55 protein-coding genes and 1 pseudogene (1 of these 56 cut by a window edge) are annotated in these 56,665 nt (G+C 70.2%); 36 read left to right on the forward strand and 20 right to left on the reverse strand.

Annotated features, from left to right (window positions below):
* Positions 1-19 carry the final stretch of a hypothetical protein gene (locus tag BLU79_RS12180; RefSeq protein ID WP_093905715.1) on the forward strand. The gene continues 1,892 nt to the left of window position 1, outside the view, so only the last 19 of its 1,911 coding nucleotides appear in the window; the start codon falls outside the window, past its left edge; the stop codon is at positions 17-19.
* Between the two features lie 171 nt (positions 20-190).
* Here BLU79_RS12180 and BLU79_RS12185 read toward each other — a convergent pair whose 3' ends face one another.
* Positions 191-595, reverse strand: a complete 405-nt coding sequence (locus tag BLU79_RS12185; RefSeq protein ID WP_093905716.1) for a growth inhibitor PemK — start codon at positions 593-595, stop codon at positions 191-193.
* A 166-nt stretch (positions 596-761) separates the two neighbouring features.
* Here BLU79_RS12185 and BLU79_RS12190 point away from each other — a divergent pair.
* The 15 genes and pseudogenes from BLU79_RS12190 (at position 762) to BLU79_RS12265 (ending at position 17,704) form a co-directional block, all read left to right on the forward strand.
* Positions 762-1,994: pseudogene (locus BLU79_RS12190) on the forward strand (IS701 family transposase).
* Between the two features lie 64 nt (positions 1,995-2,058).
* On the forward strand, positions 2,059-2,790 hold the full coding sequence (locus tag BLU79_RS12195; protein WP_093905717.1) for a dienelactone hydrolase family protein: 732 nt from the start codon (positions 2,059-2,061) through the stop codon (positions 2,788-2,790).
* Between the two features lie 850 nt (positions 2,791-3,640).
* A complete protein-coding gene (locus tag BLU79_RS12205) occupies positions 3,641-3,847 on the forward strand; it encodes a hypothetical protein (RefSeq protein ID WP_143052493.1) in 207 nt (68 codons plus the stop codon).
* A gap of 832 nt (positions 3,848-4,679) precedes the next feature.
* On the forward strand, positions 4,680-4,880 hold the full coding sequence (locus tag BLU79_RS12210; protein ID WP_256333271.1) for an integrase: 201 nt from the start codon (positions 4,680-4,682) through the stop codon (positions 4,878-4,880).
* A gap of 49 nt (positions 4,881-4,929) precedes the next feature.
* Positions 4,930-6,756, forward strand: a complete 1,827-nt coding sequence (locus BLU79_RS12215; protein WP_093905721.1) for a gamma-glutamyltransferase family protein — start codon at positions 4,930-4,932, stop codon at positions 6,754-6,756.
* Between the two features lie 169 nt (positions 6,757-6,925).
* Complete coding sequence (locus BLU79_RS12220; RefSeq protein WP_093905722.1) at positions 6,926-7,771, forward strand: inositol monophosphatase family protein; 846 nt, start codon at positions 6,926-6,928, stop codon at positions 7,769-7,771.
* Positions 7,772-7,969: 198 nt separating this feature from the next.
* Positions 7,970-9,382, forward strand: a complete 1,413-nt coding sequence (locus tag BLU79_RS12225; RefSeq protein WP_093906025.1) for a phytoene desaturase family protein — start codon at positions 7,970-7,972, stop codon at positions 9,380-9,382.
* A gap of 176 nt (positions 9,383-9,558) precedes the next feature.
* Positions 9,559-10,578, forward strand: a complete 1,020-nt coding sequence (locus BLU79_RS12230) for an SCO3242 family prenyltransferase (RefSeq protein ID WP_093905723.1) — start codon at positions 9,559-9,561, stop codon at positions 10,576-10,578.
* A gap of 32 nt (positions 10,579-10,610) precedes the next feature.
* Positions 10,611-11,573 carry a sugar phosphate isomerase/epimerase family protein gene (locus BLU79_RS12235; RefSeq protein WP_093905724.1) on the forward strand — a complete coding sequence of 321 codons (963 nt, stop codon included), beginning with the start codon at positions 10,611-10,613 and terminating at the stop codon, positions 11,571-11,573.
* 238 nt (positions 11,574-11,811) lie between these two features.
* On the forward strand, positions 11,812-12,513 hold the full coding sequence (locus BLU79_RS12240) for an EboA domain-containing protein (RefSeq protein ID WP_177000991.1): 702 nt from the start codon (positions 11,812-11,814) through the stop codon (positions 12,511-12,513).
* A gap of 2 nt (positions 12,514-12,515) precedes the next feature.
* Entirely contained in the window at positions 12,516-13,370 is an 855-nt protein-coding gene (locus BLU79_RS12245; protein WP_093905725.1) for a TatD family hydrolase, read from the forward strand.
* Between the two features lie 7 nt (positions 13,371-13,377).
* Positions 13,378-14,535 (forward strand): metabolite traffic protein EboE, encoded by a 1,158-nt coding sequence (gene eboE, locus BLU79_RS12250; RefSeq protein WP_093905726.1) that lies wholly within the window; start codon positions 13,378-13,380, stop codon positions 14,533-14,535.
* A complete protein-coding gene (locus BLU79_RS12255; RefSeq protein WP_093905727.1) occupies positions 14,532-15,920 on the forward strand; it encodes an alkaline phosphatase family protein in 1,389 nt (462 codons plus the stop codon). The genes eboE and BLU79_RS12255 overlap by 4 nt, the downstream gene beginning before the upstream one ends.
* Positions 15,917-17,104 (forward strand): cytochrome P450, encoded by a 1,188-nt coding sequence (locus tag BLU79_RS12260; protein WP_093905728.1) that lies wholly within the window; start codon positions 15,917-15,919, stop codon positions 17,102-17,104. Before BLU79_RS12255 ends, BLU79_RS12260 begins: the two co-directional genes overlap by 4 nt.
* Positions 17,105-17,194: 90 nt before the next feature.
* Positions 17,195-17,704: an O-acetyl-ADP-ribose deacetylase gene (locus tag BLU79_RS12265; protein ID WP_093905729.1), complete on the forward strand. Its 510-nt coding sequence runs from the start codon at positions 17,195-17,197 to the stop codon at positions 17,702-17,704.
* Between the two features lie 29 nt (positions 17,705-17,733).
* Here the strand turns inward: BLU79_RS12265 and BLU79_RS12270 are convergent, their stop codons facing one another.
* On the reverse strand, positions 17,734-18,426 hold the full coding sequence (locus tag BLU79_RS12270) for a hypothetical protein (protein WP_256333272.1): 693 nt from the start codon (positions 18,424-18,426) through the stop codon (positions 17,734-17,736).
* A gap of 235 nt (positions 18,427-18,661) precedes the next feature.
* Here BLU79_RS12270 and BLU79_RS12275 point away from each other — a divergent pair, with 235 nt between their 5' ends.
* The 3 genes from BLU79_RS12275 to BLU79_RS12285 all read left to right on the forward strand — a co-directional run bounded on the left by BLU79_RS12275 (position 18,662) and on the right by BLU79_RS12285 (position 22,990).
* Positions 18,662-19,627, forward strand: a complete 966-nt coding sequence (locus BLU79_RS12275) for an alpha/beta fold hydrolase (protein ID WP_093905731.1) — start codon at positions 18,662-18,664, stop codon at positions 19,625-19,627.
* 83 nt (positions 19,628-19,710) lie between these two features.
* Complete coding sequence (locus BLU79_RS12280) at positions 19,711-21,003, forward strand: phospholipase D-like domain-containing protein (RefSeq protein WP_256333273.1); 1,293 nt, start codon at positions 19,711-19,713, stop codon at positions 21,001-21,003.
* Between the two features lie 103 nt (positions 21,004-21,106).
* Complete coding sequence (locus BLU79_RS12285; protein ID WP_093905732.1) at positions 21,107-22,990, forward strand: sialidase family protein; 1,884 nt, start codon at positions 21,107-21,109, stop codon at positions 22,988-22,990.
* A gap of 13 nt (positions 22,991-23,003) precedes the next feature.
* Here the strand turns inward: BLU79_RS12285 and BLU79_RS12290 are convergent, their stop codons facing one another.
* Positions 23,004-23,666 carry a response regulator transcription factor gene (locus BLU79_RS12290; RefSeq protein ID WP_093906027.1) on the reverse strand — a complete coding sequence of 221 codons (663 nt, stop codon included), beginning with the start codon at positions 23,664-23,666 and terminating at the stop codon, positions 23,004-23,006.
* 2 nt (positions 23,667-23,668) lie between these two features.
* A complete protein-coding gene (locus BLU79_RS12295; RefSeq protein ID WP_093905733.1) occupies positions 23,669-25,351 on the reverse strand; it encodes a sensor histidine kinase in 1,683 nt (560 codons plus the stop codon).
* A 132-nt stretch (positions 25,352-25,483) separates the two neighbouring features.
* On the opposite strand from BLU79_RS12295, the gene BLU79_RS12300 reads away from it, so the two are divergent.
* Positions 25,484-26,437 (forward strand): ABC transporter ATP-binding protein, encoded by a 954-nt coding sequence (locus BLU79_RS12300; RefSeq protein WP_093905734.1) that lies wholly within the window; start codon positions 25,484-25,486, stop codon positions 26,435-26,437.
* 6 nt (positions 26,438-26,443) lie between these two features.
* Positions 26,444-27,238 carry an ABC-2 transporter permease gene (locus tag BLU79_RS12305; RefSeq protein ID WP_093905735.1) on the forward strand — a complete coding sequence of 265 codons (795 nt, stop codon included), beginning with the start codon at positions 26,444-26,446 and terminating at the stop codon, positions 27,236-27,238.
* A gap of 65 nt (positions 27,239-27,303) precedes the next feature.
* Here the strand turns inward: BLU79_RS12305 and BLU79_RS12310 are convergent, their stop codons facing one another.
* Positions 27,304-28,209, reverse strand: coding sequence for an amidohydrolase family protein (locus BLU79_RS12310; RefSeq protein ID WP_093906028.1), 906 nt, complete (start codon positions 28,207-28,209; stop codon positions 27,304-27,306).
* Between the two features lie 199 nt (positions 28,210-28,408).
* Between BLU79_RS12310 and BLU79_RS12315 the strand changes: the two genes are divergently transcribed.
* Positions 28,409-29,200: an MBL fold metallo-hydrolase gene (locus BLU79_RS12315; protein WP_093905736.1), complete on the forward strand. Its 792-nt coding sequence runs from the start codon at positions 28,409-28,411 to the stop codon at positions 29,198-29,200.
* A gap of 18 nt (positions 29,201-29,218) precedes the next feature.
* On the opposite strand, the gene BLU79_RS12320 is transcribed toward BLU79_RS12315, so the two are convergent.
* Positions 29,219-29,350 (reverse strand): hypothetical protein, encoded by a 132-nt coding sequence (locus BLU79_RS12320; protein ID WP_256333274.1) that lies wholly within the window; start codon positions 29,348-29,350, stop codon positions 29,219-29,221.
* Positions 29,347-29,577 (reverse strand): twin-arginine translocase TatA/TatE family subunit, encoded by a 231-nt coding sequence (locus tag BLU79_RS12325; RefSeq protein WP_093905737.1) that lies wholly within the window; start codon positions 29,575-29,577, stop codon positions 29,347-29,349. Before BLU79_RS12325 ends, BLU79_RS12320 begins: the two co-directional genes overlap by 4 nt.
* Before the next feature lie 108 nt (positions 29,578-29,685).
* On the opposite strand from BLU79_RS12325, the gene BLU79_RS12330 reads away from it, so the two are divergent.
* The 4 genes from BLU79_RS12330 to BLU79_RS12345 all read left to right on the forward strand — a co-directional run bounded on the left by BLU79_RS12330 (position 29,686) and on the right by BLU79_RS12345 (position 33,921).
* The gene (locus BLU79_RS12330) at positions 29,686-30,750 is read left to right on the forward strand and encodes an acyltransferase family protein (protein ID WP_093905738.1); all 1,065 of its coding nucleotides are present in this window, start codon (positions 29,686-29,688) and stop codon (positions 30,748-30,750) included.
* 106 nt (positions 30,751-30,856) lie between these two features.
* Positions 30,857-31,789, forward strand: coding sequence for a hypothetical protein (locus BLU79_RS12335; RefSeq protein ID WP_093905739.1), 933 nt, complete (start codon positions 30,857-30,859; stop codon positions 31,787-31,789).
* Positions 31,790-31,834: 45 nt separating this feature from the next.
* On the forward strand, positions 31,835-33,364 hold the full coding sequence (locus BLU79_RS12340; protein ID WP_093905740.1) for an FAD-dependent monooxygenase: 1,530 nt from the start codon (positions 31,835-31,837) through the stop codon (positions 33,362-33,364).
* An 80-nt stretch (positions 33,365-33,444) separates the two neighbouring features.
* Positions 33,445-33,921, forward strand: coding sequence for a hypothetical protein (locus tag BLU79_RS12345; RefSeq protein ID WP_256333275.1), 477 nt, complete (start codon positions 33,445-33,447; stop codon positions 33,919-33,921).
* A gap of 30 nt (positions 33,922-33,951) precedes the next feature.
* On the opposite strand, the gene BLU79_RS12350 is transcribed toward BLU79_RS12345, so the two are convergent.
* Positions 33,952-34,314, reverse strand: a complete 363-nt coding sequence (locus tag BLU79_RS12350; protein WP_093906030.1) for an ArsR/SmtB family transcription factor — start codon at positions 34,312-34,314, stop codon at positions 33,952-33,954.
* Between the two features lie 180 nt (positions 34,315-34,494).
* Between BLU79_RS12350 and BLU79_RS12355 the strand changes: the two genes are divergently transcribed.
* Complete coding sequence (locus BLU79_RS12355) at positions 34,495-35,964, forward strand: AlkA N-terminal domain-containing protein (RefSeq protein ID WP_093906031.1); 1,470 nt, start codon at positions 34,495-34,497, stop codon at positions 35,962-35,964.
* Between the two features lie 13 nt (positions 35,965-35,977).
* Entirely contained in the window at positions 35,978-36,466 is a 489-nt protein-coding gene (locus tag BLU79_RS12360) for a methylated-DNA--[protein]-cysteine S-methyltransferase (RefSeq protein ID WP_093905741.1), read from the forward strand.
* Positions 36,467-36,512: 46 nt separating this feature from the next.
* Here the strand turns inward: BLU79_RS12360 and BLU79_RS12365 are convergent, their stop codons facing one another.
* Positions 36,513-36,884, reverse strand: a complete 372-nt coding sequence (locus tag BLU79_RS12365) for a VOC family protein (protein ID WP_093906032.1) — start codon at positions 36,882-36,884, stop codon at positions 36,513-36,515.
* 189 nt (positions 36,885-37,073) lie between these two features.
* Here BLU79_RS12365 and BLU79_RS12370 point away from each other — a divergent pair, with 189 nt between their 5' ends.
* From BLU79_RS12370 to BLU79_RS12385, 4 genes are all read left to right on the forward strand, one after another.
* Positions 37,074-37,712 (forward strand): hypothetical protein, encoded by a 639-nt coding sequence (locus tag BLU79_RS12370; protein WP_093905742.1) that lies wholly within the window; start codon positions 37,074-37,076, stop codon positions 37,710-37,712.
* Between the two features lie 108 nt (positions 37,713-37,820).
* The gene (locus BLU79_RS12375) at positions 37,821-38,048 is read left to right on the forward strand and encodes a ferredoxin (RefSeq protein ID WP_093905743.1); all 228 of its coding nucleotides are present in this window, start codon (positions 37,821-37,823) and stop codon (positions 38,046-38,048) included.
* The gene (locus BLU79_RS12380; protein WP_093905744.1) at positions 38,038-39,429 is read left to right on the forward strand and encodes an NAD(P)/FAD-dependent oxidoreductase; all 1,392 of its coding nucleotides are present in this window, start codon (positions 38,038-38,040) and stop codon (positions 39,427-39,429) included. Before BLU79_RS12375 ends, BLU79_RS12380 begins: the two co-directional genes overlap by 11 nt.
* A gap of 24 nt (positions 39,430-39,453) precedes the next feature.
* Positions 39,454-40,692 carry a cytochrome P450 gene (locus BLU79_RS12385; RefSeq protein WP_093905745.1) on the forward strand — a complete coding sequence of 413 codons (1,239 nt, stop codon included), beginning with the start codon at positions 39,454-39,456 and terminating at the stop codon, positions 40,690-40,692.
* On the opposite strand, the gene BLU79_RS12390 is transcribed toward BLU79_RS12385, so the two are convergent.
* The 3 genes from BLU79_RS12390 to BLU79_RS12400 are packed head-to-tail and all read right to left on the reverse strand — an operon-like array spanning position 40,693 to position 43,140.
* A complete protein-coding gene (locus BLU79_RS12390; protein ID WP_093905746.1) occupies positions 40,693-41,436 on the reverse strand; it encodes an SIR2 family NAD-dependent protein deacylase in 744 nt (247 codons plus the stop codon).
* 54 nt (positions 41,437-41,490) lie between these two features.
* Positions 41,491-41,985 carry an NUDIX domain-containing protein gene (locus BLU79_RS12395; RefSeq protein WP_093905747.1) on the reverse strand — a complete coding sequence of 165 codons (495 nt, stop codon included), beginning with the start codon at positions 41,983-41,985 and terminating at the stop codon, positions 41,491-41,493.
* 39 nt (positions 41,986-42,024) lie between these two features.
* Positions 42,025-43,140 carry an ADP-ribosylglycohydrolase family protein gene (locus tag BLU79_RS12400; protein WP_093905748.1) on the reverse strand — a complete coding sequence of 372 codons (1,116 nt, stop codon included), beginning with the start codon at positions 43,138-43,140 and terminating at the stop codon, positions 42,025-42,027.
* Positions 43,141-43,331: 191 nt separating this feature from the next.
* On the opposite strand from BLU79_RS12400, the gene BLU79_RS12405 reads away from it, so the two are divergent.
* The gene (locus tag BLU79_RS12405; protein WP_093906033.1) at positions 43,332-44,450 is read left to right on the forward strand and encodes a glycerate kinase; all 1,119 of its coding nucleotides are present in this window, start codon (positions 43,332-43,334) and stop codon (positions 44,448-44,450) included.
* 89 nt (positions 44,451-44,539) lie between these two features.
* On the opposite strand, the gene BLU79_RS12410 is transcribed toward BLU79_RS12405, so the two are convergent.
* Positions 44,540-44,944: a hypothetical protein gene (locus BLU79_RS12410; RefSeq protein WP_143052494.1), complete on the reverse strand. Its 405-nt coding sequence runs from the start codon at positions 44,942-44,944 to the stop codon at positions 44,540-44,542.
* 405 nt (positions 44,945-45,349) lie between these two features.
* Between BLU79_RS12410 and BLU79_RS12415 the strand changes: the two genes are divergently transcribed.
* From BLU79_RS12415 to BLU79_RS48185, 3 genes are all read left to right on the forward strand, one after another.
* The gene (locus BLU79_RS12415) at positions 45,350-46,060 is read left to right on the forward strand and encodes an ABC transporter ATP-binding protein (protein ID WP_256333276.1); all 711 of its coding nucleotides are present in this window, start codon (positions 45,350-45,352) and stop codon (positions 46,058-46,060) included.
* A 20-nt stretch (positions 46,061-46,080) separates the two neighbouring features.
* Positions 46,081-48,294 carry an ABC transporter permease gene (locus tag BLU79_RS12420; RefSeq protein WP_143052495.1) on the forward strand — a complete coding sequence of 738 codons (2,214 nt, stop codon included), beginning with the start codon at positions 46,081-46,083 and terminating at the stop codon, positions 48,292-48,294.
* 134 nt (positions 48,295-48,428) lie between these two features.
* Positions 48,429-48,596 (forward strand): hypothetical protein, encoded by a 168-nt coding sequence (locus BLU79_RS48185; protein ID WP_177000992.1) that lies wholly within the window; start codon positions 48,429-48,431, stop codon positions 48,594-48,596.
* An 88-nt stretch (positions 48,597-48,684) separates the two neighbouring features.
* Here BLU79_RS48185 and pssA read toward each other — a convergent pair whose 3' ends face one another.
* From pssA to ccrA, 7 genes are all read right to left on the reverse strand, one after another.
* Positions 48,685-49,545, reverse strand: coding sequence for a CDP-diacylglycerol--serine O-phosphatidyltransferase (pssA, locus tag BLU79_RS12425; protein ID WP_093905752.1), 861 nt, complete (start codon positions 49,543-49,545; stop codon positions 48,685-48,687).
* Entirely contained in the window at positions 49,532-50,191 is a 660-nt protein-coding gene (locus BLU79_RS12430; protein ID WP_003996602.1) for a phosphatidylserine decarboxylase, read from the reverse strand. Before BLU79_RS12430 ends, pssA begins: the two co-directional genes overlap by 14 nt.
* Before the next feature lie 170 nt (positions 50,192-50,361).
* On the reverse strand, positions 50,362-51,567 hold the full coding sequence (locus tag BLU79_RS12435; RefSeq protein WP_093905753.1) for an acyl-CoA dehydrogenase family protein: 1,206 nt from the start codon (positions 51,565-51,567) through the stop codon (positions 50,362-50,364).
* A 3-nt stretch (positions 51,568-51,570) separates the two neighbouring features.
* Positions 51,571-52,083: a MaoC family dehydratase gene (locus BLU79_RS12440; protein ID WP_093905754.1), complete on the reverse strand. Its 513-nt coding sequence runs from the start codon at positions 52,081-52,083 to the stop codon at positions 51,571-51,573.
* A 5-nt stretch (positions 52,084-52,088) separates the two neighbouring features.
* Positions 52,089-53,048, reverse strand: coding sequence for an HpcH/HpaI aldolase/citrate lyase family protein (locus BLU79_RS12445; protein WP_062716550.1), 960 nt, complete (start codon positions 53,046-53,048; stop codon positions 52,089-52,091).
* The gene (locus BLU79_RS12450) at positions 53,045-55,093 is read right to left on the reverse strand and encodes a protein meaA (protein ID WP_093905755.1); all 2,049 of its coding nucleotides are present in this window, start codon (positions 55,091-55,093) and stop codon (positions 53,045-53,047) included. Before BLU79_RS12450 ends, BLU79_RS12445 begins: the two co-directional genes overlap by 4 nt.
* Positions 55,094-55,110: 17 nt before the next feature.
* Complete coding sequence (ccrA, locus tag BLU79_RS12455) at positions 55,111-56,454, reverse strand: crotonyl-CoA carboxylase/reductase (protein ID WP_093905756.1); 1,344 nt, start codon at positions 56,452-56,454, stop codon at positions 55,111-55,113.
* Between the last annotated feature and the right edge of the window lie 211 nt (positions 56,455-56,665).

Raw genomic sequence — 56,665 nt, forward strand, 5'->3', positions numbered from 1 at the left:
TGCGGCAGCCCCGCGCTGACTGACACCCCACACGGAGGCCGTGGCGGCCCGACGCTGAACTCCGGCACGCCTAGTACTCCAGCCGTAGATCGTGATCTCGATGGTGAGGGGCGTCGAGGCGGCAGGTGTCCAGCGTGGATCATCTCGCCCGAGACGCCCATGCCGTCGCGGGCGTCGGCTCCTTCTTCGTCTACCCGAGTTCACCGCGACGGAGGGCGTCCCTTATCTCGCTGAGCTTCGCGGTCGTTGCCGGGGTCCGCTCCTGTGCTTGTTCAGCGAGTCGGAGGGCATCGTCGATCTCGCTGAGCTTCCTGGAGGACAGGACGGCCGCCCGCTCTATCAGGTCATCACGGGACACGGTGGTCAGCCACGTGCACGGGGTGAAGCCTGGACGCGGGAACGCGAGCCTTAGCACGCCTTCGAACGGCAGTCCTTCACCGGCGCCCACCATCACTTCGATGCCCAGACCGCTGATGTCGACGCCCGCCGGAGCAACGACCTGCATCACCCGGATCCCGGACGTGTCCTCTCCCGACAGCAGTACGACCAACCTCCGCTCGTCGAACTGAACCCACCAGACTTCGCCACGTTGCACAAGTCCTCCAAATACAGGACGGCAGGCAGACGCTGCGCGACCCTGACGCGCTGTGGAGACGGGCGCGGCCACCGTTGATCATCGGTGTGTGAAGACAAACGATCATGCGGTGGCCGCAGGTCACAGCGTAGACCCTGCCCGCTGGCAGGAAGCGTTCGAGGGCCTGATGAGCCGGATAGCGGGACGGTTCACGCGGGTGGAATCCCGGCGCCGGGCCCGGAAGTTGGTACTCGGCCTGCTGTCCGACCTGCCGCGCAAGAACTGCTGGACCATCGACGAGTGGGCCGGGGACAAAACCCCGGACGGCATGCAGCACCTGCTCGGGCGGGCCAAGTGGGACGCCGACCAGGTCCGCGACGACGTGCGCGCCTACGTGGTCGAGCATTTGCACGACGACGAGGCAGTCCTGGTGGTCGACGAGACCGGCGACGTGAAGCAGGGCACCGACACTGTCGGTGCTCAGCGGCAGTACACCGGCACCGCGGGCAGGATCGAGAACGCGCAGGTCGCCGTCTATCTGGTCTACGCCGGCCGCCGCGGGCACGCCGCGGCGGACCGGGAACTGTACGTTCCGCGTTCCTGGACCTCCGACCCCGACCGCTGCCGGGCAGCCGGCCTTGGCGACAAGACGGAGTTCGCGACCAAGCCGGAGTTGGCCGCTCGCATGGTCACCCGGATTCCTCGACGCCGGCCACCGGGCCGCCTGGGTCGCGGGAGACGAGGTCTACGGCGGTAACCCGAGGCTGCGCGCCGCGCTGGAGGAACGTGGCACCGGCTACGTACTCGCGATGGCCTGCTCGCACGAAGTCACCACAGGCGCCGGGAAGTTCCGCGCCGACATGCCGGCCAGGAAGGTGCCCAAGAGAGCCTGGCAGAAGCTATCCGCAGGGGCTGCCAAGGGCCACCGCTTCTACGACTGGGCCGTCATCGACCTCACCGCCCCCAGCCCGGGAGCCGGCAGTTGCTGATCCGCCGCAACCGCAGCACCGGCGAACTCGCGTATTACCGCTGCTACTCGCCGGCCGCAGTGCCGCTGACCACCCTGGTGCGCGTCGCTGGATCAAGGTGGCGGGTCGAGGAGTTTTTCCAGTCCGGCAAAGGCTTGGCGGCCTTGGACGAGCACCAGGTCCGCCGCTACCCGTCTTGGTCCCGCTGGGTCACCCTGGCCATGCTGGCGCACGCCTTCCTCGCAGTCGTCCGCGCGAACGAACACGACCGTCATCCCTCACCCGACGAGCTGATACCGCTCACCTGCGACGAGATCCAACGACTGTTCATCACGCTTGTCATCCAACGCGCCTTTGACCCTGTCCACCGGCTTCGCTGGTCCGTCTGGCGACGCCGCCACCAGGCTCGATCCCAGACCAGCCACTACCGGCGACAAGCCGCTCAAGCATGAAGATCACGATCTACGGCCGGAGTACTAGCCGGCCACCCCTACTCCAATAGAGGCTTGAAACGCTATGCGCTTCATCTCCAAGACGTCGTTGGGCGGCGTGACCGAACAGCTCTTCAGCCTCGACGAGATCCCCGGCGTGCTGTGGACGCCGGAAGGCGCCCACGGCACTCGCCCCCTGATTCTTATGGGACACGGCGGCGGGCAACACAAGAAGGCCCCCGGCATCCTGGCCCGCGCCCATCGCTTCGCCGCCGAGGGCGGGTGCGCGGTCGCCGCGATCGACGTGCCCAACCACGGCGAGCGGCCGACGGACGAGGAGTTCGACCGGATCGCGACCGAGTACCGGGCGCATATGGCCGCCGGAGAGGATACGGCTGCGCTGGACACCACGATGTACACGCTCGTGGCCGGGCAGACCGTCGCGGAATGGCAGGCAGTCCTGACCGCAGTCCAGCAACTCGACCATATCGGCGGTGGACCGGTGGGCTATTGGGGCGTGTCGCTGGGCTGCGCGTTCGGGATACCGTTCGTCGCCGCAGAACCTCGAGTCCGCGCCGCGGTGCTGGGCCTGCAAGGGTCGCCCGCGCTGGCCGGGACCGCCGCGCAGATCACCGTGCCGGTGCAATTTCTGGTCCAGTGGGACGATGAGCAGATGCCCCGTGCACAGAGCCTGGCGTTGTTCGATGCCATCGGTTCAGCCGAGAAGACACTGCACGCCACCCCCGGCAAGCACGGAGATCTGCCGCGGTTCGAAATGGACGACTCGCTGCGATTCTTCGCCCGACATCTGGGCTGATACGCCTGTAGTCCACGCCGCCGACGAGCACCTACGCCGGATCTGCGCCGACCGTTTCCGGCTCATGAGATAGCGGGCCAGCCAGCTGGCCCGCTATCGTCCATTGCCTGGCGGATCAGGATCAGGCCATGATCGCCGAGCAGTTGGGACATAGCTCGGAAGGCCGCTAGCGAGGCCACTTTTCACAGATCGTTACTACGTTTGCCACTGCCGAGACGACTGCGGCCGCAGTGGGAATCCATCGTCGAATGTCTCGAATTCCCCAACGGCGACGTAGAGGCGCATTCTCTTCCTGGTTTTCCATAAGCCCTCCGCAGTGGATGTCGAACTGGCTCGGTTTAGATGGGTGACCCCCTTATCTCTGGCGGGATCGCCCTCAAGTCAGGAAGAGAGCCTAGGGAGCGGAGTGCCTCACGTCACTAGGGGAAGGAGCCTCTGACCTGCGAGCTTGCTAGCGCTCAGCGTACCTGGCGACATGGTGGGTGAGATGTAAATTGCCCCATAATGTCACATGCGGCGAGTCGTGAAATGTTGTATGCAGCGACGCGGAATGCTCCTGACCGGTCAACGTTTCCCCTCTTCGGATTCGGGGAATACTGGCAGGGCCACCTATGTTCCAATTCGCGCGGACGCCGCTCCGCCGCAATCCGAACCCGTAAACGAATTAGTTCGCCTATCGGTTCGAATTGTGGTCAGTGTTACGTGCTTGGGTGCTCCGAATAGGAGGTCGGCAGGGGGCGATGCCCTCGGTTCGTGAGGCGCGCCGTTCATCGAGAGTGGCAATTGCGCCGTACCCGTCGACTCCGCGTCCAGGTCGACTGAGACGATCCGCCCGGCGGAGCCGATCCCGATGATGGGCGCGAACTCCTCGGTGGCGGCCACCATCTCGCGCCTCTTGGGGTCCTACCTTCGCCGGTCTCATCGGGCTCGGCACATCGCCCGCCTGGTCAAGGCCCCGGTGGACAAGGCGATCGGTTGGGGCGGCATCGCGGCCCTCAGCTTCATGACGCTGTGCATCGCGCTGTTGAACGGGGTCATCATGCCGCTGACGACGTGATCCGCTGGAGGCACGGCCCTCTCATCGATCGCAGCGTCCGCTGACCGTGCCGCACACGCTGGGCCCGGCCCTTCCGTCGGAGGGCGGGACCCAGCAGTGTCAGAGTGCCCGACAGACATGCGGGACGGAGTCGAGCCTTGGCTGTTTCTTCCACCAGGATTCGTTCGATGTGAATCCGCTGTTCCGCCAGTGGCGAAGTCGGGCGTCCATGTGTTGCCGGCTCCTATGCGTCCCAGCGGCAGAGGAAAGATGGAGAGGGCGGCATCGGCGGGGAGGGCAGCCTGGGCGCGCTTGAGCGCCTCATAGACCCGTATCTCCTCGCGGGAGTCAAAAACGAATCCGGCGCGTCGCAGTTCCGGTTTCGGATCGGTGACACGCGCGGCGTGGTTCGTTGTGGTGTCGGCGGTGAGCCGCCCCTGAAGAGCTGACCTCCAGTCCGCGGCCACGTCTGGTAGCGCTCAGCGCTGGCCCGACATAGACAGAGTGCGCTTCGACGCCGTTCCGTTCAGCGATCGGCAGGAGGGCGTCCCGGATCCGCGCAAGCAAGTCCTCAGAGAACTGGTCCATAAGCCATCCGGGAACCAGAAGGCGGGCATCCATCCAGTCGCCGAACTTGTTGCCGGGAGACCACTCGATTCCTTCAACGTCCAGTAGAAGGACAACGAAGTACGGGAACACGATCGCCGCCAACACGTGGCACACCGAGATCTGGAAACCTGCCCTGGCCAGGGCAGGCGTCATCCCTCCGCGTGCCAACGGGGCGAAACCTTGGCAGTGGCAAGCGGCACCGAAGGACGGGTTCCATGTGTCGAGGTACACATACGCATCCCTCGTGCTGGAGGCAGGAGAGTCGGTCGTCACCCTCGCCAAGTGGTTGGGGCGTTCGTCGCCGACCATCACGCTCGATCACTACGCGCACTTCATGCCGGAGGCAGGGAAGAAGGGGCGCAGGGCGATCGATAGCCTGCTGGGGGAGCGGGCGAAGGAGAGCTGCGGTCCGAACTCCCCAGATTCTCCCCAGGTCCGATCCTGAGTGCAGATTCGACCGTCCGACGCGCGTAAACAGCGAGGTGAGAGCCCGTATGTTCACCACCCGGCCCACACTCCAGGGCACCTTCGGCATGGTGTCCTCCACCCACTGGCTGGCCTCGCAGTCGGCGATGGCCGTGCTGGAGGGCGGCGGGAACGCGTACGACGCGGCGGTGGCGGGTGCCTTCGTGCTGCATGTCGTCGAGCCGCACCTCAACGGGCCGGCCGGCGAGGTGCCCATCCTGCTCGCCCCGGCGGGCGGCGAGGTGCGGGTGCTGTGCGGACAGGGCGTCGCGCCGGCCGGGGCGACGGTCGCGCACTACCGGGGACTCGGGCTGGACCTCGTGCCCGGGACCGGGCCGCTGGCCGCCGCCGTGCCCGGCGCCTTCGACGCCTGGATGGTGCTGCTGCGGGACTACGGGAGCAGGACCCTCGCTGACGTGCTCAAGTACGCCATCGGATACGCCGAGCACGGGCACGCGCCCGTGGAGCGTGTCACCGAGACCGTCGAGACCGTGCGGGAGCTGTTCGAGACGGAGTGGACCTCGTCGGCGGAGCTGTATCTGCCGGGCGGGCAGGCACCCCGGCCCGGAGAACTGCTGCGCAATCCCGCCCTCGCCGCCACCTGGAAGCGACTGCTCGACGAGGTCGCCGGGGCCGGGGACCGGGTCGCGCAGATCGAGGCGGCGCGCGAGGTGTGGCGTACGGGGTTCATCGCCGAGGCGCTCGTACGGCAGGCCCGGCGGCCCACCATGGACACCAGCGGCGAGCGGCACTCCGGCACGCTCACGGCCGCCGACCTCACCGACTGGTCCGCGACCTACGAGGCGCCGGCGACGTACGACTGGAACGGCTGGACTGTCTGCAAGGCCGGGCCCTGGAGCCAGGGCCCGGTTCTCCTTCAACAGCTCGCGGTGCTCCCGCCCGAGCTGCCCCGGTACGGGTCCGCCGAGTACGTCCATCTGCTGATCGAGGGCTGCAAGCTGGCCATGGCCGACCGGGAGGCCTGGTACGGCGACGCGGCCGAGGTGCCGCTCGCCGAGCTGCTGTCGGACGAGTACAACGCGGCCCGGCGGGAGCTGGTCGGAGACAAGGCTTCGCATGAGCTGCGGCCCGGCGGCCCCGGTGGACGCGTCCCCCGGTTGTGCGCGCACGCGCGCGTGGTGGCCTCCGACGAGCCGGGCTTCGATGTGCTGGGCGTCGGGGAGCCGACCGTCGCCAAGCGCCCGACGTCCCCGGTGCCGGGCGAGCCGGACATCGCCGCCGACGGCGCCACGCGCGGGGACACCTGTCACCTCGACATCGTCGACCGCTGGGGCAACATGATCGCCGCCACCCCCAGCGGGGGCTGGCTGCAGTCCAACCCCGTCGTGCCCGAACTGGGCTTCCCGCTCGGCACCCGGCTCCAGATGGCCTGGCTGGAGGAGGGCCTGCCGAACTCCCTGACGCCGGGGCGGCGCCCCCGCACCACCCTCACCCCCTCCATAGCGCTGCGCGACGGCGTACCCGTCATGGCCTTCGGCACGCCTGGTGGGGATCAGCAGGACCAGTGGCAGCTGCACTTCCTCCTGGCGGTGGCGCTGCGTGCCCAGGTCCGTGGCGGCCTCGACCTCCAGGGCGCGATCGACGCCCCGAACTGGCACAACGACAGCTTCCCCGGCTCCTTCTACCCGCGCGGGATGCGGCCGGGGAGCGTGACCGTGGAGTCCCGGATGGACGCCGGGGTGGTGGAGGAGCTGCGGCGGCGTGGTCATGAGGTGACCGTCGGTGACGCCTGGTCGGAGGGTCGGCTGTGCGCGGTCGCGCGGGACCCGCGGACCGGTGTCCTGTCGGCGGCGGCCAACCCGCGCGGGATGCAGGGGTACGCGGTCGGGCGTTGAGGACAGGGCGGGCGGCCGGGGCTGGCGGACGGGTCTGGTGGACAGGGCGAGTGGACAGCGCTCGGCCCGCCTCTGACCTGCCGATATGCGCCCCTCGAATTCACGTCGATGCCATCCGGCGGCCATCGGGCCGGCGGGGATTGTCAGTGGGGCGTGCTCTCATGGAGGGGTGATCGACACCAACGAAACCATCGAAGAGTTTCTCGCACAGCACTCGGCCGACGTGGAGGAAGCGGTCCGCAAGGCGGCCGCGGCCGAGATCATGCCGCGCTTCCGGCAGCTCGCCGAGCACGAGGTGGACCAGAAGGCAGGACCGCACGACCTGGTGACCGACGCCGACCGGCTCGCCGAGCAGTACCTCACCGAAGCACTCGGCGCGCTCCTGCCCGGCTCGGTCGTGGTCGGCGAGGAGGCCGTGCACGCCGACCCGGCCGTGTACGAGGCGATACAGGGTGACGCCCCGGTCTGGATCGTCGACCCCGTCGACGGCACCCGCCAGTTCGTGCACGGGGACGAGGGCTTCTGCACGCTGGTCGCGCTCGCGCAGCGCGGCGTGCTGCTCGCCTCCTGGACCTTTGCCCCCGCCCGCGACCAACTGGCCACGGCGATCCGGGGCCGGGGCGCCTACCTCGACGGTCAGCGGCTGCACTCAGGCTCGCCGGAGCCCGGCCGGGCCCTCGAAGTCGCCACGTCCCACCCGGACTACACGACCGACGAGCAGAAGCGCGCCCTGCTGGGCCTGTGGACCGACGGCGTCGAGCCGCGCGCCTGCGGATCGGCCGGACTGGAGTATCTCGCCGTCGCCCGGGGCGAGTTGGACGCGACCGCGTTCAGCTGGGAGGCGGCATGGGACCACGCTGCGGGTCTCCTGCTGGTCGAGGAGGCGGGCGGCACGCACCTGACGCGCGCGGGAGAGCCGTTCCGTATCACCGGGGGCAACGCGCTGCCGTTCACCACGGCCCGGGACGAGGCGACGGCTCGGCGGGTGGTGGGACTGCTGGCAGCGGGAGCCTGATCGCCTGAGGGCACGGGCCGACGGGTTGTATCGCGGCTGCGGGGTCGTGGGGGCCGGTCGCGCCCACGCCCCCGCAGCCACATATCGTCACAGCCTCGCGCGCCTGACTGGGCCACCGCTCCCTGCGCTGTCAGTGGGGCGGCATATCCTGATCCTTCAGTGGCCGTCGGCTGACGAAGGAGTCCGAAGGTGCCGTCGATGCTCGATGCCGTCGTGGTGGGTGCGGGCCCGAACGGGCTGACCGCTGCTGTGGAGCTGGCCCGCCGCGGCTTCTCCGTGGCCGTGTTCGAGGCGCGCGACACGGTGGGCGGGGGAGCCCGTACGGAAGAGCTGACCCTGCCCGGCTTCCGCCACGACCCGTGCTCCGCCGCACACCCCCTCGGCATCAACTCACCCGCGTTCCGAGCGATGCCGCTCGACCGCTACGGCCTGGAGTGGCTGCACGCCGAGCTGCCGATGGCGCACCCGTTCGCCGACGGCGGCGCGGCCGTGCTGTCCCGGTCGGTCGCCGAGACCGCCGCCTCCTTCGGCCCACGCGACGCGGGCACGTACCGCAGGCTGGTCGAGCCGTTCCTGCCCAGGTGGGACACGCTCGCCCGGGACTTCATGTCGCTGCCTCTGACCGCCCTCCCGCGCGACCCGGTCACCCTCGCCCGTTTCGGCCTCGTCGGACTGCCCCCGTCGACCTGGCTGATGCGCCGCTTCCGGGACGAGCGGGCCAAGACCCTCTTCTCCGGCCTCGTCGCCCACGTCATGGGACCGCTCGGCGGCTTCGCCACCGGCGCCATCGGCCTGGTCTTCGCCCTCGCCGCGCACGCCCGCGGCTGGCCCCTGGCCCGCGGTGGCTCCCAGTCCATCTCCGACGCGCTCACCGCTTATCTCAAGGATCTCGGCGGTGCCGTCCACACCGACTACGAGGTCAAGAGGCTCGACGACCTGCCGCCCGCGCGCGCGTATGTCTTCGACACCTCACCCACCGCGCTGGCCCGTATCGCCGGCTTCGGCCGGTACTACGAGGGCTATCGCTACGGCGCCGCCGCCTTCAAGATCGACTACGCGCTGGACGGGCCGGTGCCGTGGACCGCGCCCGAGGCCCGGCGCGCGGGCACCGTGCAGGTCGGCGGGAGCAGCGCCGAGATCGACGCCGCGCTGCGCGCCGCGTCCAGGGAGGGACGGGCACCCGACAAGCCGTTCATGATCACGGTGCAGCCGAGCGTCGTCGACCCCACCAGGGCGCCCGAGGGCAAGCACGTCTTCTGGGCGTACGGCCATGTGCCGAACGGCTGGACCGGAGACCTCACGGACGCCCTGGAGCGTCAACTGGAGCGTTTCGCCCCGGGGTTCCGCGACCGCGTCCTCGCCCGCGCGACGGCGGGTCCGGCCGAACTCGCCGCCCGCAACGCCAATTACGTCGGCGGCGACATCGCCTCCGGCGCGGCCTCCGGACTCCAACTCCTGCTGCGCCCCAAGCTGTCCCTCTTCCCGTACCGCACCCCGCACCCCGCGGTCTACATCTGCTCGTCGGCGACCCCGCCCGGCCCGGGCGTCCACGGCATGTCGGGGCACAACGCGGCCAAGGCGGTGTGGCGGAGGCTGCGGCAGGAGCCGTGAGGCTGCCCAAACGACCTACGTCTACCGGTAGTTCAGGCCTCACGGTAAGGAAAATCTCTGTCTTCTTTGTCACTTCTCTTACCGGGGGGTAGGTACCTGAATGCTCAATGGCTTGCGAGTAGGGTGCGGCCATGAAAGATCGGAAAGCGGTTGTCCGCTGCGGATCCCGGTCTGCCGTGCGCCTCGCCGACCTCGCGCTGCTCGTCAGGGCGCCGGCCGCGCTGAGTGTCCCCGGTGACGTGATCGCGGGAGCAGCCGCCGCCGGACGCCCGCTGGGCGTTCGTACCCTCGGAGTGATCGGTTCCTCCGTGTGCCTCTACTGGGCCGGCATGGCCCTCAACGACTACGCCGACGCCACGGTTGACGCCGTCGAGCGGCCCGAGCGGCCGGTGCCGTCGGGGCGCGTGCCGCGCCGCACCGCTCTCGCCGTGGCCGGGGGGCTCACCGCGGCGGGGCTCGGGCTGGCTGCGGCGGCGGGTGGTCGGCGCAGTGTGGGCGCGGCGCTGCCTTTGGCGGGGCTGGTGTGGGCGTATGACCTGAAGCTCAAGTCCACCCCGGCGGGGGGCTTCGCCATGGCGGGGGCTCGGGTGCTGGATGTTGTGGCGGGAGCGGTCGTTCCCGGGCCGGGTGCCGGATCGGTTGGGGCTGCGTTGCGTCGGGCTGCCGTGCCTGCCGGGCTGGTCGGTGCGCATACCGGCACGTTGATGGCGCTCAGTCGCCATGAGATTTCCGGTGCGCCGGTGCGGATTCCGGCTACGACTCTTGCCGTGTCGGCGGCGACGGCGGTCGCGACGGCGGTTCCGGTTGTCCGAGCGGATGCCGGCAGTGCCGGGGACAGTCGTTTGCCGTCTGCTGCGCCGTCGTGGCTGGTCGCGCCCCGCGGCGGAGCCGCTAATCGACACAGCCCCGCGCCCCTTAGGGGCGTTGCCGTCGCCGCTCGTTCCAAGAAGGTCCGCACTGCCCTTACCGCCGTCGGCGCCCTCGCCTACCTCGGTACCTACGGGACCGCCCAGGCCCGGGCCGTGCAGGCGCCGTCGGCTGAGAACGTGCGGCGGGCCGTCGGTGCCGGAATCCTTGGGCTGATGCCCCTTCAGGCGGCGCTGACCGCGCGGGGCGGGGCACCGGCCGTCGCCGCGGTGCTCGGCGTTGTCCACCCCCTCGCGCGACGGCTGGCCCGGCGCATATCCCCCACCTGAGACCCACCACCTCCGTGTGAGGAACCGGCACCATGAGACCTCCCCCCACCCCCCTCAAGCAGCCCCTCAAGTTCGGCTACGGCACCAACGGCTTCACCCACCATCGCCTGGCCGACGTCCTGGTCGTCCTCGCCGATCTCGGCTACGACGGTGTCGCCCTCACCCTCGATCACAACCATCTCGACCCGTACGCCGACGACCTTCCCCGGCGCGTCACCGACCTCGCCCGCCAACTCGGGCGGCACGGCCTCGACGTCACGGTGGAGACGGGCGCGCCCTACTTCCTCGACCCGTGGGGCAAGCATCTGCCGACGCTGATGTCGGACGGCTCCGAGCTCAGGATCGACCTCCTGCGCCGCGCCCTGCGCATCGCGGCCGACCTCGGCTCGCCCACCGTCCACTTGTGCAGCGGCCCGGCGCCGGAGGGAGTGCCGGAGGGCGACGCGTGGAAGCGGCTCGCGGCCGGTGTCGGGACGGTGCTGGAGACGGCGGAGAAGTACGGGGTGGCGCTGGCCTTCGAGCCGGAGCCGTACATGTTCGTCGGCACCGTGGAGCGCTGTCTGCACCTGGCCCGACTGGTCGATGGGCACGAGCTGTTCGGGGTCACCCTGGACATCGGCCATGCGCACTGCGTGGAGGAACGCCCCGTGCTCGACTGCGTGCGCCAGGCGGCGCCGCTGCTGCGCAACGTGCAGATCGAGGACATGCGGCGCGGTATCCATCAGCACCTCGAGTTCGGCGCCGGCGAGATCGACTTCCCGCCCGTGCTGGCGGCCCTGCGCGAACTCGGTGACTGCGGTCTGGTCTCCGTGGAGATCCAGGGCGGCTCGCTCGACGCGCCCGACGTGGCCCGCCGCTCGATCGAGTTCCTGCGCGCGGCGGATCAGAGTGCCGTGGCCGATCAGCGAGCTGCGGTCGAACAGAGTGACGCTGTCGGTCAGCGATCCGCGGCCGGACAAAGTGCCGCGGCCGAACAGGCCGCCGCGACCGTGTAGATCGCCGCGGCCGAACAAGCCGCGCGGCCGTATCGACCCGCCGCCGTACAGACGCCGTACAGACACCGGTGGACGCCGTACAGACACCGCCCGGACTCCTCCTCCCAGCCCCCGCCTTTCTCCATTCAGCCCCCGCTTTCCTTCTTTCAGCCCAACCTCCTCTCCTCCCCCTCCTTTCTGCCCACCCCGTCCTCCTCCCTCCAGCCCAACCCCTCCCACCTCCCAGGAGGTTGCTCCCATGGCTGTCCCCTCCGCCCCACCCGCAGCCCCGCCGGACCCTCACACCGCCCTGGTCGCCGTACTGGACGACACGGCCCGCACGTGGCTGGACGAGAGCGTCGCCGAGGTCGCCGCCGCGCCCGCTGCCATGCGGCGTCTCTTCCCGGCTGCCCGCAGGCGCTGCGGACACGGCCGCCTCACCGACCACTGGACCGTGGACGAGGCCGCCCGCGCCGTCCTGCTCACCGCACTGCCCCTGCGCGACCAGGCTCTCGCCGACGAGGTCACCCGCCTCCACCGGCACGGCGACCCGGCCGAACAGCGCGCCGTCCTGCGCACCCTGCCGCTGCTCGACCTGGGCGACCTCGCCCTGCCGCTCATACGGGAGACCTTGCGCGGCAACGACACCACGCTGATCGAGGCCGCACTCGGCCCGTACGCCGCCGCGCACCTCCCGGACGACGAGTACCGCCAGGCCGTACTGAAGTGCGTCTTCTACGAGATCCCGCTCGACCGCGTCACCGGCCTCGACACCCGAGCCGACCGCGAACTGGCCCGTATGCTCGCCGACTTCGCCCATGAGCGAATCGTCGCGGGACGGGCCCTACCCCAGGACATCCTGCCCTTCGTCCGAGCCTTCCCGGACGTCGCCGGCGACCGCGCAGGACTCCAGCACGCACTCACGGACGTACTCACGGCCGTACTCAAGGAAGAGGGCTGACCGTGCGCATCTTCGACCCCCATATCCACATGACCTCCCGGACGACCGACGACTACGAGGCGATGTACGCCGCCGGGGTGCGCGCCGTCGTCGAGCCCGCGTTCTGGCTGGGCCAGCCCCGCACCTCGCCCGAGAGCTTCTACGACTACTTCGACGGGCTGCTGGGCTGGGAGCCGTACCGCGCCGCCCAGTTCGGCATCCAGCACTTCTGCACGATCGCGCTGAACCCGAAGGAGGCGAACGACCCGCGCTGCCTGCCGGTCCTCGACGAACTGGACCGCTATCTCGCCAAGGACCGGGTCGTCGCCGTCGGCGAGATCGGCTACGACTCGATGACGCCGGGGGAGGACGAGGCGCTCGCCCGTCAGCTCCAGCTCGCGATCGAGCACGAGCTGCCCGCCCTCGTGCACACCCCGCACCGCGACAAGGCGGCCGGTACGCGGCGCACCCTGGACGTCGTCCGGGAGTCGGGCATCGCTCCCGAACTCGTCGTCCTCGACCACCTCAACGAGCTCACCGTCGGCATGGTCCTCGACAGCGGCTGCTGGGCCGGGTTCTCGATCTACCCCAAGACCAAGATGAGCGAGGACCGGATGGTCGAGATCCTCAAGGAGCACGGGACCGAGCGGGTGCTCGTCAACTCCGCTGCGGACTGGGGGCGTTCGGATCCGCTCAAGACGCGTAAGACCGCCGACGCCATGCTCGCCGCCGGGTTCGACGACGACGCCGTCGACGAGGTGCTGTGGCGCAACCCGGTCGCCTTCTACGGCCAGAGCGGGCGGCTGGAATTGGACGAGCCCAAGCCCGATGAGGAGGCCCCTTTCCAGGGCAACTCCATACGTCGCGGGGGAGCGTGAGCATCCGATGCGCTTTCTGCATCCGGACGGCACCACCGTCCACCTCGGCTACTGCAGCAACGTCCACCAGGCGGAGGACCTGCGGGGCGTCATCGCCCAACTCGCCGAGTACGCAGAGCCCGTGCGTGAGCGCCTCGGCGTCGACCGGCTCGGCATCGGGCTGTGGCTGGCCCGCCCGGTCGTCACGGAACTCGCCGACGACGAAGCCGCGTTGGGGCGGCTGAAAAGCGAACTGCGGGCGCGCGGCCTGGAGACCGTCACCCTCAACGCCTTTCCGTACGCCGGTTTCCACCGCGAGGTCGTCAAGAAGGACGTGTACCTGCCCGACTGGGCCGAGGAGGCCCGGCTGAAGTACACCCTGGACTGCGCCCGTGTCCTCGCCGCCCTCCTCCCGGACGACGTCGACCGCGGTAGCGTCTCCACCCTGCCGCTCGCGTGGCGCTCCCCGTGGACGCCCGCCTGTACCGAGGAGGCCCGGCACGCCCTGGAGCGGCTGACCACCGGGCTCGCGGCACTGGAGGCGTGGACGGGGCGCCGTATCCGCGTGGGCTTCGAACCGGAACCCGGGTGCGTCGTCGAGACCACCACGCAGGCGGTACGGGAGCTGGGCGGACTGGACCCCGACCGGCTGGGGATCTGCCTCGACGCCTGCCATCTCGCCGTGCAGTTCGAGCAGCCGGGGGAGGCGTTGCGCAGGCTCGCGGAGGCCGGGATGCCCGTGGTCAAGCTCCAGGCGTCCTGCGCCGTGGAGGCCGCCGATCCGGCCGACCCCGCCGCCCGCGCGGCCCTCCACCGGCTCGCCGAACCCCGGTTCCTGCACCAGACCCGCACGGTGACCGACGGGGAGGTCCTGGGCGTGGACGACCTTCCGGACGCCCTCGACGGTGAGCTTCCGGATGACGGCGGCCCCTGGCGCGTGCACTTCCACGCGCCCCTGCACACCGAACCGGAACCCCCACTGCGCACCACCGCCGACCAGCTCGACCAGGTCCTCGCCGGACTGCTGGGCGGCGCGTCGGCCGACTGCGACCACATCGAGGTCGAGACCTACACCTGGTCCGTCCTCCCCGAACCGCCCACCGACCTGCCGGGCGGCATCGCCGCCGAACTCGCCTGGGCCCGGGACCGGTTGACCGGTCTCGGCCTCAAGGAGGACCCCTCATGAACCGTGTGGTCGTACTCGACATCGTCGGCCTGACCCCGAAGCTGCTGAAGCACATGCCCGCCGTGGCCGCCCTCGGCGAACGCGGCTTCCAGGCCCGGCTCGACACCGTGCTCCCGGCCGTGACCTGCACCGTCCAGTCCTCCCTCCTCACCGGCGAACCACCGTCCACACACGGCGCGGTGGCCAACGGCTGGTACTTCCGCGACCTCGGCGAAGTCCTGCTGTGGCGCCAGCACAACGCCCTCGTCGGCGGCGAGAAGATCTGGGAGACGGCCCGTAAGTCGAACCCCGACTACAAGGTCGCCAACATCTGCTGGTGGTACGCGATGGGCGCCGACGTCGACTGGACGGTCACCCCGCGCCCCATCTACTACTCGGACGGCGCCAAGGAACCCGACTGCTACACCTGGCCGCCGTCCCTGCACGACGAACTCATCGACCGGCTCGGTCCGTTCCCCCTCTTCACCTACTGGGGCCCGAACGCGGGCATGCCCTCCACCCAGTGGATCCTGGCCGCCGCCCGCCAGATATTCGACGAGAAGCGGCCCGACCTCACGCTCGTCTATATCCCGCAGATGGACTACGAGCCCCAGCGCTCCGGCCCGGACTCACCGGAAACCGTCCGCGCCGCCCGCCAACTCGACGAGGCACTGCGCCCGTTGCTCGACCACTTCCAGCGCGAGGGCGCGACGGTCGTGGCGCTCAGCGAGTACGGCATCGCGCCCGCGTCCCGCCCGGTCGACATCAACCGCGCCCTGCGCCGGGCCGGCCTGCTGGAGGTGTACACGCAGGACGGCATGGAGTACCTCGACCCGTGGACGTCCCGCGCGTTCGCGGTCGCCGACCACCAGGTCGCCCACGTCTACGTCCGCGACCCGGCCGACACGGAGGCCGTCGCGAAGGTGGTCGCCGAACTCGACGGCGTGGACCAGGTGTTGGACACGGAGGGCAAGGCGGCCCACGGCCTGGACCACGAGCGCTCCGGCGAACTCGTCGCACTCGCCGACCCCGACGCCTGGTTCACGTACTACTACTGGCTCGACGACGAGCGCGCCCCCGACTTCGCCCGTCAGGTCGAGATCCACCGCAAGCCCGGCTACGACCCCGCCGAGTTGCTCTACGACGAGACGGTCCCCGCGGTGAAGCTGCGCGCCGTCGGCCAGGTGGCCCGCAAGAAGCTCGGCTTCCGCTACCGCCTGAAGACGGTCCCGCTCGACCCGTCCGGCGTTCGCGGCAGCCACGGCCGACTGCCCGCCGACTCCGCCGACGGCCCCGTACTGCTGTGTTCGGAGCCGGATCGGGCGCGGGAGGCGTACGCCGCCACGGAGGTCAAGTCCCTGCTGCTGGGCCTCGCCGGCCTGCACACGGAAGGTACGGAGAAATGACGACCCACCCGCCCCTGCCCACGATCCGCCCCCTGCTCGACCCGGCCCCCGAATACGCCAAATGGCAGTCCGAGGAGCCGATCCGACGGGTGACGATCTGGGGCGACAACAGCCCCTGGCTCATCACCGGTTACGAAGACGCCCGCACCGTCCTCGCGGACCCCCGCTTCGGCGCCGACGCCAACCACCCGAACTTCCCCCACACTCGCCCCGGCGCCCCGCCGCAGGCCCCCGGCCTCTTCCACCAGATGGACCCGCCGGACCACACCCGGCTGCGCCGCATGCTCATCCCCGACTTCACCTTCCGGCGCATCGAGCAGATGGAAGGCTCGATCCAGCGGATCTGCGACGGCCTGCTGGACGCGATGACGGACGGCGGCGCGACGGAAGCGGACCTGGTGGCGTCGTACGCACTCCCGCTCCCCACCCTGGCCATCTGCGAACTGCTCGGCGTCCCCTACGAGGACCACGGCTTCTTCCGCGAGAAGTCCAACGCCCTCACCAGCGTGGCCGGTGACCCGGCCGAGGCGATGGCCGCGCGCATGGCGCTCTACGGCTATCTGCGCGCCCTCATCGATCGGCGCACGCACGACCCGGCCGACGACCTCGTCTCCCGCCTTGCCACGGACCGCGTGGCGACCGGCGAGGCCACCCTCGACGAGGCCACGGGCATGGTCTCCCTGCTGCTCCTGGCCGGCCACGAGACGACGGCGAACATGTTCCCGCTGGCCGTGATCGCCCTGCTGCAGAACCCGGCCCAACTGGACGCACTGCGCGCCGACGACTCCCGGTGGCCGGGGGCGGTGGAGGAACTCCTGCGCCATCTGACCGTCATCCACTCCGGGATACGGCGGGTCGCCACGGAGGACGTCGAGCTGTCCGGGGTCCGCATCAGCGCGGGGGAGGGCGTGGTGGTGGCCCTGCAGGCAGCCAACCGCGACCCGTCCGTGTACTCCACCCCCGACGCCCTCGACGTCCACCGCGACGCGTCCGGCCACCTCGCCTTCGGCCACGGCCTGCACCAGTGCCTCGGCCAGTCGCTGGCCCGCGTCGAACTCCGCCTGGGCCTGTCCACCCTGTTCCGCAGGCTTCCGACGCTCCGACTGACGGCCTCGGAGGAGTCGCTGACCCCCTCCGCGAGCACGGTCCACGGGGTGCGCTCGCTGCCGGTCGCCTGGCGGTGAACCCGGGGTGGCCCGGCCTGCGGGGGCGACCCTGGTCATGCGCCCGGTCGGTAGGGGCAATGGCCTGACCTGGCTGATATAGAGGCAGTCATGACCACCATCAGGCTCGTTCAGGGTGACATCACGCGTGAGAGTGTCGACGCGATCGTCAACGCCGCGAACTCCTCCCTCCTCGGCGGGGGAGGAGTCGACGGCGCGATCCACCGCCGCGGCGGCCCCGCGATCCTCGCCGAGTGCCGCAAACTGCGCGCCTCCCAGTACGGCAAGGGCCTGCCCGCGGGGCAGGCGGTGGCCACGACGGCGGGGGAGCTGGACGCACGGTGGGTGATTCATACGGTGGGCCCGGTCTGGTCGGCCACCGAGGACCGTTCCGAGCTGCTGGCCTCCTGCCACCGGGAATCCCTGCGGGTCGCCGACGAACTGGGCGCGCGGACGGTCGCGTTCCCGGCGATCTCCACCGGGGTGTACAGGTGGCCGATGGACGATGCGGCTCGTATCGCGGTGGAGGCGGTGCGGAGCGCACGGACGGTGGTCGAAGAGGTGCGGTTCGTCCTCTTCGACGAGGCGGCGTACGAGGTGTTCGCCCGGCAGCTCGGCTGAGGGAGCCGGGGTGGGCCCGAGTGCGCCGCTCAGCTGGGCGCCGGTCGCACACTCTGGTCGATGAGCAGATGCGCGCGTGCGGTGGCGAACAGCTGCTTCTGAGTCGCCAGCTTTCCGGGAGTGGCGGCGGTGTCGAAGAGCAGCTGATAGACGTGGCCGGCCTTGCCCGCGACGAACAGCTCGACGCGCTTGCGGGGTTCGTCCTGGCCGGCCGAGTGGTAGTCGATCTCCAACCAGAGGGCGTCCTTGCCGTTCTGCCGGGTCGGGTGGGTGACGACGTCGAGGTCGGCCATCCGGGACACGGACGTGTCGCGGTACCACTTCAGCTGTCCGGCGCAGGCCGCCTTCGGCGTCGACCCGTACGACAGGTCCCGCTTGAGGCTCATGGCGTGGCTTTCGTCCGGGGAGCTCCAGTTGCTCTGGATGTCGCTGTCGATGTCCTGAGTCCAACTGTCGGGGACGGCGAAGGTGGCCCTGAGGTCGGGTGCGTCGACCCGGCGCCAGCCGCTCGGGAGCGCGGAGGACGATGCCGCCGGGTCGGTCGGCGGCGCGGTCGACGCGGACGAGTCCGGTGCTGCCGATGCGGCGGCGGCACCGCCGGCGGTGGTGGGCCGGTTGCCCGATGACGAGCCCCCGATGAGCGGCACGCCGAACATCGCCAACAGGAGGCCGACGACGGCGGCGGCCGCGGAGACCAACGCGGCGATCTCTCCCACACTCATCCGACGCCCCGAAGGCGTCCCGTCCCCCGCACCGCTCACTTGGGTCCCCTCCCCGTATCGCCCGCCCCGGCCCGTCTCAGGAGTCTCTCCAGCCTGCAGCCCAACTTCACATGCATGTACGTCAGTTGGGGTGACATCCGGCCACTGCCGACCGGGCCACGGGTCCTTGGCCTCCCGGCAGGCCGCCACAGCCCCGCACAATCGTCCGAAAATCATGGCCCGTACACTTATCCACATGGTTGAGCATCGACTGGTTGACGTGAACGGCGTTCGGCTCCACATCGCCGAGCAGGGCGAGGGCCCCCTGGTGGTGCTCCTGCACGGCTTCCCCGAGTCGTGGCACTCCTGGCATCACCAGTTCGGCCCGCTGGCCGACGCCGGCTTCCGCGTGGTCGCCCCCGACCAGCGGGGATACGGACGCAGCGACCACCCCGACGCCGTGGACGCGTACACCATCCTCCACCTGGTCGGTGACGTCGTCGGACTCATCCACGCCCTGGGCGAGGAGAAGGCGTACGTGGTCGGCCACGACTGGGGCGCCCCGGTCGCCTGGCACACCGCCCTGCTGCGGCCGGACATGGTGCTCGGCGTGGCCGGCCTGAGCGTGCCGCCCCCGTCCCGGGGTGCACAGCCTCCGCTGGCCGCCATGGAGGAGAGGTTCGGCGGCCGGTTCTACTGGAACTACTTCAACCGCCCCGGTGTGGCCGACGCCGAGTTCGCGAAGGACACGCGCACCACCCTGCGGAAGTTCTTCTACTCGGCTTCCGGTGACACCCCCGCCGCCGACCACGGCAAGCAGCCACTGGTCGACCCCGAGCGCGGCTGGCTCGCGGACATGCGGGACCCCGAAGTACTGCCGGCCTGGTTCACCGAGGACGACCTCGACGCACTCGCCGAGAGCTTCTCCGGAGGCTTCACCGGCGCCCTCAACTGGTACCGCAACCTCGACCGCAACTGGGAGCTGACCGCTCCCTGGCACGGCGCCGTCGTCACCCCGCCCGCCCTGTACATCTACGGCGACCGCGACCTGGTCCCGGCGTTCCCGGGCACGCCCGAGTTCATCGAGAGCCTCCCCGACCTGATGCCCAACCTGTGGCGCGAGCCCGTCAAGTTGGCAGGTTGCGGACACTGGACCCAGCAGGAACGTCCGGACGACGTGAACCGGGCGCTCATCGAGTTCCTCACGGCTTGCTCCCGATGAGCCCGATAAGCCCCTGTGCGCCATCCGAATGAATTTGACACACAATCAGACAGCCGTGGATTGCGGCAAGGGAGTCTCGATGTGTGATCTTCCTGCCCGCCGTCAGGCCCCTCACCGACCGACTGCTCCCCACCGTCGCTGTCGTCCTGTCCCTGGTGACCGCACTTCTCGTCGGTGGTGCGACGCCGGCCGCGGCCCTGACCAAGCCCGTCATCAACGGGCCCGTGTTCAATGACCCGCTGGGCACGGCGGCGCAGCAGAAGGCGGTCTTCACCCAGCTCGTTCGGCTGATCGACGCAACGCCGGCCGGGGCGCAGATCCGCGGCGCGATGCACGAGTTCATCGACCAGGAGGTCGCGAACGCGCTGATCGCCGCTCATGGGCGGGGCGTCGACGTCAGACTCATCGTCGACGACTCGACCTATGTGGGTCCAGGCGGCGCCGAGTTCGGCAACGCGGCGTACCAGTCGCTCAGATCCGTGCTGGGAACCAGTACGGGTGCCCGCTCCTGGAGCGTCGTCTGCGACGACCGGTTCGAGGACGCCGACGGAGTGGACGATGTCCAGCGCGGCTGCCTGGCCGTGGCCCCGCCCCAACCGGCCTACAACCACAACAAGTTCTTCACCTTCTCGAGGATCGGGCCGTTCGACGACGGCACCAGCTATGCGAGGGTCGTGTTCCAGACCTCCTCGAACCTCTCCGACTGGTACAAGGTCGAGTCCTTCAACGACGCCGTCACCTTCACGGACGGCACGGTGTACAACGCCTACGTCTCGTACCACGAGCAGCTCCGTCAGGGCCGCACCCTGGCACGCGGCAACAACAACGCGTACTTCTCCACACCGACCGGCTCGACCTATCGCGGCTACTTCTTCCCGCGCGGTGACGCGTCGTACTTCAACTCGGCCACGGACACCGTCGTCGGCGTGCTCAACGAGATCAGCTGCACCTACACCGGCGCGGACGGGCTGCAGCACCAGACCGACATCCGCATCGTGACGCACAGCTTCTTCGGCTCCCGCCGCCAGGTCGCCGACAAACTGGCCCAGCTGCGCGGCCGGGGGTGCTGGATCGACATCATCTACGCCGACAGTGACTCCGCGATCACCAGTCGGCTGAACGCCGCGGGGATCCAGCACCGCAGATGCCGTATTCCCAACGGCCCCGGAATCGACGTCCGTCCGCACAACAAGCAGATCCTGATCGACGGTGACTACAACGGTGACATCACCCCGCGCGTCTACACCGGCAGTGCCAACCTGACCGGGTCGTCGCTCCGCTCGGCCGACGAGGCGATCGTGCGGGTCGCCAGTGCGTCCTATCACTCCAGGTACCTGAGCACCTTCTATCGGATCCGCTCCGCCTGTGGCGGATGACGTTCCGGAGGCCGCGTGGCGTGTCACCGCCACCAATTTCGCCTAATTGTGAGTAAATCGGACGCGATATGTCCGGATGAGCAGGCGAAATGAAGGGCCCTCCATGCCGTCGAGGCTTCGCGCACGTCTGAGAGCCGACCTCGCCGCAGGCGTCGTCATGGTGACGATGGCGGTCCTCGCGGGCCCCGCCCACGCCCAACCCGCCAAGGCCGCCGTGCCGTTGTTCGAGCAGCGCGTCATCTTCAAGGCGTCCCAGGATCCGGGCGGCTACGCGTGCTTCCGGATCCCGGCGGTCGTGCAAACCACCCAAGGCACGCTCCTCGCGTTCGCCGAGGGACGTCACCGCAGCTGCGGTGACGCGGAGGACATCGACATCGTGCTGAAACGCTCGACCGACGGCGGCCGCACATGGGGACCGCTCCAGGTCGTCAGCGACGGTGCCGGCGACACCCACGGCAACCCGGCCCCGGTCGTGGACCGGACCACCGGCCGCATCCTCCTCCCGCAGACGCACAACCCGGCGAGTGCGGACGGCGGGAGCTGTGACGTCCCGTGCGAACGCAGCCCCCACCTGCAGTACAGCGACGACGACGGCCGCACCTGGTCCCGGCCGCGCGACCTGAGCGCACAGATCAGGCCCCCGAACTGGAACTCCTGGTACGCCACCGGCCCCGTCCACGGGATCCAGCTCGCCCACGGCAGCCACCCCGGCCGGCTGGTCTTCGGCGTCAACACCGAGACCTGGAACGGCAGCCGGGTCACCGCCAACCACGCGGCACTCATCGTCAGCGACGACGGCGGCACCACCTGGCGAAGAGGTGCCACCGACTCCTGGCCCATCGCCGCCGACGGCACCTTCCCTCAGAAGTCGTCCGAAGTCACCCTCACCGAGCGCAACGACGGCGTCATCGTGGTCAGCGGTCGTGAGCAGGACGGCACCGATCTGGGCCACCGCACCCAGACCTTCAGCGAGGACGGCGGCGACAGCTTCGTCGTCCGGTTCCGCGCCGTCCCGAACCTCTACACGCCGCAGGTCCAGGGGGCGGTGCTGCAACTGGGCGACCGCACCCTGCTGTCCTGCCCCGGCGACCCGGACCGCCGCCGGACCATGATGATCCGCTCCTCCTACGACGGTGGCAGCACCTGGGAGAGCGTGGATCGCGGCACCGTCGTGACCCAGGACTGGTCGGGCTACTCCGACATGGTGCACATCGGTGGCGGCGTGGTGGGGCTGATGTACGAGGGCGGCGCCGTCGACGCCCGCGACGAGATCCGCTTCGCCCGCTTCAACGAGGAGTGGCTCACCCCGCGCCGCGGCCCTGACCCGACCACGGCCGACCGCGCCCCCGCCGCCCAGCGTGCGAGCGTACTCGGCGGGGCCACGCCCACGGCCGGCGTGTTCGGCGGCGCACTGGCCTTCGACGGCGCCAACGACGCGGTGCGCCTGCCGTTCCGCACCCAACTCGCGCTCGGCACCCAGAACTTCACCGCCTCCCTGTGGTTCCGCTACACCGGTCGCACGGGCGAGCAGCCCCTGCTGTGGATGGGCGGTATCGGCGGCAGCCAGCCCCAGTTCTGGCTGCGTGGCGAACCGGCGAGCAACCGCGTGCGCGGTCTGATGACGGTGCGCAGCGGCGCCACGGTCGTACGCTCGGCGTCCGTCAGCACCACCGCCGCGCACAACGACGGCCGATGGCACCATCTCGCCCTGCGTCGCGGTGGCGGGCGGCTCGCCCTGTTCATCGACGGCAGGCAGTTCAGCACGGCCGACGTGTCCGGATCCGTCAGCCGCAACTCGCCGTTCGGCGTGCACATCGGCCAGCGCATGGACAGCAGGGCGTTCTTCACCGGTGGCATCGACGAGGTCCGCGTCTGGAACCGGGCCCTGACCGACGCCGAGCTCACCCGCGTCCGCCAGACGAACATCGGCCCGTCCTCGAACACGACACTGTGGCTGCCGATGGACCAGGTGACCGCAGGCGGCTGACGGGGGGCTCCGCCTACGCGAGGTCCGTCGTCTTCACCAGCCCCGCCTCGTAGGCGATGATCGCCGCCTGCACTCGGTTGCGTACGCCGAGCTGGTTCAGGATCGCGCTGACGTGCGCCTTGATGGTGCCCTCGACCAGGTGCAGCCGTGCGGCGATCTCCCCGTTCGACAGCCCGGCGCCCAGCATCCCCAGTACCTCCTGCTCCCGCTGGGTCAGCAGCGCCGTGCGGGCGCCGGAGAGTTCCGCGCGGGGCGAGGGTGCCCTGCGGAGTTCCGTCATCAACCGCCGCGCCACCAAGGGGGAGAGACAGGCGCCGCCGGCCGCCACGGCGCGCACTCCGGAGATGAGGTCACGTGGATCCGAGGCCTTCAGCAGGAAGCCGGCCACCCCCTCGTCTAGGGCCCGTTCGATGTACTTGTCCTCACCGAAGGTCGTCAGAACGATCACCGCGGTGCCCGGGTTGGTGGACCGGAGTTCCGCCGCGGCGGTCAGCCCGTCCATCTCCGGCATGCGGATGTCCAGCAGGGCCACATCGGGCCGGTGCCTGCGGGCCAGTTCGACCGCCTCGCGCCCGTCCGCGGCCTCGGCCACGACCTCGATGCCCGGCTGGGTGGTCAGGATGGAGCGGACTCCGGCCCTGACAATGGCCTCGTCGTCGGCGAGCAGTACGCGAATCGTCACAGGGTGTCCTTGGCCACCAGGACATCATCCCGGAAGCACAACCGGTACAGGGTGTCGGTGAACTGCAGGACACCGTCGCCGGCCCGGTAGTACTCGCACACGGCCCCCGGCGGGACGGGAGGCTCGTCGACGACCGGCGGCGGCTTGCTGATGCGCCGCTCGGGGAGCACCGGCGCCAGTTCCGCGCGCGTCTCGCCCCGCCGCATTCCCGCGTAGTCCTCGGCGGACACCGAGGTCATCGCCGAGGTGAAGACGTAGAGCCCGGCCAGCGTCAGCACCAGGCCCGTCCCGAGCACCACCGGGATCAGCGCGGCCCGAGTCGCGTCCCGGCGCAGCCCGGCCCTGGCGCGTATCAGCGCCGCCCGGGACGCGCTCCAACTCGGTGCCTGGGCGTGCTCGGGCGCTTCGGGATCGTCCGGGGCGGCGCCGCCCGGCACCGGTTCCCCGACGTCTGCCCCGGCCGGCTCCTCGCCGGGTGCGTCGGACATGGCCCGGGTCGGGACCGGCGGGATGTGCGGCAGTTCGGCGCGCACCTCGAAACCGGTGGCCCGCGGTCCGGCCCGCAGGGTGCCGCCGGCCAGCCGGACCCGCTCGTCCAGGCCGATCAGCCCGAGACCGCTGCCCGATGCGGTGGGCCGGCGGTCGTCGGCGGGCACCTCGTTGAACACCGACACCACGGTCTCGTCCGCCCGGTGGATCACCCGTACGGTGACGACCGCGGCCGGCGCGTGCTTGGTCGCGTTCGTCAGCGCCTCCTGCACCACTCGATAGGCGGCGAGCTCGGCGAGCAGCGGTGGCCGGCCCGATTCCGCGCCCTCCTCCCGAAACCGCACCGGGTTCCCGGACCGTTGAAAGCGCCGCACCAGCTCGCCGATCGACTCCTGCGCGGGATGCAGCGACGGTGCGGAGTCCTCCCTCAGCAGCCCGATGACCTCGTGCAGCCGTTCGGTGGCCATGGTGCAGCGTTCCCGCAACTGGCCCATGGTCTGGCGGTGTTCGGCGGACAGACCGGGGGACAGCTCCAGCCCGCCGGACAGCAGGGCCATCACGCTCAGCTCGTGGCCCAGCGAGTCGTGGATGTCCTGCGCGATCCGGGCGCGCTCCTTGAGCCGGGCCTGCTCGGCGACGAAGCGCTGCTTCCACTCCAGTTGCTCGGCACGCTCCCAGCCGGCTCGCGTCAGCTCGGAGCGCTGACGCGACCAACTGCCCGCCCACCACGGCAGGACGCAGGTGGCGAACTCGGTGATGAGCAGACTCAGCAGGTCCTTGGGCTGCGCGAAGGCGGTGGTCAGCAGCAGCCCCGCCACGGCCACGCCGAGGAACACCGCGTGGGCGTGCCAGAGTTCGGCCACCCGGCGACCCGCCAGGAAGCTCAGTACCAGGGTCGGCACCATCGGCGCCATGGTGGAGCCGAGTACCGGGTAGGAGAGGACGAGCGCGGCGGCCAGCGCCAGGGACAGCAGCGGCATCGTCCGGCGCACGGCCAAGGCCGCCGTGACGACCAGCACGACGCCGAGCCGGCTGACCGGTCCACCCGCGAGCCCCGAGGCGGTCAGAACCGCCGGCGCCGGCAGCACCGCGAGCAGCAGGAGGTCGCTGCGCCGGATGAACGGCCGCTCGGAGCCGAGCACTTGAAGGATGTTCCGCGCCCGCCCGCGGGCCGCCTGCCGAAGCTGCATTCCCGCACGCTACAAGGGCCGGTGCGGCCCAAGGATCTGCCGAAAGTCGAGTCGGTCGTTGCCGATCGACAGATGTTCGCGGAGCGGCGTCCTCCTAGGTTTGCCTCGTGACCATGGAAGGAGCGGGCAGTAATGATCACTGTTGACCGACTGACCAAGAGGTATGGCGACAAGACGGCGGTGTCCGACATCTCGTTCGGCACCAACCCGGGAAAGGTGACGGGTTTCCTGGGGCCGAACGGCGCGGGCAAGTCGACGACCATGCGGATGATCGTCGGCCTTGACACACCGACGGCGGGCCGCGCCCTCGTCGATGGCAAGCCCCACGCGCGGCTCAAGCACCCGCTGCGCGAGGTGGGCGCCCTCCTCGACGCCAAGGCCGGACATCCCGGCCGCTCGGCCCACCACCATCTGCTCGGCATGGCGCGCAGCAACGGCATCCCGGCCTCCCGGGTCGCCCAGGTGCTGGAGATCGTGGGGCTCACCGAGGTGGGCAGGAAGCGGATCGGCTCCTTCTCCCTCGGCATGGGTCAGCGGCTGGGTATCGCCGCGGCGCTGCTCGGCGACCCGGAGGTGCTGCTCTTCGACGAGCCGGTCAACGGCCTCGACCCGGACGGCGTGCGCTGGGTGCGGGAGCTGATGCGGTCGCTGGCGGCGGAGGGCCGCACGGTGTTCGTCTCCAGCCACCTGATGAGCGAGATGCAGGAGACCGCCGACCACCTGGTGGTCATCGGCCGCGGCAGGGTCATCGCCGACGCCCCCATCGAGGAGGTCATCGCGAGCAGTTCCCTGAACGCCGTCCGCGTCCGCACCCCGCGACCGGACGTGCTCCGGCGCGAACTGCTGCAGCTCGGCGCGACCGTGGAGCAGGGACAAGGCGCCGCGCCCGAGGAGCTGATCGTCGTCGGCGGCACCCTTCAGGAGATCGGCGACCTGGCCTTCCGGCACCGGGTCCCGGTCCACGAGCTGACGTTGCGCAAGGCCAGCCTGGAGCAGGCCTACATGGAACTCACCGCCGCCAGTGTGGAGTACGGCAATCCGTCCCTCTCCCCGGCCTCCGAAGCGCTGGATCACCAGAAAGCGTAAGGGGATATGACAGCGACAGCGGTACCCAAGCTCGTCGGCCCGGTCAAGGGCGGCGGATTCAAAGGCGCCCTCGCGTTCGAGTGGACGAAGCTGTGGAGCGTCCGTGCGACGTGGTGGAACCTCCTGGTCGGCCTGGTGCTCACCGTGGGGTTCGCCGTGATCGTCGGCATGTCGGCCGACGCGAGTGCGAAGAAGGGCGTGGACGTCACCATGCCCGCCCCGCACCACGCCTCGCAGGCGTTCCTGCTCTCCCAGCTGACCGTCGTCGTGCTCGCCACGCTCGCGCTCACCGGCGAGTACTCCAGCGGCTCGATCCGCACCACGCTGCAGAGCGTGCCCGCCCGCGGCCGGATGCTCTGGTCCAAGACACTGGTCGTCATCGCGGTCGTCGCCGTGGCGGGGTTCGTCTTCAGCGTGCCGGCCAGTCTGGCCGCCGCCTCGTTCATGGGGGAGTACGGCACGTACACGGGCGGTGAGTTGCTCGGCACGGCCTTCGGCGCGGGCACCTACCTCGCCCTGCTCGCGATGACGGCGATCGGCCTCGGCACCGTGCTGCGCAGCGCCGCGGGCACCATCACGACCCTGATCATGGTGCTGCTGGCGCTGCCGCAGCTGATGGGCGTCATCGGCGCCCAGTGGCTGGAGACCGCCGGCGACTACCTGCCGAGCGTCGCCGGCACCGTGCTCATGACGCAGGACACCGATCCCTACGGCGGCGGCACGGCTCTGGTGGTGCTCCTGCTGTGGGCGTCGTCCGCGCTGGCCGGCGGCTACACGGTGCTGCGTCGGCGCGACGCCTAGCCGGCCGTGGCCGCCCGGCCTGCGCGTGGCAGCGATACGGGATGTGCCGCACGCACCCTGGCCGCTCACACTCCGAACAACTCCGCCGCGTTGTCGTGGCACACGGCCCGCAGCCACTCCTCCCCGAGACCCAGCCGTTCCAGGGCGTCGAGCTGGTGCACATACGGATAGGGGATGTTGGGGAAGTCGGAGCCGAGCAGGACGCGGTCGCCGAGCGCCGCCAGCCTCGGCAGGGCCCGGCGGGGAAACGGCATGAACCCCTCGGAGAAGTCGGTGAACGCCATCGTCGTGTCCAGCCGTACCTCCCCGTACCGCTCGGCGAGGCCGAGGAACTCCTCGTACTCGGGCATCCCCAGATGCGCGACGATCAGCCGCAGCCGGGGGTGCCGCGCGAGGACCTGTGCGATCGGCTCGGGGCCGGTGTGCTTGCCGGGCGCGGGCCCGGAGCCGCAGTGGATCACCACGGGGATCCCGGCCTCGGCCAGCAACCCCCAAGCCGAATCTAGGAGTTGGTCAGCAGGGTCGTACGCCCCCACCTGTACATGCGCCTTGAAGACGCGCGCACCCGCCTCGACCGCCTCCCGGACGTATGCCTCGACGTCCGGCTCGGGGAACAGGGTGGCGGTGTGCAGACAGTCGGGGGTGCGGCGGGCGAAGTCGGCCGCCCAGCCGTTCAGCCACCGGGCCATGCCGGGCTTGTGCGGGTAGAGCATCGCGGTGAAGGCCCGTACGCCGAACTCCCGGAGCAGGGCCGTCCGTTCCGCTTCCTCCTGCCGGTAGGTGATCGGCCATTCGAGTCCGCCGGTCAGCGTTCCGAGCGCGTCGAAGTAGTCCCATACCTTGCGCAGGACGCGCTCGGGCATGAAGTGCGTGTGGACGTCGATGAGCCCGGGAAGACCGAGCCGCTCCCAGAAGCGACGGACCTCGTCGGAGTCGGCTGCGTCGACAGGCGCCCTGTGGTGATCGTTCACGTCGCCCACGATCGGTGTGGGTGAGATGGGGGTCCACCCTTTCACGCAAGGGATCCATGAGGGATCTGTCACTCCGTTGGGTGCGGCGTTCGCAGGCCCGGACATCCTCGCGCCTCTCACGGTATGCCTTGCTCTTATCCGTGAGAAGAGGCTACGGTTCATCACGGATAAACCGCTCCCATCCGTGAGGTGCTTCTTCGTGGCTCTCTCCGAGACGACCCGTGAGCAGTTCCCCGTCCGTGTCTTCGGCGGCCCGACCGCCTTCTTCGAGTACGGCGGACTGCGCTTTCTCACCGACCCCACCTTCGACGCTCCCGGCGACTACCCGGCATCGGGCGGCCCGCTCCTGACCAAGACCGCCCCCTCCACCGGCAACCCCACCGAACTCGGCCCCGTCGACGTCGTCCTGCTGTCCCACGACGAGCACGCCGACAACCTCGACCGCTCCGGCCGCGCCCTGCTCGCCGACGTGCCGCTCACCCTCACCACCCCGGGCGGTGGCAAGCGCCTCGGCGCCAAGGCGACCGGGCTGGCCGACTGGGAGTCGGTCGAGCTCGACCGCCCTGACGGCGGCACGGTCACCGTGACCGGTGTCCCCGCCGTCCACGGCCCCGGCCCGCGCGAGGAGGTCGAGGCGTTCACCGGACAGGTCGTCGGCTTCGTCCTGACGGGGGACGGACTGCCCACGGTCTACGTCAGCGGCGACAACGCCTCCCTCGACGCCGTCAGGGAGACGGCCGACCGTTTCGGGCCGGTGGACACGGCCGTCCTGTTCGCCGGCGCGCCCCGCTTCGCCGCCCTCTTCGACGGCGAACCCCTCGTCCTCGACAGCGCCATGGCCGCCGAAGCCACTCGGATACTCGGCGCCCGCCGGGTGGTCCCCGTGCACTACGACAGCTGGACCCACTTCACCGAGGGCCACGACGAGTTGGCGGCGGCCTTCGCCGCCGCGGGGCTCACCGACCGCCTGGACTGGGGTCAGCGGGGCTGACGGCGCCGGACGGCGCGGTCACTGCCGGGCGTCGTAGGCCTCGCGTGCCGCGAGTACTTCGGGGATGTATTCCTCGGCCCAACGACCCAGTGCCTGTAGCGGGGTGTGCAGATGCGCCCTGCTCCTGACCCGGCCCGGCCCGGCGATCATGGCCGAGGCTGCTGGGGCCCCTCGGGCTTCGACTCGTCCGGCGTGACCGTCTCCCCCTGGATCACCCGGGGCGTGGCCGGATCGTCCTCGTCCCTCGCCGCCCTGGCCTCGGCCTTGAGGATGCGTGCCGACTTGCCCGCCGAACGAGCCAGGTCGGGGAGCTTCTTCGCACAGAGGACGGCTATGACGACGAGGAGGATGATCGCGAGTTCGCTCAGTCCGAACATGAGGTCCTGTCCTTCTGGTGAGCCGGATGCCGTGTTGGCGCAGGTAGGGCAGCATCCCATGGTGGCGGGCTTGTGCGACCGCTCAGATGTATGGCTAGGGTGCTGGCAATGTTCCGCGCCGACGCCACACCGGTAACTGACGCCACCCCCGTACCGGAACGACGGCGGCAGCCGCTGCCGTCCGCAGGGACGGAAGCGAGACGTGTCGAGCCGCGGGACCCCCACCTCGACAACGCCAAGTACCTGGCGATCCTGCTGGTCGCGACGGGACACGCATGGGAGCCGTTGCGTGAGGGCAGTCGGGCCGTCACCGCCCTGTACCTGCTCGTCTACGCCTTCCACATGCCGGTGTTCATCACCCTCTCCGGCTACTTCTCGCGCGGCTTCGACGAGAGTCCGGAGCGGGTCAGGCGGCTGCTGACCGGGCTCGTCGTGCCGTACGTCGTCTTCGAGGTGGCGTACACCTACTTCACCCAATGGACATCCCAGGACCCCGACCGGGCGATCAGCCTGCTCGATCCGCTGTACCTGACCTGGTACCTGGCGGCGCTGTTCATCTGGCGGCTGACCTCGCCCGTCTGGCGACTCCTGCGGTGGCCGATGCCGGTCGCGCTCGGCCTCGCCATGCTGGCGACCGTCTCACCGTCCATCGGCGACGACCTCGACCTCCAGCGCGTGCTTCAGTTCCTGCCGTACTTCGTGCTGGGACTCTTCCTGAAGCCGGAGTACTTCGAGCTGGTGCGTCGCCGCGAGGTGCGTCTCCTGGCCGCGCCGGTCCTCTTCTGCGCACTCGCCGTGGCGTACTGGGCGGCCCCGCGGATGGACTACGCCTGGTTCTTCCACAGTGACAGCGCGCAGGAACTGGCCGTGCCGGCCTGGTGCGGGCCCGTGATGACCCTGGCCACCTTCGGCTGCTCTGTCGTCCTCGTGGCCTGCTTTCTCGCCTGGGTGCCGGGGCGCCGGACGTGGTTCACGGTGCTGGGCGCGGGCACGCTGTGCGGCTATCTGCTGCATGGCTTCGTCGCCCAGGGGGCCGAGTTCTGGGGCTGGTACGACGGCGCCTGGCTCCGGCAGCCGGTCGGCGAGATCACCGTCACGCTGATCGCCGCGGCGGTCATGACCGCACTGTGCGCCCCCGCCGTACAGCGGGTCTTCCGCCGTGGAGTGCGGTGACCCGTTCGGGCGGCGGACCCGGATCTGGGGATCTCGGGAGGGCTCCCGAAGGGGCGACCCCATGATGGCGCGCGGCTGAGCCGTAGCGGTGGAGAGGGGACGGGCGATGCGGGTGATGACGAGGGCGGGGCGCTGCGCCCTGCTGGCGGTCGGGATCGTGCTGGTAGTGGGCGGATGCTCATCGGGGACGTCGGACGCGGCGGGCGATGGCGGCTCGGCGGGGGCTCGGGGGAGTGCGTCGAAGTCCAGCCCGTCGAAGTCCACCTCGTCGAAGTCCAACGTCCCGAGCCGGGCGCTGACGCAGTGGGCCGGGCAGATGTGTGAGGCCACGGAGCTGTTCGAGACGGCGAAGACGAACAGCGCGATCGCGGTCAAGGACATCACCGACCCGCCCGACGACGCACTGATCGGCGCCGAGTTCATCGCGATGAGCTACCTGTCGGAGACGTCGTCGTCCCTCGACGAGATCGCCGGCGCGCTGAATGACGTACGACAGTCGGGCATCGCCGCGGCGGACCGGCTGCACGCCGGGCTGACCAAGGAGGTCGCGAGGGTCCGGCCGAAGGTCGACGAGCTCAGCGAGGCCGGCGGGTACACGAGCCCCGCGGAGGACTCGGTCGACCGGGCCGGACGCGTCGGCGACCTGGTCGCGTCCCTGAAGACGCCCGAGCCCGGCCTGTCTGCCGTGGCCGCCGAGGAGCCGAAGCTCTCGGCCGCGTACCGCGCCGCACCCGAGTGCGCCCCGCCAGCACCGCTGCCCGAGGCCGCCGACGCCACGGACGTCGCCGCCTGCGCGGACGGTGCCTGCGAGATCCTGGTGACGAAGCAGATCCACCTCACGGTCGGCGCATGGCGGCTGCGCGTGTCGCTGACGGAGACGAAGGCCACGGTGCGCAACAACGACCCCGACGGCGCCGTGGGGGAGACCTCACTGGCGGCCGGCGGCAGCGGAACCTTCGGCGACAAGAACGGCGAGGTCACCGTCAAGGCCGTCGCCGTGAACAAGGACGGCGCCGTGCTGAGCTTCCGCACGAAGTGAGACCCGAGTGAACGCCTGACACGCCGCTCTGCTTACCGTGGACCCATGACGGCACCGCTGGACGTACTGGTGGTCGGCGCGGGACCGACAGGGCTCGCGCTCGCCGCGCAACTGCGCGCCTACGGGACCCGGTTCCGTATCGTCGACCGCTCCCTGGACCGTGTGCGCGAGTCCCGGGCCCTCGGCATCCAGCCCCGCACCCTGGAGGCGCTGGCGGGCTTCGGCGTGACCGACCGGCTGGTGGCCCGCGGCAACCCGGCGGTGCGGCTGCGTATGCACCTGACCCGGCGCACGGTGTCGGTACCGCTCTTCGACATCGGGCTCCCCGACACCCCGTACCCCTTCCTGCTGTTCCTCTCGCAGGCCGAGACGGAGAACGTCCTCGGTGAGCACCTGGCCGAGCGGGACGTGACGGTCGAACGCGGCACGGAGCTGCTCGGCCTTGAGCAGCGGGGCCCGCACGTCGTCTGCCGGCTGCGCGGTCGCGACGGCACGGAGGAGACCGTGACGGCGCGCTATGTCGTCGGCTGCGACGGCGCCCACAGCACCGTGCGAGCCGAGGCGGGCATCGATTTCGAGGGGTACGCCTATCCGCACACGTATCTGCTCGCCGACCTGCACGTCGACGGGCTGGAGCCGGGCGCCGTGCACTCGTTCATGACCGGGGGCGGGGTGCTGTTCTTCTTCCCGCTCGGTACTCCGGCACCCTGGCGGATGCTCGCGATGAGGCCGTCCGACGCCCCGGACGGCAAGGTGACGCTGCCGCTCCTGCAAGGGATCGCCGACCGGTACGGCGCGCAGGGCCTGGTCCTGCGGGATCCGGTCTGGATGACCGACTTCCGGCTCCACAACCGCGGTGCCGCCCACTACCGCTCCGGGTCCTGCTTCCTGGCCGGCGACGCGGCCCACATCCACAGCCCGGCGGGGGCGCAGGGCATGAACACCGGCATCCAGGACGCCCTCAACCTGGGCTGGAAGCTGGCCCTGGTGTGCCGGGGCGACGCACCGCCGGAGCTGCTGGAGACGTACGAGAGCGAACGCGACCCGGTCGGCCGTGAGGTACGCCGGTTCACCGACCGCGCCTTCACCATCGGCACCAGTCCGCATCCCGTCCTCCGGTTCGCGCGCTCCCAACTCGTGCCCCGCCTGGCCCCGTTGGCGATGCGAGCGAGGGCTCCCCGCGCGTGGGCCTTCCGCACCGTCTCCGAACTCGGCATCCACTACCGCCGCAGCCCCGCCTCGACGACGGGCCCACGACCGCCCCGCCGCGGCCCGCGAGCCGGCGACCGGCTGCCCGACCGGCCTCAAGGCCTCCAGGCCCGGATCGCCGCCCCCGGCTGGCATCTGCTCCTGACCGGACCGCCGCACCTCTGGCCGGATGAGCGGCTCGCCCCGATTCTGGCCGGCCGGGAGGACCTGATCACCGTGCACCGCCTCGGCGACCGGAGCCCCTGGCCGGGCGTCGCCCAGGCACTCGTACGGCCCGACGGCCACCTCGGCTACGTCGCGAGCGGTACCGAGCCGGCGGGGCTGTGGGCCTACGTCGCCCGCTGGCTGCCGATCGAGCGGGCGTGACACCCGGGGTGAACAGCTCGCGGCGTTGATCCGTACCCCTCTGCGTGCAGTCACACCGAGGAAGCTCCGAACCACCCTTCGTGCCGTCATCGCGAGGAAGCAGAGGAAGCATCGGCCGCGTCGCCACGGCCGGCGGTCTGGTTCTCCTGTTCCTGTCCACCGCGGCGTGCGGCGGGAGCGAGGACAAGGAGGCCGCGCCGAAGGGCAGTCCGACGAACGTCGCCGCCACCGTGGCCGGCGTCGTGGCCCCGGCGAAGGTCGAGGTGATCGCCGATCTGACGGGCTGCAAGGTCAAGATCCGGACCGAGGCGGACGAGCTGCGCGAGGGCGTCTGCCACACGGAGAAGGGCGACTACCTCATCACCACGTTCCCCGAGGAGAAGTACAAGCTGACCTGGCTGGACGCGGCCTCGGTGTACGGCGGCAAGTACCTCGTCGGGACCCGCTGGGTGGTCAGCGCGAAACCGAAGCTGCTGGAGCAGCTCCGTCCCCGACTGGGCGGAAACATCCAGCAGTTGCGGGGCGTGGGCCCGGCCCCGGCACCCACCACGTCGTGATCGCCGGACCGGTACGGAGGGGCGCGCGCCTCACTCGGTCACGTCGCTGATCCCCAGGCGCAGATGCTCCACGTGGTACACGGCCTGGTCGAGCAGCTCGGCGACATGGTGGTCGTGCAGCGCGTACACGACCGAACGCCCGCGCCGCTCACCCACCACCAGGCCGAGATTGCGCAGGAGCCGCAGCTGATGGGAGCACGCGGACTGCTCCATGCCCACCTCCGCCGCCAACTCCGTGGCCGGCAGCGGCCCCTCGCGCAGGCGCGCCAGGATCAGCAGGCGGGAGGGGGTGGACAGGGCCTGGAGGGTGGTGGCCACCTTGGCGACGTTGGCCGCGTCCAGGCGTACGCGCTCGGTGGCGTCCTGCGTGGTGGTGACGGCTCCATGACCCATGAGGGGCATCCTACCCATCACACCTGAACACATGAATGATTATTCATGTACCATGCTCGGCCTTTGATCCGCCGGCCCGTCCGAGGTGATCCGGCAGCTCCCAGGACAACCAAGGTTGATGTCGGATTCTCGCCAGCCCCGTCGCCCTCCGTGGCCGATGCTGGACACATGCAGAAGGGGATGCACACCGACACGGAGCGCTGCGTGCGCGCCGTCCAGTCCAAGGACGCCCGCTTCGACGGATGGTTCTTCACGGCGGTCGTCACGACCGGGATCTACTGCCGGCCCAGCTGCCCGGTGGTCCCGCCCAAGCCCGAGAACATGCGGTTCTTCCCGAGCGCGGCGGCCTGCCAGCAGGCCGGGTTCCGGGCCTGCAAGCGCTGCCGCCCGGACACCAGCCCCGGCTCGCCGGAGTGGAACCAGCGCGCCGACCTCGTGGCCCGCGCGATGCGCCTGATCGCCGACGGCGTCGTGGACCGCGAGGGCGTGCCCGGCCTCGCCGCCCGGCTCGGCTACAGCACCCGGCAGATCGAACGCCAGCTCCTCGCCGAACTCGGCGCCGGCCCGCTCGCCCTGGCCCGCGCCCAACGCGCCCAGGCCGCCCGCCTCCTCATCGAGACGACGCCCCTGCCCATGGCGGACATCGCCTTCGCGGCCGGCTTCGCCTCCATCCGCACCTTCAACGACACCGTCCGCGAGGTCTTCGCCCTCTCACCCACCGACCTGCGCGCCCGCACACCCCGCACAACTCCAGGGAACACCACCGGCGCCCTGGCCCTGCGCCTGCCGTTCCGCGCCCCCCTCAACCCCGACAACCTCTTCGGCCACCTCGCGGCGACCGCCGTCCCCGGCGTCGAGGAGTGGCGGGACGGCGCGTACCGACGCACGCTCAGGCTGCCGTACGGCCACGGCATCGTGGCCCTGACCCCACGGCCCGACCACATCTCCTGCCGCCTCACCCTCGGCGACCTGCGCGATCTGACCGTGGCGATCAGCCGGTGCCGCCGGATGCTCGACCTGGACGCCGATCCGGTCGCCATCGACGACCAGTTGCGTACGGATCCGCTGCTCGCGCCCCTCATCGACAAGGCGCCCGGCCGCCGGGTCCCGCGCACGGTCGACGAGGCCGAGTTCGCCGTACGGGCCGTCCTCGGCCAGCAGGTCTCCACGGCCGCCGCCCGTACCCACGCGGCCCGCCTGGTCACCGCCCACGGCGAGCCGATCGAAGACCCCGAGGGCGGCCTCACCCACCTCTTCCCGGCCCCCGAGGCGCTGGCCCGCGTGGACCCGGAGTCACTGGCGATGCCGAAGACCCGCCGTACGACGTTCACCACGCTGGTACGCCAACTGGCCGACGGTGACGTGCACTTGGGACCCGAGAGCGACTGGCCGGAGACCCGGGCCCGGCTCCTGGCCCTCCCCGGCTTCGGCCCCTGGACGGTCGACGTCATCGCGATGCGCGCCCTCGGCGACCCCGACGCCTTCCTCCCCACCGACCTCGGAATCCGCCGCGCCGCCCAGGAGCTGGGCCTCCCGTCCACTCCGGCGGCCCTCACGGCCCGGTCGGCGGCCTGGCGCCCCTGGCGGGCGTACGCGGTCCAGTACCTGTGGGCGACGGACAGCCACCCGATCAACTTCCTTCCCGTCTGAGGAGTCTGAGCACATGTCAACGAAGCGGCACACCGTCATCGACAGCCCGTACGGCCCTCTGACACTCGTCGCCGAGGACCGCGCCCTGTGCGGCCTCTACATGACCGAGCAACGCCACCGCCCACCCGAGGAGACCTTCGGGGAGCGGGACGAGACTCCCTTCGGCGCGGCGATCGACCAGCTGGAGGACTATTTCGCGGGCGAGCTGAAGGAGTTCACCCTCGAACTGCGGCTGAACGGCACCGAGTTCCAGCGCAGGGTCTGGGACCAGCTGCGCCGGATCCCCTACGGCGAGACCCGCTCCTACGGCGATCTCGCCGACGCCCTCGGCAGCCCCGGCGCCTCCCGCGCGGTCGGCCTCGCCAACGGCAAGAACCCGATCGGCATCATCGTCCCCTGCCACCGCGTCGTCGGCGCGAACGGCAGCCTCACCGGATACGGCGGCGGTCTGGACCGCAAGCAGCGCCTGCTGGACTTCGAGAGCGGAACGGCGCTGTTCTGATCCGGTCCGGCCGGTCGGGAACAGCGCCGTACTCAGGGCGCCCGCCTCAGCCGGCCGTCCGCTCCGCCGCACTGCGCTCCACACAGAACTCGTTGCCCTCCGGATCGGCGAGGACGGCCCAGCCGGTGCCGTCCGGCCTGCGGCGGTCGTCGACCAGCGTGGCGCCGAGGGCGAGAACCCGCTCGACCTCCTCGTCCCGGGTGCGGTCATCCGGCTGAAGATCCAGGTGCACCCGGTTCTTGACGGTCTTGGGCTCCGGGACGGTGACGAACAGCAGCCCCGCCCCCTCGATCAGCACGTCCTCGTCGCCCGGCTTGTCGTCCTCGTGCACGGGCAGGCCCAGCACCCGGGACCAGAAGCCGGCCAGGCCGTAGGCGTCGGCGGAGTCGATCGTCACATGGCGGATCTTTGAGGTCATGGCACGGATTCTGATCCACGCACCGGGCCCGCGCAGCGCCTTTTCGCACGGCGCCGGTTCCGCCCCGGTCCGACCGGTGGCCATGACCTATATGGCGCACTGCGGTCTTCCTCCCGAGTGACCCCGGTGGCGCGAGCCGCTGGATCGCTGGTGTCTGTACGAAGGAGAGCAGGCAGAGAGCGGGAGACCATGCAGCAAAAGCAGGAGCGCCTGGCGACACCCTGGGCCGCCGGGATGGCCGGGGTCGTGTTCGCCATCCTGATGGCCACGGCGATCGTCCTGGTGCGCATCGCCCTGCCCGACGGAGTCGACGGGGACGACGTGACCGCGGACGCCGCACAGCGGAGCGCCGTACGGACGGCGCTGGAGCTGCTCCCGTTCGCCGGGATCGCTTTCCTGTGGTTCATGGGCGCCGTGCGCGAGCAGGTCGGCGAGGGCGAGGACCGCTTCTTCGCCACCGTGTTCCTGGGCAGCGGGCTGGTCTTCGTCGCCACCCTGTTCGGCGCGGCCTCGGCGGCCGGGACCGTACTCGACGAGACCCAGCAGGGGTCTCCCTTCGGCCGCGACTTCGCCTACATGCTGCTGACCACGTACGCCATGCGGATGGCGGCGGTGTTCATCATCACGACCTCGACCATCGGCCGCCGGCTCGGCGCCCTCCCGCGCCCGCTCGTGGTCCTCGGCTACCTCGCGGGCCTGACGCTGCTCGTGGTGGGAGCGGACGTGCCCTGGTCCGAACTGGTCTTCCCGGCGTGGGCGCTCGTCATCAGCCTGAACATCCTCTGGGGCCGACGGGCCGCCGGACCACGGGCCGCCGACCGGACCTGAGCCGGCCGCACCTGCTCACCCGTACGGTCTCCTCCCCGTGGCCGTGTCCCCTCCGGCCACCGAGGGTGGTCGCAGGGGAGTGCCCGCGCCTTGGAGAGGACCGATGCTGTGGTCAGGATTGCCGTCGATCTGAACCGCTGTCAGGGGTATGCGCAGTGCGCGTTCCTCGCCCCCGAGATCTTCGCCATGCACGGCGAGGAGGCGCTGCTGTACAACCCGGACGCCGACGAGGCACAACGCGACAGGCTGGCCCAGGCCGCCGCGGCCTGCCCGGTCCAGGCCATCCTGGTCGACGCGGTGGACGCACCTGCCGAGGCGGTGCCCGGTGCCCGGTGACGGATCCCTGGAACAGCTCAGGCGCGAAGGCCGCATCGTCGTCGTCGGCGCCTCGCTCGCGGGCCTGCGAGCTGCGGAAACCCTGCGCGAGAAGGGCTTCGCGGGCTCCCTGACGATGATCGGCGACGAGCCCCACGAGCCGTACGACCGGCCCCCGCTGTCCAAACAGGTGCTGCTGGGCAGGGCGGCCGCCGACCGCACCGCGCTGCCCAGGACCCGGTCCATCGACGCGACCTGGCGGCTCGGCGTCCCGGCGACCGGCCTGGACATGGCCGCGAGAAGGGTGCGGCTCGCCGACGGCGACGAGGTGCCGTACGACCGGCTGCTGATCGCCACCGGGGTACGGGCGCGACCGTGGCCGCGCGAGGCCGAGGCGGAGCTCGACGGCGTCTTCGTGCTGCGGACCCGCGACGACAGCGCCGCCCTCGCCCGGCGGCTCGACGCGGGACCCAAGCGGGTCTTCGTCATCGGGGCAGGGTTCACCGGCTCGGAGATCGCCTCCGCCTGCCGCGAACGAGGCCTCCCCGTCACCGTCGCCGAACGCGGCGCGGCGCCCCTGGTCGGCGCACTCGGCGGGGTGGTCGGCGCGGTCGCCGCCGAGATGCAGCGCGAGCACGGTGTGGACCTGCGGTGCGGGGTCATGGTGACCGCTCTGGAAGGCGACGCCGCGGGACGGGTGCGCGCCGCCCATCTGTCCGACGGCTCCACCGTGGAGACCGACGTGGTGATCGTCTCGCTCGGTGCCGCCCGCAACACCCAATGGCTCACCGGGTCCGGACTCGGGGCCGGGCCCCGGGGCATCGCCTGCGACGCCGGCTGCCGCGCCTTCGACATCCGCGGCATCGTCACCGACGACATCTACGCGGCGGGCGACGTCGCCCGCTGCCCGCACCCCCTCTTCGGCTACCAGTTCCTGTCCCTGGAGCACTGGGGCAACGCCGTCACCCAAGCCGGGGTCGCGGCGCACAACATGCTCAGCGAGAGCACCGACCGCATCCCCCACATGGAGGTGCCGGCCTTCTGGTCCTCGCAGTTCGGAGTCAACATCAAGTCGGTCGGGGTGCCGTCGATGGGCACGGAGATCCTCATCTCACAGGGATCGCTCAAGGATCACCGGTTCGTCGGCGTCTACGGCTACCAAGGGCGCGTCATCGGCGCCGTCGCCTTCGACCAGGCCCGGTGGCTGCCGTTCTACCAGGAGCTGATCGAGAAGACCGCGCCGTTCCCGCCGCCGTTCACCACGGTCGACCGCCGCCCGGACGGACAGCGGCCCGTCGACGCGGACTTCCCGGACCCGTCGGTCCCCACTCACGGGCCCACCGTGACCCTCAGCGGATACTCGCCGGCCGACCGCCGGATGACGTTCACCCCCGCGCACTGACCCGCACGGCCACGAGGACTCGCCATGACGCAATCCTTGCTGCACCAGATCCTGGACTACGCCAACCGCGCCAACCCGTACCCGATCTACGAGGAGCTGCGGAAGACGCCGGTGCTCCACATGGACGACGGGCCTTACGTCATCAGCACCTATCACGAGATCCGCAGCCTCCTGCACGATCCCCGGATCAGCTCCGACGCCCGCAATCTGACCTCGAACGCCGCCGACCCGCTGGCCGAGCCGGCCCCCGAGGAGAGCGCGTTGCCGCCGGGCTTCCTGCGGCTCGACCCGCCGGAACACGACCGGATGCGCCGCATGACGAACCGGCCCTTCGGCCCGCCGCACTCCCCCCACCGGGTCGACGGAATGCGCGGAGAGCTCCACGACATCGTCTCCGGCCTCATCGACGGCATCGCCGACCCGAGCCGGATCGACCTGGTGGAAGAGTTCTCGTACCCCTTCCCGGTGACGGTGATCTGCCGGCTGCTCGGAGTGCCGCGCGAGGACGAGGCGCGCTTCCACACCTGGGCGGACACCCTCGCCGCGAGCCTGGACCCCGACCCGGACGCGGACCCCTCCGAACGGGGCAAGGGCTCCCACGACGCCCGGATGCAGTTGGGCATGTACCTCGCCGGTCTGATCGAGGAACGCCGCAAGAAGCCCGGCGACGACATGCTCTCCCAGCTGGCGACGGCCAAGGGCGAGGACGGCCCGATGACGACGATGGAACTGCTCAGCACCGCCGCGCTGCTGCTGATCGCGGGGCACGAGACCACCGTCAACCTCATCACCAACGGAATGCTGACCCTGCTGCGCCACCCCGACGTCCTGGAGCGGCTGCGTGCGGATCCACGGCTGGCGGTGCCCCTCGTCGAGGAGCTGCTCCGCTTCGAGCCGCCGGTGCAGCTGGTGCCGCAGCGCACCACCCTCGCCGACATCGAGGTGCGCGGCGTCACCATCCCCAAGGGCGCCTCGCTCTGGCTGGTCCTGGCATCCGGCAACCGCGACCCCCTGCGCTTCGAGGACCCGGACCGCTTCGACCCGGACCGCCGGGACATCCAGCACCTCGGTCTGGGCAGCGGCATCCACAGCTGCTTCGGCGCACCGCTCGCCCGGCTGGAGGCCCAGCTGGCCCTGTCGGAACTGGCCCGGAGGCTGGAGAACCCCCGCCTGCTGGAGGACCCGCCCCCGTACCGGCAGAACGCCGTGCTGCGCGGGCCGCGGCATCTGCCCATCGCCTGCGACGGGATCCGCCCCCAGTAGTCAGGTCGCTTGGCCGCTCGTCGTCCCGAGCCGGCGCAGCAGCTCCGGCAGGGCGGCGCCGATGGGCTCCCGTACGACTTCCTCGGCGCGGTCGTCGTACGGCGTCGGCTCGGCGTTGACGATGATCAGCCGCGCCCCGTGGTCGGCGGCGACGCCCGCGAGCCCCGCGGCAGGCTGCACCTGCAGACTGCTGCCGACGGCGATGAACACCTGGCACGCCTTGGTGATGGCGACGGCCTCACCGAGGACGACCGGGTCGAGCCGCTCGCCGAACATCACCGTCGCCGACTTCAGGATCCCGCCGCACTCCAGGCACGGCGGGTCGTCCTCACCGGCGTCCACGCGCGCGAGGGCGTCCTCCATGGGCCCACGCACATGGCACTTCGTGCAGACCACACTCCGCGCGCTGCCGTGCAGTTCGAGGACCTTGCGGGCGGGCATCCCGGCGAGCTGGTGCAGCCCGTCGACGTTCTGCGTGATGACCCGCACCGGCACCCCGGACCGCTCCAGCTCGGCCACCGCCCGGTGCGCCGCGTTGGGCTCCGCCTTCAGCGTCCGGTTCTTCCGCCGCATCTGCCACGAGCGCCGCCGGATCTTCGGATCACCCATGTAGTACTCGTACGTCACGAGCTTCTGGGCCTCCGGATCGCGCCGCCACAGTCCGTTCGGCCCGCGGTAGTCGGGGATGCCGGAGTCGGTGGAGATACCGGCGCCGCTCAGGAGGGCCACGAGGGGCTTGGTCATGTAGCCGAGGGTAGGTCGGGCGCCGTGACGGAGGCGACCGGATATCCGACCGGGTCAGCCCACCCGGTGACCGTTCTCCAGCTCCGCCGTCCCCGCCCCGTCCGCCAGCACCTCCAGCGCGGCCAGGACCCGACGGCCCAGGGCGTCGGGCAGGTACTCCGGGACGTCCCGCGGTTCCACGAGACGCCAGGACAGCAGCTCCTCCTCCTGCAACCTGATCGCCTTGAAGTCGTCCTCGCCGAGAACCCCACCGTCGTACAGATACGCGGCCAGCGGCGGCCAACCCGACCGGTACACCCAGTCCACCGCGAGCAGGGGACCGAGCTCGCGGTCGAGGCCGATCTCCTCCAGCGTCTCCCGGCGCGCGCCCTGACGCGGGGTCTCGCCCTCGTCGGACTCGATCGTGCCACCCGGAAGCGCCCAGCCCTCACGGTAGTTGGGCTCCACGAGCAGCACCCGGCCCTCGGCGTCACGGAAGAGGGCGGCGGCGCCGGCGAGGATGCGGGGGAGACCCGCGATGTACGCGGCGAATTCTTCGGAGCTGGTCATCCAGGAAGGGTAACCAGTGTCCGTGCCCCACCCGGCCGGTCAATTCTCCGCCTCCGTCTCCGCCTCAGCCTCTACCTGTGCCTGCGCCTCCGCTTCCGCCAGCCGCACCGTCCGCTCCGCCAACTCGCTGATCCGCACACCGTCGAACCCGAACACCGCACTGCGCACCGTGTCCTCCAGCGGCTCGGTCCACTGGTCCGGGATCGCAGCGGCCCCGGTCAGCACACCCGCCACCGAGCCGGCGGTCGCGCCGTTGGAGTCGGTGTCCAGGCCGCCGCGCACGGTGAGCGTGATGGTGCGGGTGAAGTCGCCGTCGCCGTAGAGGAGCCCGGCGGTGAGCACGGCCGCGTTCGGGATGGTGTGGATCCAGCCGAGCCCGGCGGTCTCCTCGGCGACCGTGGTGAGCGTGTCCTCCCAGGTCATCCGGGTGTCGTGGAGCGAGACGGCACGGCGTACGGTGCGGGCGAGCCGGCTGCTCGCCGGGATGACCGCGAGTGCCTGGTCGACGGCCTCGCGGATCGTGGACGCCGTGAACGCCGCCGAGACCAGCGCCGCCGCCCACATCGCGCCGTACACCCCGTTGCCGGTGTGCGACAGCACCGCGTCCCGGCGGGCGAGCGAGGCCGCGCGCTGCGGGGCGCCCGGGCAGGTCCAGCCGTAGATGTCGGCACGGATGAGAGCGCCGATCCACTCCTGGTACGGGTTCTCGTACGTCGCGGTCAGCGGCGGTTTCAGACCGTTCGCGAGGTTGCGGTACGCCGCCCGCTCCGCCGTGAAGGTCTGCAGATACGGCAGCCGCAGCAGCCACAGGTCGCCGACCTGCTCGGTGCTGAAGCCGAAGCCGTGGGTCTCCAGCAGATCGAGGCCGAGAATGGCGTAGTCGACGTCGTCGTCGCGGCAGCTGCCGTGGATCCGGCCGCGCACACACTGGCGCCACTCGGGGCGCAGCTCGAAGCCGTCGTCCTCGCTGGCCGGCTCGGGGAGATAGTCGGTGAGGGGCAGGGCTGCCGCCTGCCGCAGATAGCGGTCGATCCGGTCCCGCGTCCACAGGTCGCCCTGCTCGACCGGCTTGCCGAGCATGTTGCCCGCGATCCGGCCGAGCCAGCCCCCGAGGATGCGGTCGGCGAACTCTGGTTCAGTGCCCACAGGGGTCATAGGACCGGTTTACCCGATTCCGGGCGCCCGCACAGGGAGGGCGTAGCGGGTTCTCAAGGTCCGGTCAGCGCATGACGGCGGGGGCGTCCTGCGGTTATGGTCGCAGCGGCGCGACTGGCCCCGACATACGCGGGCCCGGAGAGCAAGGGGAAGACAAGGTGGCGGACGCTGCAGTGAACGGTGCCCACAGGGTGCTCATCGCCGCGGACAAGTTCAAGGGGTCGCTGACGGCCGTGCAGGTCGCCGAGCGTGTGACGGCGGGCCTGCGCCGGGTCGTGCCGGACCTCGACGTGGAGGCCATGCCCGTGGCCGACGGCGGTGACGGGACCGTGGACGCGGCGGTCGCGGCCGGCTTCGAGCGGCGGGAGGTACGGGTCGCCGGGCCCCTCGGGCACGAGGTGACGGCGGCGTTCGCGCTGCGCGGCGACACGGCGGTCGTGGAGATGGCGGAGGCGAGCGGCCTGCAGCGGCTGCCCGCGGGCGTCTTCGCGCCGCTCACGGCGTCCACCTACGGCTCCGGGGAACTCCTGCGGGCCGCGCTGGACGCCGGTGCCCGCACGATCGTCTTCGGCGTCGGCGGCAGCGCCACGACCGACGGCGGCGCCGGGATGCTCACCGCGCTGGGCGCGCGCTTCCTGGACGCGGACGGGGAGCCGGTGGCGCCGGGAGGTGGCAGCCTGGGCGACCTGGCCACCGCCGATCTCTCGGGCCTGGACCCGCGCCTCGACTCCGTCGAGCTGGTACTCGCCAGCGACGTCGACAACCCGCTGACCGGCCCGAAGGGCGCGCCGGCGGTGTACGGCCCGCAGAAGGGCGCCTCGCCGGACGACGTGAAGACCCTGGACGTGGCGCTCGCGCACTTCGCGAAGGTGCTGGAGGAGTCGGTCGGCTCCAAGGCGGCCGAGCACGCGGCCGCGCCCGGCGCCGGGGCCGCGGGTGGCATCGGCTACGGAGCCCTGCTGATCGGCGCCCGGTTCCGTGCCGGTATCGAGGTCATGCTGGACGTCCTGGGCTTCGCGCCCGCGCTGGAGCGGGCGACGCTGGTCATCACGGGCGAGGGCTCCCTGGACGAGCAGACGCTGCACGGCAAGGCCCCGGCGGGCGTCGCGGCGGCGGCCCGCGCGGCCGACAAGGAGGTCGTCGCGGTGTGCGGCCGCCTGGCGCTGGCGCCGGAGGCGCTGGGCCGGGCCGGGATCCGGCGGGCGTACCCGCTGACGGAGACCGAGCCGGACGTGGCGAAGTGCATCGCGGACGCCGGGCCGATTCTGGAACGGGTCGCGGAGCGGATCGCGCGGGACTTCCTGGCCTGACCGTCGGCGGAGCGCAGCCCTGTGCAACGACTGAGGCCCGGATGCGGAAAGCATCCGGGCCTCGACACGATCGAGACGATCGTGAGAGATCAGCGTCCGTCGCCAGGCCGGTCGTCCGGGCCGCACTTGTCCGGGGTCCCGTCGTAGTGCACGCAAGCGGTGACCTTCACGACGTAATTGCTCGTGGAGGAGTCGCTGTACGTGGTTTCTCCCTGGCCCTGCTTGTTCCAGAGGCGGAGGCCCGTGGTGTTCTTGCGGTCGAACTCCGAGTAGACGGCATTGCCGTCCGCCCGCTCGTCCTTCACGGCAACATTCTTGTTGCCGGACGACTGCCAGCTGTAGGCGTAAGAGATGTGAATGTCCGGGTTCGTGTGGTGGTTGAGCCTGGACGTGACGTCCTCGCCGGCGTCGGCGTAGGCCGGCGATGCCCCCGCAACGGCGCCGAGCAGGACAACTGCCATGGCGGCCTTCTTGGCGCTCCTGGATATCTGCATGATTCTCCCCTTTGACGCAGCAACTCAACAGCTGCGATTGGCGGTCATCACGATGACGGCCTTCAGAAATGACGCACCCATGACGGGGCAACGCGAGGCAGGTCACGCCAAGCGGCTTGTGTTGTAGAGCCCCCCATGGAAGCGAGAGGAAGGCCTTTCTCGCGACCGGTGCAAGATCATATGCGAAAGCCGACGGAAGGCAAGCGCGATTCCGGCGGTGACTGTGGTGCAACGCGACCGCGCCGAGGGTGTGTTGGCATCTTTCTTTGCCTGGTGATCACCTTGGCCTAATATCGGCACCGATCGCGAGGGGCTGACCTCTCTCGCGCAACGGGGGACGATTCACGGGGGCGCTGTCGCATGCTCACGGGAAGAGCCCGCAACAGCTACCCGAGGGCACATCACGTGAGCAACTCCGACACCGGGCCCGCGCCCGACCCCGTACTCCACATTCAGGATCTGAACTACTCGATCCGGAACCGGACTCTGTTCAAGGGCCTGCAACTCAGTGTCAGTGCCGGCGAGTCAGTGGCGATCACGGGTCCGAGTGGCTCGGGCAAGAGCACGCTGCTCTCGTCGATCCTCGGTCTGATCAAGCCGCATGACGGAAGCATCAGGGTAACCGGAGCGGAAATAACGAAGCTGCCGAGCAAGCAGATCGCCAAGCTGCGCAGCGAAACAATCGGCACGGTCTTCCAGTTCGGGGAGCTGCTGCCCGAACTCAGCCCGCTGGACAACGTGGCGCTGGCGGCGCTGCTGTCGCGTTCTGACCGCGCGGGCGGGTACCGCCAGGCACAGGAACTGCTGGACGAACTGCGCGTTCCGTCGGCTGAGACGACGGAGGAACTCTCCGGAGGCGAGCATCAGCGTACGGCTGTGGCCCGTGCGCTGATCAACTCGCCCGAGCTGATTCTGGCCGATGAGCCCACGGGCGCCCTCGACCCTGACGCCACCGCTCGCATCGCGGAACTGCTCTTCGATCTCCCTCGGCGGCGTAGGTGCGGGTTGGTGCTGGTGACGCACGATGTCGAGGTTGCCGCACGAGCGGACCGGGTGCTGCGTCTTGAGGCCGGTCTGCTGGTTCCCGCCCGGGTGCCGGAGGCGGTGCAGGCGTGAGCGGGGCCAGACACGGCGGCTTGTCACTTCAGCTGCTGCGCATAGGGCGCGACGCGGGTCGACGCTCGGAGGCGGCCGGAACCAGGGCCGCGGCCCTGGCGCTCTCGGCTTTCGCTGTCGCACTGTGCCTGGGTCTGCTGGCGATGGTGCACGCCTCCTATGTCGGCAAGGAGCTGCGGCGTGACGCCAGGACTCCGGTCGGGCTGACAGAGCAATCACAGGCAACCGGGTCCACGTTGTGGCTGGCCGGCTCGGACGCGCTGAAGGGGCAGCGGCTCTTCAGCGTCGTATTCATCGCGCCGTATACGTCGACTGCGAATGCCCCACTTCCTCCAGGGGTGGATCGTTGGCCGGGGCCGGGTGAGGCCGTTCTGTCGCCCGGTCTGCTGAAAGCCGGCGCCGCGGAGGGGATCGCCGGCCGCTACGGAAAGCTCTCGGGCACGGTCGGGCAGGAGGGCTTGGACGACCCCGGAGAGTGGCTCGCCTACGTCCGGCCCGCCAAGGGCATGAAGGCCGAGGCGCCGATCGAGGCGGTGGTCGGCTTCGGGCCGAAGGCAGGCATCCTGGCCGAAGGCTTGCAGCCAGGAATGGGGCCCGACAACGACAAGCCCGAGTGGATGTTCCAGGGCCTCGTCATCGGCCTGCTGCTCGTACCGAGTCTCGTGCTCCTGTTCACCGCACTCCGGGCCGGGGCACATGGCCGTGACCGCAGAGCCGCCCTGGTCGACGCCCTGGGAGGTCTGAGGCGCGACCGCGCCCTGATCGCGGTGGGCGAGGCGATGCGACCGGTGACGTGGGGAGCCTTCGCGTCGATTCCGTTCTTCGCCGTGGCCGCGTTCGTCGATGTCCGAGTCCCGTTCGTCGGTTACGTGACGTCATCCGCCGATGTGCGTCAGCATGGCTGGCCGGTACTGCTGACTCCTGTGGCCGCCACGGTGACGGCGCTGGCCCTTGCCGTCATCAGCGATCAGCCGGCCGGCCGGGCCAAGGGGACCCGACCCGCCGACGCGAGCGGATCACGCCGACAGCGGTACCTGGCGTTCCTCTGCGTGCCGGCGATCCTGCTCGCCAGCCGCGGTCCGGAACTCGCCGGCGACAGTACGCAGTACCGGGCATGGATCAGCTGGATCGGCCTTGCCCTCGTCGTCCTCACCCTGCCGGCCGGAGTGGCAGTCGTCGTGGCCAGGCTCGGGGGAAGCCTGGAGCGGACCGGGCGACAGCGGGGGTGGGCCGGTGCGCTGATCGCGGGCCGCCGGATCAGCCGCTACCCGGCGGCTACGGCCCGCCTGGTCACCGGTGTGACGGTTGCGCTGATCGTCTTCATGCAGGCCCTCGCCTGGCAGGCAATGTTCGGGACCTACCACGCCAAAATGGAGGAGATCCTCAGCGCTGCCGACAGGAACGTCGCCGAGATCGGCCCCAGGGGGACGGTCTCCACCAGGGAGGCCGCCGCCTATCTGGAGTCCATCCCCGAGGGCAATGTCCCTGTCGTCCTCACACCTCCCCGCACCGCCGGTGACGGCCCCATCACGATCAGCGGTGGATGCGTAGCTCTGGAGAGCCTTCGGCTGCCGTGTTCGCCCACCCCGGCCCGCGTCGATGTCGCCCTCGATCGGCGCTTGCAGCAGCTGCTCCACTGGAACACGGAGGGCGGCACCTACCTGAAGGTGGTCCGAGCCGACGACGCCGAGCTGGCCGAGCAAACCGTGCCGACCGCCAACACCCTGGCGGTGGTGAGGGCTGATGGCGGCGCCCCTGCCGTCGCGGCACTCAAGGAAGCCTCCTACCGGGCCTATCCCCGCGGGGCCCAGGTCCGTTTTCCCGGGGAGGAGTGGCTGGCGGACGGCATCCCGGACCGGGACCAGGGCCGGTGGATTCGGCTCTTCGGTGTGCTGGGGATGGGAATCCTCATGCTCGCCATCGGTCTCAGTGGCAAGGCCGAGTTCCTGCGCCAGGGCAGGGCACTGGCGCCGCTGACCGTGTTGACCGGCGGATACCGCGTCTTCCGCAGCAGCGCGGCCTGGGCGATCGTCGCGCCGCTCGCGCTCGCCGCACTGGCGGGGTGCGTCGTCGCCGCCTGGACCGCACGACCGGTCGCCCGGCCAGGAATGGCCTACTTCGTCCCCGGGGGCCTCATGGCGGCCGTTGTCACCGTGCTACTCGCCGTGTCCGTCGTGATGGGGCTCTGGGCCGCTCGGATCGCCGGGCAACAGGCACGCAGCTGGCGAGCCTAGTCATCCGGCACCCAACTGGGCAGCAGATGCCGTGCAGGCATCTGCTGCCGGCCATGGGCGTTGCCGACGCTGCGGTCTGGACGAAACCGTGCGTGGGACACGGATCCGCTGGGCGCGGGACCGTTACGGCGGCCGTGGCAGCCGCCCAGCCGATGATCCTGACGATCGTGTCGGCCATCGGCGCTCTCGGCGCTCTGCTGTTGCCGGCCGCGCCGCAGATTGGCCTGGCCCGGCTGCTCACCGACATGCCGGAGGTGGCCCGGCCGGTGTCGGAGTACAAGCGGCTCCGACCGGACCGGTAGGTCATCGAGGATGCTGCCGCGGGAAAACCCGAGGGGCCCGGACCGAATCGTGATTCGGTCCGGGCCCCTCGGGCACGTACAAGCCGAGCTACGGGATCTGCGCCGCCCGTGCCTCGCGGCTCTCGCGCCGGTTGCCACGGAAGGTGTTCACCCGGCGTGCCGTGGCGAACAGCGGGATCGTCGCTGCCATCACGATCTGCAGCGCGCAGCCCGTCTGCAGCAGTACCTGTCCGCCCGGCGCGTCGAACGCCCACGCCGCCAGCATGCCCATGGCCGACACGATCCAGCAGAGCACGGCCACCGCGAGGATGCCCCGCGGCTTCGGGTACTCGACCCGGCTCACCATCAGCCACGCGGTACCGACGACCGCCAGCAGGGTCGCCTCGAACGGCAGCTCCAGCAGCACGATCGAGACGACCGTGAGTGCGCCGAAGGGCGACGGCATGCCCTGGAAGGTGCCGTCCTTCACGGTGACGCACGAGAAGCGGGCAAGCCGCAGCACCACCGCCAACAGCACGACGATCGCGCCCGCCGCCGCGACCCGCTCGTGCGCGTCCCTCGCGACCATGCCGTACACGAGCACGAAGTACGCGGGCGCCAGCCCGAAGCTGATCAGATCGGAGAGATTGTCCAGCTCCGCACCCATCGGCGACGACCGCAGCTTGCGGGCGACGAGGCCGTCGAACAGGTCGAAGACGGCCGCGCACAGCATCAGGATCACGGCCGTGGCGGCGCTGTTGCGGGCCATGCCCGAATCGTCACCCGTGAGGTGCGGGATCAGGATGCCGGTGGTGGTGAAGTACACCGCCATGAAGCCGCACGTCGCGTTGCCGAGAGTGAGGGTGTCCGCTATCGACAGACGCAGAGAGAGGGGCATCTCCTCCTCTTCGTCCGCCTCGTCGGCGTCGGGCACCCAGCCAGGCTGAGTCTCAGGATCAATCACGGTCAATGCGAGTCACCCCAGCCACGGTCTTCTGCCCGACCTCGACCGCGACCTCCACGCCCTCGGGCAGGTAGATGTCGACACGCGAGCCGAAGCGGATCAGACCGATGCGGTCGCCCTGCTCGACCTTCGTGCCCTGCGGGATGTAGGGCACGATGCGACGGGCCACCGCGCCGGCGATCTGGATCATCTCGATGTCGCCGAGTTCGGTGTCGAAATGCCAGACTACGCGCTCGTTGTTCTCGCTCTCCTTGTTGAACGCCGGGACGAAGCCACCCGGGATGTGCTCCACGGACGTGACCGTGCCGGAGAGCGGCGCACGGTTGACGTGGACGTTCAGCGGGCTCATGAAGATCGCGACGCGGGTGCGGCCGTCCTTCCACGGCATGATGCTCTGCACCACACCGTCGGCGGGCGAGATGACCCGGCCCTGGGCGATCTCGCGCTCGGGGTCGCGGAAGAACCACAGCATGCCCGCCGCGAGAGCGGTGGCGGGCACGGCGACGGCCTTGGCGACGCCGGAGCGGCGTGCGCGCAGCAGGCTGACGGCTGCGGTGGCGACGGTCGGGAGAAGCCACGGCGATGCTCCGCGCGCGAGGCGTACGCCGCCGACCTGGCTGTCGCGTGGTGCAGAGGTTTGGCTGTGGGGCATGGATGACCTTCGTAGCGGATGATGCCGCGCGGTATCAGGGGACGGCGGCTTTCCCGGGATCGTACCGGTCGCGGGCCACAACTGGGCAAGCCAGGAAGCCGAGTCGGCCGCCGAAGAGTGTTGACGGGGTGTGATCTTCTTCTCCAAGAAAACACCCCGTATCCGGACAATCAGCCCTGGAACCGATACTCTTCGAGCAACCGGCGACCGATGATCATTTTTTGGATCTCGGCAGTACCTTCACCGATCAGCAGCATCGGAGCCTCACGGTAGAGGCGCTCGATCTCGTACTCCTTGGAGAAGCCGTAGCCGCCGTGGATCCGGAAGGCGTCCTCGACGACCTCTTTGCAGTACTCGGAGGCGAGGTACTTCGCCATCCCTGCTTCGAGGTCGTTTCGTTCCCCGGAGTCCTTTTTGCGTGCCGCGTTCACCATCATGGCATGGGCGGCCTCGACCTTGGTAGCCATCTCGGCCAGCTTGAACTGGATCGCCTGGTGCTGGGCGATCGGCTTGCCGAAGGTGTGTCGCTGCTGGGCGTACCGGACGCCGAGCTCGAAGGCACGCTGAGCGACTCCGCAGCCACGCGCCGCCACGTTGACGCGGCCGACCTCGACGCCGTCCATCATCTGGTAAAAGCCGCGGCCGGTGACGCCGCCGAGCACCCGATTGGCCGGAATTCGCAGGCCGTCCATGATGAGCTCGGTCGTGTCGACGCCCTTGTAGCCCATCTTGTCGATCTTCCCGGGGATGGTGAGGCCCGGGCGGACCTCCCCGAAGCCGGGCTCCTTCTCGACCAGGAAGGTCGTCATCGACTTGTGGGGCGCGGTCCCCTCGGGGTGTCCTTCGTCACTTCGGACGAGTACGGCGACCAGAGACGAGGTTCCGCCGTTCGTCAGCCACATCTTCTGGCCGTTCAGGACGTACTCCTCGCCGTCCTTCACCGCCTTCGACGTGATGGCCGACACATCGGAGCCCAGGGCCGGCTCCGACATCGAGAAGGCGCCGCGGATGTCGCCCGCCGCCATGCGCGGCAGGAAGTGGTCCTTCTGCTCCTGCGTGCCGTGCTGCTTGAGCATGTACGCCACGATGAAGTGGGTGTTGATGATGCCGGAGACCGACATCCAGCCGCGGGCGATCTCCTCGACGCAGAGGGCGTACGTCAGGAGCGACTCGCCCAGACCGCCGTACTCCTCCGGGATCATCAGGCCGAACAGGCCCAACTCCTTGAGGCCGTCGACGATCTGCTGCGGGTACTCGTCGCGGTGCTCCAGCTCGGTCGCGACCGGGAGGATCTCCTTGTCCACGAAGTCGCGGACGGTGGAGAGGATCTCCTGCTGGATGTCGGTCAGACCGGCGGTCTGGGCGAGACGGGCCATGGCTTACTTCTCCTGCGACTTGAGCTCGGGGCGGCCGGGCTGCTCGCCGCCGCGCTCCTTGATGTAGGTCTCGGTGGGGACCATGACCTTGCGGCGGAACACGCAGACCAGCGTGCCGTCCTGCTTGTAGCCCTTGGTCTCGACGTAGACGATGCCGCGGTCGTTCTTCGACTTGGACGGCCACTTGTCGAGCACCGTCGTCTGGCCGTAGATCGTGTCGCCGTGGAAGGTCGGCGCCACGTGCTTGAGCGACTCGATCTCCAGGTTGGCGATCGCCTTGCCGGAGATGTCCGGCACGGACATGCCGAGGAGCAGCGAGTAGATGTAGTTCCCAACCACCACGTTCTTGCCGAAGTCCGTTGTCTTCTCGGCGTAGTTGGTGTCCATGTGGAGCGGGTGGTGGTTCATGGTGAGGAGACAGAACAGGTGGTCGTCGTACTCCGTGACCGTCTTGCCCGGCCAGTGCTTGTACGTCGCCCCGACCTCGAACTCCTCGTAGGTGCGTCCGAACTGCATCGCGCTCAGGCCTCCGGGATCTCGAACTTGCTCGTGCGCTGCATGCCGGCGGCGCGGCCCTTGCCGGAGATGACCAGGGCCATCTTGCGGCTGGCCTCGTCGATCATCTCGTCGCCGAGCATCGCCGAGCCCTTCTTGCCGCCCGCCTCGGACGTGTAGTAGTCGTACGCGTCCAGGATCAGCTCGGCGTGGTCGTAGTCCTCCTGGGACGGCGAGAAGATCTCGTTGGACGCCTCGACCTGGCCCGGGTGCAGCACCCACTTGCCGTCGAAACCGAGGGCCGCGGCACGCTGGGCGACCTCGCGGTAGCCGTCGATGTTGCGGATCTGCAGGTAGGGACCGTCGATCGCCTGGAGGTTGTTGGCACGGGCGGCCATCAGGATCTTCATCAAGATGTAGTGGTAGGCGTCCGCCGGGTAGCCGGGCGGCTGCTCGCCCACGACCAGCGACTTCATGTTGATGGACGCCATGAAGTCGGCCGGGCCGAAGATGATCGTCTCGACGCGCTGGGACGCCGTCGCGATCTCGTTGACGTTGTTCAGGCCCTGGGCGTTCTCGATCTGCGCCTCGATGCCGATCTTGCCGACCTCGAAGCCCATCGTCTTCTCGATCTGGGTGAGGAGGAGGTCCAGCGCGACGACCTGCTGGGCCGTCTGCACCTTCGGCAGCATGATGCAGTCGAGGTTCTGGCCGGCGCCCTCGACGACCGTGACGACGTCGCGGTACGTCCACTCGGTCGTCCAGTCGTTGACGCGCACGACCCGTGTCTTGCCCGTCCAGTCACCCTCGTTGAGGAACTTGACGATGGTGTGCCGCGCCTCCGGCTTGGCGAGCGGGGCGCACGCGTCCTCCAGGTCGAGGAAGACCTGGTCCGCCGGGAGGCCCTGAGCCTTCTCCAGGAAGCGCGGGTTCGAGCCCGGCACTGCCAGGCAGGAGCGCCGCGGGCGGAGACGGTTGACGGTCATGCGGGGACCTCCAGGGGGTCGAGCTTGTTCGCTTTCCGGATCTCGTCGACGATGCGGCCGATGATTCCGGTGATGTCGAAGTCCTTCGGGGTGAAGACGGCGGCCACTCCGGCGGCCCGGAGCTGCTCGGCGTCACCATTCGGGATGATGCCACCGGCGATCACGGGTATATCTGTGGCACCGGCCACACGGAGCCGTTCCAGGACGTCCGGCACCAGCTGGGCGTGCGAGCCGGAGAGGATCGACAGGCCGACCGCGTGCACGTCCTCCGCGAGGGCCGCGTCCACGATCTGCTCGGGCGTCAGCCGGATGCCCTGGTAGACCACCTCGAAGCCGGCGTCACGCGCGCGCACGGCGATCTGCTCGGCGCCGTTGGAGTGCCCGTCCAGGCCCGGCTTGCCCACCAGGAAGCGCAGCTTGCCGACGCCCATGTCCTGAGCCGTGCGGTCGACCTTGCGGCGGACCTCGCTCAGGGCCGAGCCCTCCTCGGCGGGGATGGCCACCGGGGCCGACGAGACCCCGGTCGGCGCCCGGAACTCCCCGAACACCTCGCGCAGGGCCCCGGCCCACTCGCCGGTCGTGACGCCGGCGCGGGCGCACTCCAGGGTGGCCTCCATGAGGTTGGCGGTGCCCTTGGCGGCCTCCTTCAGCCTCTCCAGCGCCTTGCAGGGGCGCGGGTGGTTGAAGGGCGGCTGGTAGCGGGTGTCGCGCCAGTTCTGCAGCCCCGCGATGACCCGGGCCTCGACCGCCGGGTCCACCGTCTGGATCGCGGTGTCCAGGTCGGCCGTCAGCGGGTTCGGTTCGGTCGTCTCGAAGATGTTGACGCCGATGATCTTCTCCCGGCCGGACTCGATACGAGCCCTGCGCTCGGCGTGCGAGGAGACGAGCTGCGACTTGAGGTAGCCCGACTCGACGGCGGCCATCGCGCCGCCCATTTCCTGGATCCGGTCGATCTCGGCGAGCGACTCCTCGACGAGCTTCGCGACCTTCGTCTCGATGACGTGCGAGCCCTCGAAGATGTCCTCGTACTCCAGCAGGTCGCTCTCGTGCGCCAGGACCTGTTGGATGCGCAGCGACCACTGCTGGTCCCAGGGCCGGGGCAGGCCCAGTGCCTCGTTCCAGGCGGGCAGCTGCACGGCACGCGCGCGTGCGTCCTTCGAGAGGGTCACGGCCAGCATTTCGAGGACGATCCGCTGGACGTTGTTCTCCGGCTGCGCCTCGGTCAGACCGAGGGAGTTGACCTGGACGCCGTACCGGAAGCGGCGCTGCTTGGGGTTCTCGATGCCGTACCGCTCGCGCGTGACCTTGTCCCAGATCCGCCCGAACGCCCGCATCTTGCACATCTCCTCGATGAAGCGGACGCCCGCGTTCACGAAGAAGGAGATACGGGCCACGACGTCCCCGAACTTCTCGGCGGGGACCTGCCCTGAATCGCGTACGGCATCGAGAACCGCGATCGCGGTGGACATCGCGTACGCGATCTCCTGGACCGGCGTGGCGCCCGCCTCCTGCAGGTGGTAGCTGCAGATGTTGATCGGGTTCCACTTCGGGATGTGGGAGACCGTGTACGCGATCATGTCCGTCGTCAGCCGGAGTGAGGGCCCCGGCGGGAAGACATGGGTTCCCCGCGACAGGTATTCCTTGACGATGTCGTTCTGGGTCGTGCCCTGCAGCTTGGTGATGTCGGCGCCCTGCTCCTCGGCGACGACCTGGTAGAGCGCCAGCAGCCACATGGCGGTGGCGTTGATCGTCATCGAGGTGTTCATCTGCTCCAGGGGGATGTCCTGGAACAGCCGGCGCATGTCACCGAGGTGCGCCACCGGCACGCCGACCCGGCCGACCTCGCCGCGGGCGAGGATGTGGTCGGAGTCGTAGCCGGTCTGGGTCGGCAGGTCGAACGCGACCGACAGACCGGTCTGGCCCTTGGCGAGGTTGCGCCGGTACAGCTCGTTGGACGCCTCGGCCGTGGAGTGACCGGCGTACGTGCGCATGAGCCACGGCCGGTCCTTCTCCCGCTTGCCTTCGGCGGGCTGACGCTCAGTCATCTATGACCCCGGGTGTCTCAGATGTTGCGGAAGCGGTTGATGGCGTCGATGTGCTTGGCGCGCATCTCCTCGTCGCGCACGCCGAGGCCCTCCTCGGGGGCCAGGCAGAGCACGCCGACCTTGCCCTGGTGGAGGTTGCGGTGCACGTCGAACGCGGCCTGGCCGGTCTCCTCCAGGGAGTAGACCTTCGACAGGGTGGGGTGGATCTTGCCCTTCGCGATGAGCCGGTTGGCCTCCCAGGCCTCGCGGTAGTTGGCGAAGTGCGAGCCGATGATCCGCTTCAGCGACATCCACAGGTAGCGGTTGTCGTACTCGTGGTTGTAGCCCGAGGTGGAGGCGCAGGTGACGATGGTGCCGCCCTTGCGCGTGACGTAGACGGAGGCACCGAAGGTCTCGCGGCCGGGGTGCTCGAAGACGATGTCGACGTCCTCGCCGCCGGTGAGCTCGCGGATGCGCTTGCCGAAGCGCTTCCACTCGCGCGGGTCCTGCTCGTGCTCGTTCTTCCAGAACTTGTAGCCCTCGGCGTTGCGGTCGATGACCGCCTCGGCACCCATCGCCCGGCAGATGTCGGCCTTCTGGGGGCTGGAGACGACACAGATCGGGTTGGCGCCACCGGCCAGCGCGAACTGCGTGGCGTAGGAGCCGAGTCCGCCGGACGCACCCCAGATGAGGACGTTGTCGCCCTGCTTCATGCCGGCGCCGTTGCGGGAGACCAGCTGGCGGTAGGCGGTGGAGTTGACCAGACCCGGGGAGGCGGCCTCCTCCCAGGACAGGTGGTCCGGCTTCGGCATCAGCTGGTTGGACTTCACCAGCGCGATCTCCGCCAGGCCGCCGAAGTTGGTCTCGAAGCCCCAGATGCGCTGCTCGGGGTCGAGCATCGTGTCGTTGTGGCCGTCCGAGGACTCCAGCTCGACCGACAGACAGTGCGCGACGACCTCGTCGCCCGGCTTCCAGGAGTTCACGCCCGGGCCGGTGCGCAGGACGACGCCCGCGAGGTCGGAGCCGATGATGTGGTACGGCAGGTCGTGGCGCTTGGCCAGCTCGCTGGTGCGGCCGTAGCGCTCCAGGAACCCGAAGGTGGACAGCGGCTCGAAGATCGACGTCCACACCGAGTTGTAGTTGACGGAGGAGGCCATGACGGCCACCAGGGCCTCGCCCGGGCCGAGCTCGGGCAGCGGCACGTCGTCGAGGTGGATCGACTTGCGCGGGTCCTTGTCGCGGGTTTCCAGGCCCGCGAACATCTCCGTCTCGTCCTTGTGCACGGTGATCGCGCGGTACGACTCGGGGAGCTGCAGGGCGGCGAAGTCGTCCGGCGTCGAGTCCGGCGACTGGATCGCGTCCAGGATGTCCTTCACGGTCACGGTGTTGCCTCCGGCGATACGCACCCTGAGGGAGGGGTGCTGAGGGTTACGTCGGTGCTGCTGAGGGTTTTTGGGGTTGCCGTCGGTTCGGCGATCTGTGCTGTTCGGCAGCGCTTTGTGGCGCGGGAGGTTGCCTGTGACGCAGGCGCCCGGGCGCGCAGGCCCCGGGAGGAGCTTGCGGGGACAGCCGGCGTACGAAAGGTCTCTGCAC

Source organism: Streptomyces sp. cf386 (genome assembly GCF_900103585.1).
Classification (GTDB): Bacteria; Actinomycetota; Actinomycetes; order Streptomycetales; family Streptomycetaceae; genus Streptomyces.

Coding starts and splice junctions, on each gene's coding strand:
- BLU79_RS12195 (WP_093905717.1), top strand. CDS start 2,059: ATGCGCTTCATCTCCAAGACGTCGTTGGGCGGCGTGACCGAACAGCTC.
- BLU79_RS12205 (WP_143052493.1), top strand. CDS start 3,641: ATGATGGGCGCGAACTCCTCGGTGGCGGCCACCATCTCGCGCCTCTTG.
- BLU79_RS12215 (WP_093905721.1), top strand. CDS start 4,930: ATGTTCACCACCCGGCCCACACTCCAGGGCACCTTCGGCATGGTGTCC.
- BLU79_RS12225 (WP_093906025.1), top strand. CDS start 7,970: ATGCTCGATGCCGTCGTGGTGGGTGCGGGCCCGAACGGGCTGACCGCT.
- BLU79_RS12235 (WP_093905724.1), top strand. CDS start 10,611: ATGAGACCTCCCCCCACCCCCCTCAAGCAGCCCCTCAAGTTCGGCTAC.
- BLU79_RS12240 (WP_177000991.1), top strand. CDS start 11,812: ATGGCTGTCCCCTCCGCCCCACCCGCAGCCCCGCCGGACCCTCACACC.
- eboE (WP_093905726.1), top strand. CDS start 13,378: ATGCGCTTTCTGCATCCGGACGGCACCACCGTCCACCTCGGCTACTGC.
- BLU79_RS12255 (WP_093905727.1), top strand. CDS start 14,532: ATGAACCGTGTGGTCGTACTCGACATCGTCGGCCTGACCCCGAAGCTG.
- BLU79_RS12260 (WP_093905728.1), top strand. CDS start 15,917: ATGACGACCCACCCGCCCCTGCCCACGATCCGCCCCCTGCTCGACCCG.
- BLU79_RS12265 (WP_093905729.1), top strand. CDS start 17,195: ATGACCACCATCAGGCTCGTTCAGGGTGACATCACGCGTGAGAGTGTC.
- BLU79_RS12270 (WP_256333272.1), bottom strand. CDS start 18,426: ATGAGTGTGGGAGAGATCGCCGCGTTGGTCTCCGCGGCCGCCGCCGTC.
- BLU79_RS12275 (WP_093905731.1), top strand. CDS start 18,662: ATGGTTGAGCATCGACTGGTTGACGTGAACGGCGTTCGGCTCCACATC.
- BLU79_RS12285 (WP_093905732.1), top strand. CDS start 21,107: ATGCCGTCGAGGCTTCGCGCACGTCTGAGAGCCGACCTCGCCGCAGGC.
- BLU79_RS12295 (WP_093905733.1), bottom strand. CDS start 25,351: ATGCAGCTTCGGCAGGCGGCCCGCGGGCGGGCGCGGAACATCCTTCAA.
- BLU79_RS12300 (WP_093905734.1), top strand. CDS start 25,484: ATGATCACTGTTGACCGACTGACCAAGAGGTATGGCGACAAGACGGCG.
- BLU79_RS12305 (WP_093905735.1), top strand. CDS start 26,444: ATGACAGCGACAGCGGTACCCAAGCTCGTCGGCCCGGTCAAGGGCGGC.
- BLU79_RS12320 (WP_256333274.1), bottom strand. CDS start 29,350: ATGATCGCCGGGCCGGGCCGGGTCAGGAGCAGGGCGCATCTGCACACC.
- BLU79_RS12325 (WP_093905737.1), bottom strand. CDS start 29,577: ATGTTCGGACTGAGCGAACTCGCGATCATCCTCCTCGTCGTCATAGCC.
- BLU79_RS12330 (WP_093905738.1), top strand. CDS start 29,686: ATGTTCCGCGCCGACGCCACACCGGTAACTGACGCCACCCCCGTACCG.
- BLU79_RS12335 (WP_093905739.1), top strand. CDS start 30,857: ATGCGGGTGATGACGAGGGCGGGGCGCTGCGCCCTGCTGGCGGTCGGG.
- BLU79_RS12340 (WP_093905740.1), top strand. CDS start 31,835: ATGACGGCACCGCTGGACGTACTGGTGGTCGGCGCGGGACCGACAGGG.
- BLU79_RS12350 (WP_093906030.1), bottom strand. CDS start 34,314: ATGGGTCATGGAGCCGTCACCACCACGCAGGACGCCACCGAGCGCGTA.
- BLU79_RS12355 (WP_093906031.1), top strand. CDS start 34,495: ATGCACACCGACACGGAGCGCTGCGTGCGCGCCGTCCAGTCCAAGGAC.
- BLU79_RS12360 (WP_093905741.1), top strand. CDS start 35,978: ATGTCAACGAAGCGGCACACCGTCATCGACAGCCCGTACGGCCCTCTG.
- BLU79_RS12365 (WP_093906032.1), bottom strand. CDS start 36,884: ATGACCTCAAAGATCCGCCATGTGACGATCGACTCCGCCGACGCCTAC.
- BLU79_RS12370 (WP_093905742.1), top strand. CDS start 37,074: ATGCAGCAAAAGCAGGAGCGCCTGGCGACACCCTGGGCCGCCGGGATG.
- BLU79_RS12385 (WP_093905745.1), top strand. CDS start 39,454: ATGACGCAATCCTTGCTGCACCAGATCCTGGACTACGCCAACCGCGCC.
- BLU79_RS12390 (WP_093905746.1), bottom strand. CDS start 41,436: ATGACCAAGCCCCTCGTGGCCCTCCTGAGCGGCGCCGGTATCTCCACC.
- BLU79_RS12395 (WP_093905747.1), bottom strand. CDS start 41,985: ATGACCAGCTCCGAAGAATTCGCCGCGTACATCGCGGGTCTCCCCCGC.
- BLU79_RS12400 (WP_093905748.1), bottom strand. CDS start 43,140: ATGACCCCTGTGGGCACTGAACCAGAGTTCGCCGACCGCATCCTCGGG.
- BLU79_RS12410 (WP_143052494.1), bottom strand. CDS start 44,944: ATGCAGATATCCAGGAGCGCCAAGAAGGCCGCCATGGCAGTTGTCCTG.
- BLU79_RS12430 (WP_003996602.1), bottom strand. CDS start 50,191: ATGCCCCACAGCCAAACCTCTGCACCACGCGACAGCCAGGTCGGCGGC.
- BLU79_RS12435 (WP_093905753.1), bottom strand. CDS start 51,567: ATGGCCCGTCTCGCCCAGACCGCCGGTCTGACCGACATCCAGCAGGAG.
- BLU79_RS12440 (WP_093905754.1), bottom strand. CDS start 52,083: ATGCAGTTCGGACGCACCTACGAGGAGTTCGAGGTCGGGGCGACGTAC.
- BLU79_RS12445 (WP_062716550.1), bottom strand. CDS start 53,048: ATGACCGTCAACCGTCTCCGCCCGCGGCGCTCCTGCCTGGCAGTGCCG.
- BLU79_RS12450 (WP_093905755.1), bottom strand. CDS start 55,093: ATGACTGAGCGTCAGCCCGCCGAAGGCAAGCGGGAGAAGGACCGGCCG.